Source organism: Enterococcus sp. AAFC-DPL-5182, assembly GCF_058216605.1.
In genome coordinates this window covers 980,417-1,038,087 of the sequence record NZ_CM177101.1, presented here as the reverse complement: position 1 = coordinate 1,038,087, position 57,671 = coordinate 980,417, and the positions used below count along the sequence as shown (strand labels likewise).

The following is a 57,671-nucleotide window of genomic DNA, read 5'->3' as shown; positions in this document are numbered from 1 at the left end:
TTTCCACTGTTTAAAGCTTGCTTTAAAACACCAAAAGCTACCATATCATTAGAGGTTATCACGGCTGTGACATCTGTTAATTTGAACAGTTCATTTGCTTTTTCGATTCCACAATTAAAGCGATAACCCGTTTCAATGATGTAGTCTTCTTTTACGTTTATATCATAGCTTTGCAAGGCTTGTCTGTATCCCTTGATTCGCTCAAGTGTACTTGGCACCTTAAAATCTCCTGTCATGAAAGCAATATTTCGATGACCATTTTCCAGAAGATATTCTGTTGAAAGCTTACCGCCTTCTTGACTGTCAAAATAGACTTGATTGACGTCTTTTATGGAAACCTGTCTATCCACTAAAACAAACGGTGCATCGATTTCTTTCAAAAAATCTTCTTGTTCTTTTTTGCACGAAAAAGACTCATTCGACAACGCAATGATCAACCCATCAACACCTCGATTCAACAGCATTTGAATCAGATTTTTTTCCACGGTAAAATCATCATTGGAATTGACGATAATTGTCAAATAGCCCATTGCTCTAAAACGCTCTTCTAATTGTTTGCAGAGTTTTGAAAAGAACGGATTCTCAATATCAGGAATGACAACGCCAATTGTTTGAGAAGCTTTTTTGGCGAGGCTTTGAGCTGCGATATTGGGAATGTAATTTAACTCTTTTGCGATCGTTTTTATTTCTTGTTTCTTTTTTTCGGAGATTCTGGAAGGTTTATCATTTAAAACTAAAGAAACCGCAGCTTCAGATACATTGGCCATTTTTGCAATGTCTTTCATTCTGATTTTCATGGCTTTCTCCTTTATTGATACAATTGTTTTTTATTATTTCCATAAAAAATCTGCAACAAGTTGATCTACTTCTGTATTTTCGTGTAGCTGGCTGTGTTGGGCTGATTTCCCGTAAAAAACTTGTTCTTTTACATTATTTCCGTGTTTATTAAGCAATGAAACAACACTTAATGCATCAGCAACAGGAACGGTTTCATCACTTAAGCTACCGTCTTTCACATCTCCTGCGATGATCATCACATTCAGATCTTTAGGTACTTTTTCAATTCCATTGACATAATCAGCATAACGTTCACTTTGAACTGTGGGGCCATTGTTGATGACATCCTCTAGCGTTTCGCCGTCAGATAATTCCACAAAATTATTGAATGGTGCTGCTATACCGATAAATTTTTTGACCTTAGGCAAATTTTCAGCATCCCCATAAGTCGTTAAATAACGTAAAGAACTAGCACCGCCCATGGAATGCCCTACTAGGTTCACTTCTGTAACACTATAATGCTCCTGAATATAGGTCAAACAATTTTTGATCCACTCTGCCTGATTCCAGTCATTATTTTTGTTATCTTTAAAAAGAACTTGGATACTAGGATTATTTTTCTTCCCGGACAAATTGCCTTTTGCTTGTACTTCTCCTTCAGGACTAACGGTTAAAATCAACTCTTTCTTGGTCTGATCGCTTGCTTCCATTCGTTTGATCATTCTTCCAAAAGACCCATTACCTCCGCTATATCCATGAATGAACAATGTAGGAATTGTTGATTTTTGGGTTGTTTCACTCGTCGCCGAATTTTTGGTAACTGGTTGATTTTCGTCTTTAGCTGTTTTCTTACTGATGCAGCCAGTAAAAAGTAGTAAAAGACAGCTAGCTACTAATAAATAATACTTCTTCTTTTTCATATTATCACCTTTTCAGTTATGACTATAGTAAGAAGAGAGCAGGACAAAACTATACTTAGTTTTGCTCCACTCTCTCTATGCCAAAACAAATATGTCTCAGCTCTTTAGTTATTTAAATTGAATCTACTTGTTCAAAGTCTAGCTCAGTACTTGTTTCACGACCAAACATGTCGATATTCACTTTTAGTTTTTGACGTTCTTCATCAACTTCTGTAACTTCACCTTCAAGACCAGAAAAAGCACCTTCGATGATACGAACAGTATCGCCTAATGCAACATCTAAATCAGATTGACGTGTGCTCATGCCAATTGAACGCAAAATGTGATTGATTTCTTCTTGTAATAATGGCGCTGGCTTGCTTCCGGCACCATGTGAACCAACAAATCCAGTAACGCCTGGTGTATTACGTACGACATACCAAGAATCATCTGTCATTGTCATTTCCACTAAGACATATCCAGGGAATGTTTTATGAACGATCTCTTTTGATTTGCCATTTTTTACTTCTGTTTCTGTTTCTTCTGGAACAACTACACGGAAAATGAAATCTCCCATGCCCATGCTTTGTGCACGTGATTCAATGTTCGCTTTTACTTTGTTTTCGTAACCTGAGTATGTATGTAATACATACCAATTCTTTTCAAATGATTCCATTTCTGATTCGGCTCCTTTTGGTTTAATAGTTGGTAGAACAATAAATTAAAAGTAACAAGCAATTTCTTGTAACTCATCTTCTTTTTTCATGTGAAAATAAAAAAACCTCAGTTCCCCGAAGTTTTTCCTCACTTGCTATTATAGCACTATTTGTGCTGAAATACTAGTTTGAATTATTTAAGAATCAACGCAAAAGCTTTTTGGATCACTGTATCCATTACAAAGAATAACGCCGCAAAAATAATTGATGTTTCGATAACAACCAACGTATCTTTTCGTAATTGTTTTTTTGATGGCCAAGTAACTTGCTTCATCTCATCTTTAACACTACGTAAAAATTTCATTTGAACTCCTCCATTTTCTATTTCGTCTCTTTATGTAACGTGTATTTTTGACAGTATTTACAGAATTTTTTGATTTCTAACCGCTCTCCACGTTTTCCTTCACTGACGGCTTTAGAATAGTTTCTGGAGCCACAATCTGAACAAGCAAGTGCTGATTTTTTTGTTGCCATTGTTCACCCTCCTCTATTCACAAATTTACTCAATAACATTATCATTCTTTCAGCAAAATGTCAATGGATACTCAATAAACTATGGTTTTCTTTCAAATTATGTTATCATTAGCTTGTCAGATGAATTTAACCTACGGGGGGTAAAAATATGTTATTAAAATCCGTTGTTATCAAAAAGAAAAATCTTACAACAGTCAATGAATCTTGCACTTTAGAAGAGGCTTTGAAAATCCTTGAAGATTCAGGTTATCGTTGTGTACCGATTTTAGATGAGTCGGAAAAGATTTTTCGAGGAAATATTTATAAAATGCACATCTACCGCCATAAAGCAAACGGTGGAGACATGAATTTACCAGTTACTTATTTATTAAAAAACGCGACAAAATTTATTTTCGTCAACACATCATTCTTCAAAGTATTCTTTACGATCAAAGAATTGCCTTACATCGCAGTGTTGGATGAGAATAACTATTTTTATGGCATTTTAACGCATAGTACGTTATTGAATATCCTTGCTCAGTCTTGGAATATTCAACGTGGTAGTTATGTTTTGACAATTGCTACAACGGGTAAACAAGGAGATCTAGCCGCTATGACGAAGATTATTGCTAAACATAGCAGTATTGCCAGCTGCATTACGCTGGATATCGGTGAAGATGAATTTATCCGTCGTACCTTAATCACTTTACCTGCTGAAACAACTGAAGAAACTTGTGCAGTGATTGTTGAGAATTTAGAGCGTAAAAATCTTAAAGTCGTTGAGATCGAAGATTTACAAGCGAATGCTGAATAAAATATTAAAAAAAGAAGCCTTTCAATTGAAGGGCTTCTTTTTTTAACGCTCTTCACCAATAATCCGGACTTCTGTCTCCAATACCACATCAAATTTTTCTTTGATTACTTGCTGGATATGAGCAATCAATTCTACATAATCTGTTGCTGTAGCCTGATCGATATTCACGATAAAACCAGCATGTTTTTCTGAAATTTGAGCGCCGCCCCATTTCAATCCTTGCAAGCCAGCATCTTGAATCAGTTTGCCAGTAAAATGTCCTTCTGGTCGTTTAAAGACGCTACCACATGATGGATATTCTAATGGTTGTTTTGACTCTCTAAGTTCAGTTAACTCAGCCATTTGACTCTTGATTACGCTATTTTCTCCTTTTTCTAAAGAAAATGTTGCTTCTAACACAATACAATGCCTCTCTTGAATCCCGCTGTGACGATAAGAAAAATCCATCTCTTCATTTGTAAAGGTCTGGATCGTTCCATCATCCAACAACACATCAGCACTGGTGAAAACATCTTTGATCTCGCCACCATAAGCCCCCGCATTCATATAAACTGCTCCACCGATGCTACCTGGAATGCCGCAAGCAAATTCAAAACCTGTTAAATCATGCTCTAAGGCAACGTAGGTTGTATCGATCAATTTTGCGCCTGCCTCCACAATGATTTGATTTTTAGAAACCGTGATTTGCTTCATATTTTCCAACATGATCACCATTCCGCGAATACCGCCATCTCGTACAATTAAATTACTGGCATTACCTAAAACAAGCCAAGGGATTTCATGATTTCTGCAGTATTCCACTAAAGTAACCACTTCAGCTTTAGATTTGGGAAAAGCCAAAACATCTACAGGTCCACCCGTTTTAGTAAAAGTAAAATTCATCAAAGGTTCATCAAAAAGCAAAGTTATATCCGTTAATTCATTCATCATTTCAATTTTATTCATCGAAAGTCGTTCCTTTCTTTCAAACATCCTATTTATTCTAGCATGCCTAGGGGAAACTTTCTAGTCTTAGTCTATAAAATATGTTCTTGATGTTTATGTAACATCTGTGCACATAATTCATGACTAGTGAAAACTTTTTCTTGTTTTAAATGCGTACCGTCGTTTGTCTGAACGGCTTTAATAAATGTTTCTACCATTTGTTGGAAGCCGCGTTTTTCTAAAGTTGTTGACCAATCACCAAAGCTTTTTTGCTGAGTTGATTGCTGACTTTTGATTGTTAAGTCCGTTAGATTCTCTAAAACCAAAGTTCCCTCTGGACTAGTCAGCTGATACGTTTCAGTATTCGCCCCAGCGTAAAGATTCATTGAAGCGATTGCTGTTGTAGTTTCCGTCTCTACTTGAAGAATTGCTCTTTTCAAGAGATTGTTTTCCTCGATGATTTTTGTTTGAACTTGTCGAATGTCATCATCAAGCAGGTAAACAAGTATGTCTGCTACATGTAAAAATAAATCGTAGATTACAAAATTAGCAGTAGACTCTGAAGCCACTCGATTTTTTTGGATCAACAACATATTTTTATTTTCAACTGCTTTTAATTCTTCTACAAATGGGGCAAAGCGACGGTTAAAGCCTACCATCAACAGAAGATTTTTTTCAGCTGCCAGCGTTTGGATTTCTTTAACTTCTGATAGATTTTCACTTAAAGGTTTGTCGACGAAAACGTGGATGCCTGCTTCTAATAGTTGTTTTACAAGTTGACCATGAACGTTGGTTGCAGCATGGACGAAACAGGCGGATATGCCAGTTTCAATCAACTCCTCTGTTGAGGCAACCATTTCATTGAAGCCATATTTTTCACTGATTTCTTTTCGAGTTTGTTCATTTCTAGTGGATAATACAAAAGTTGCCTGGTCTCTTAGTTGAGAGTATACAGGTAGATACGCTTTTTGTGCGATATTGCCTAAACCGATTATTCCGATTTTCATAAAAATCCTCCTAGTTCGATATATAATATTTTATCCATTTTTTTTACCGACTATCTTCTTTTGGATTAATTGGTTTGATATCTTTTTGACCAAAAATAAAATAGCTGCTACTGCTAAAATGATTGGGCTTAAATTTAGTGGGAAAAACAACATCATAAACACTCCAACTGCAAAGGGTGACTTTATGATTGCAATTGCAATACTCGTACTCACGATTGCAACAATCAATAAACGATCCGTTTGAGGAAATAATTGTGATACAGCAAATCCTTGAATGATCGCAGAAAATACAATCGGAAAGATATCACCACCAACCCATCCTGTGTTCAAACAAATTTGTAAAAACAATAATTTGATCAAGGCAATCATCGTCAATACTAAAAATGAAGCTTGGCTTCCAACAAATGGAGCAAGTGAAAGGGATAACTGTCCTGAAAAAAGTAAGTTAGGCAAAGAAATACCTATCAAAAAGATTGCGATAGATCCTATCAACGCTTTACGAGTGGGAAATTCTTGCCAAAAATCTAGTTTTTTCTCTAAAAATTTAGTAAAAAGACTATAACATTTTCCAACTATTGCCCCGAATACAATCAGTGGCAGAGCTATCCACAGATCTCTCCATATCCAATTAGATTCACCCATTTTAGAAACAAAAGAGGGTTGTCCTGTCAGTTTCATCAATAGAACAAAAGTGATTAAACCGTTAATAATAAACAGTAGATAAAAAAACTTTTTTCTCGACTTCTGATGTCCTTTCACAGCTTTATTTTCATCATACGTCAACAAATAGCTTTTAGGGTTTAACAAACGTGCGGAACGCTCTTGTATTGATAAACCTCTCAGCTCTTTATAGTTAAAATAATAATAACGTAGTTTATCTGCCTGCCAAACGGATAAATAAATAACGGCACTTAGCAGTCCTGCTTCAGGTCCCACACCTGCACCAAAGATCAATACGATCAGCGCAATCAACAAACTACGGAAAACACTACTATGATCTAATGTTTTTGTTTGCTTTAATTCTGTCACTGAATCATGAACTGTATGAGGTAAATTCCCCCACCTTGCTCGAAAAAATCCCAGTAAGATCCCACCAGTTAAAGTAATGCCTAAAATATATAACACTCGCCAGCGGTTGCCAGGTGAAACTAAATTCCAAAGTAATTCGGAACCTATTCCTTCTAGTCTTAAAAATATAAAAGATATAACACCGATAACGCTACTTAGTATAATCCCATAAATTAATAACCCTATCTCTTTTGTATTCAATTTGATAGATCCTTTCAGTTCAGAATAATTAGATAGTTGTCTACTACTTCGCCTATAACTTTATCACAAATCCAAATACCTGGATACAAAAATGATACGCCTAAATTTGAATCAAAAAATTGACACATAATACCAAAATTCAGATTATGTATGTTAAACTATTCTAAAGTCTTGCTTACAAGAATCAATAAATGATATCAATTTTGAAAGAGGTCCTCAAAATGAAATGTATTTCATGGAATGTCAACGGTCTGCGTGCTGTTGTTAAAAAGAACTTTATGGAAGTTTTCAATGAATTAGATGCCGATTTTTTCTGCTTACAAGAAACAAAACTGCAAGAAGGGCAAATCGATTTAGACTTACCTGGCTACTACCAATACTGGAATTACGCTGAGAAAAAAGGCTATTCTGGTACTGCGATTTTTGCCAAAGAAGAAGCTTTAAGCGTTCGTTATGGCATGGGACTTGAAGAACATGACCAAGAAGGTCGTTTGATCACTTTGGAATATCCAAACTTTTTCATGATTACTTGTTACACACCAAATTCACAAAATGAGTTGAAGCGATTAGATTACCGAATGACGTGGGAAGATGCTTTTCGTGAATATTTGAATGAACTAAGTAAAGAAAAACCAGTTATCCTTTGTGGCGATTTAAATGTTGCACATCAAAATATCGATTTAAAAAATTGGAAAACCAATCAAAAAAATGCTGGCTTTACACCAGAAGAGCGGGCAAAATTCACTGATTTACTCGATAGTGGCTTTATAGATACCTATCGCCATTTCTATCCTGATCAAGAAGGCGTTTATTCTTGGTGGAGCTATCGTTTTAATGCTCGGAAAAATAACGCTGGGTGGAGAATCGATTATTTTGTCGTTTCAGATGACTTGAAAGACGCTTTGACGAGTGCGAAGATCCACACAGAAATTACTGGAAGTGATCATTGTCCAGTTGAAGTTGACTTGACTATTGCTTAGTGATTGTGACATAACTCTTCGAGTCATATCCCAATCACGTGGAATCCAGATAAACGGCGGGAGCAGAAGCAATCTTATCGGAAATAAGCTGATGTTGCACAGTACCTACTTGGTTATCAGGATTAAACACTTCTGTCCCAACCTCTTTTTATTTAGTTTCTGTTAATATTTTTCAATTAGGGTTACTATACGTCACTCATTTTGTTATACTACATGTATGAATTAATTTTGAACTGAAAGGGATAATGAACATGAATTTTTATTCCATAGACTTTGAAACAGCTAGTTATGCTAAGCATAGTGCCTGTTCTGTCGCATTAGTAAAAGTAGAAAACAATAAAATCGTTGATGAATATTATTCCTTGATTAAACCAGAAACAGATTTTTTTTGGAAAAATATTCAAGTTCACGGAATCAAACCAGAAGATGTAGCCGATGCACCTAAATTTCCCGAAGTTTGGAAGCAAATTCAAGGTTGCTTTAAAGCGAATAGCTTGGTAGTTGCTCATAATGCTCCTTTTGACTGTGGTGTTTTAGCTGGATGTTTAGATTATTATGGCATCGATCAGCCAAATTACCTTTCGCTATGTACTGTGAAAACCAGTCGTAAGTTATTTCCAGAAATGCCAAATCATAAATTAAACACCGTTTGTGAGAATCTAGATATTCAATTGAATAATCACCACGATGCTTTAGAAGATAGCCGAGCCTGTGCTGAAATTCTATTGTATCAGGAGAAACATTTTGGTGTCGAGCCTTTGAAAAAATTAGTTACAATAAAATAAGCAAAAGCCGAATCAAGAACAAGCTGTTCTTTTGATTCGGCTTTTCTTTATTTTTCTAAAATCTCAACGATCTCATCCATATTTTTAGAACCAAAAACAATTTCTTTATCATCAATGATCATTGCTGGAACACTCATGATTTTTTTCTCTGTCTTCAACTCTGGGAAAACACCGATATCGATCATTTCAGCTTCAACATTATGGTTGATTGAAGCAATTCGCTGACAAGCAGCGACCACATCTGGACAATAATGACAAGTCAATGAAACGAAAATCTGTACTTTCTTCTTAGGTAGTTCTTTGATTCTATTAACGACCGGCTCTTCTATTGGCTGACCAGCGCTTCCGACATTATAAACAGCTAACACGATCGAGTTGACTTCATGTCCACTTGGAATACCGCTAAACTTGATACCTGTGTATTCACCTTGGTCATTTAAAACAACTACACTTGGTAATTTATCAATGTCATATTTTGCTTCTATATCAGAATCTGTACCTTTTTGAACAGTTTCCAGAAAGATTTTGTCGCTTAATGAGGCAAATTCTGTTAGGAATGAATTTAATTCAAGTGATTTTTCTTCACTGCTGTCCATAATTTGTAACAAGGTTACATTCTTCGTCAATTTACCGAAAATACCGCCCAATTGCTCTCTCATTGCATCAGGGAACCATGTGTTATTACCACTTGTTGCTTTAGCTGGTTTCTTCTCTGCTTTTGGTTGGGTTTCTTTATTTTCAGCATGTTGCTTCGCTAAACGTTTTTCCATACGTTCATTGACGATCGGCAAACCAGCTTTTGTTTTTTCTTCTGTGATATATTTTTGTGCATTTGTTGCAGCGATTGCACCATCTGCAACAGCAGTAACGATTTGACGTAATTCTTTGATACGTAAATCTCCAGCTGCATAAACACCTGGTACATTGGTTTCCATATTTTCATTTGTTGGTACATAGCCACGGTCTAATTCGACTTTCCCTTCAAAAATCTCTGTACTTGGTTTGTTTCCTGCAAAAACGAACATACCAAATGTACTGTCTGCTGGCGCTTCATATGTTGTTTCTTCACCCGTTTCATTATTAACAAAAACAGCTTTACGAACAAAGTCATCGCCAGTGATTTCTTTGACTTCTGTATTGTAAACAATTTTGATATCTGGATGTTGTTTAGCTGCTTCTGCTGTTAGTTTTGCACAAGTAAAATCAGGTTCACGAATGATCATCGTCACTGATTTACCGTAACGAGTTAAGTAAACCGCTTCTTCTGCCGCGGCATATCCGCCACCCAGTACGAAAATATCTAATCCTTGGAAAAATTCACCATCACATGTTGAACAATACGCAATCCCACGACCAGTAAATTCAACTTCACCTGGGAAACCGATTTTACGTGCTGAAGCGCCTGTTGCGATGATCACAGCGTAAGCTTGATAGGTTTTAGTTGCCGATTTCACTGTTTTGACAGTTTGGCTTAAATCAACATCAATGATTTCATCTGTCGTAAATTCAACACCGAAATCTAGTGCCTGTAAACGCATATCTTCCATTAGTTCAGGCCCAGTTGTTGCTCGAATCGCTGGATAATTCACGATTTCAGAAGTTGTCGTAACTTGCCCACCAATCTTATCTTTTTCAATAATTAATGTGTCTAACATTGCACGTCCAGCATAAATACCCGCTGATAAAGCTGCTGAACCGCCGCCGATCACGATCAAATCATAAATTTCTTGACTCATATCTGTTCTCCTTTTATAAAATTCATTGTTTTCAGTCTGAAAATTTTAAGAAAGACTCCCCAAATAAGGAAGTCTCATCGTTGTCTATTAAAATGTTTAGATTTTACCAACTAAGTCTAAACTTGGTGCAATTGTTTCTTCGCCTGGTTTCCAGTTAGCTGGACAAACTTTATCGCCATGTTCAGCTACAAATTGAGAAGCTTCTAATTTGCGAACTAGCTCTTCTGCATTACGGCCGATTCCCATGTCGTTGATTTCATATGATTTGATTTCGCCTTCTGGGCTCACAATAAATGTTCCACGGTATGCTTGACCTAAGTCTTCATTTAAAACACCGAAGAAACGAGCAATTTTACCATTTGGATCAGCTAACATTGGGTATTTGATTTTACCGATCGTATCTGTCGCATCTGCCCACGCTTTATGAACAAAGTGGCTATCTTCAGATACAGAATAAACTTCACAATTCAGCTCTTTTAAGTGATCGTAGTGATCTTGCATGTCCCCTAATTCTGTTGGACAAACAAATGAAAAGTCAGCTGGATAGAAGAAGAAAATACTCCATTTACCTAATACGTCTGCCGTTGATACTTTGATAAACTCACCATCTTGGTATGCATCACATTCAAAGTCTAATAGTTTCGTGTTGATTAAGTTCATTTAATTATTCCTCCTAAAATTTAAAAGCGTAATGAGCTCACTTAGTCTAAACTGAGAAGCAGGAAAATATGAATGAGATGTTTTCTATCTCAATCCTATTTTATCTTTTTTCGGAAAGACTAGCCCATGCAGCTAAATATTTTTCTACACTCTTAGCGTATCAATTTAAAATTATTATGTCAATAGAATTATTATAGTTAAGTTATTTTATTTTTGGTATTTTTGTCTTTTATTTGAGAAAATAGCTCTTTCATTCTCAATAACATAAAAAATCAACGTTTATTTTATTGTCTGATCATAATCACACAATAAAATAAAAACAGGACACAGACAGCAGCCTCTATCCTATTATTTCTTTACTTTATTTTACCAAAAAAATTTCTTCAACAATTGAATGACTTCCTGGTTTTCCACTAGTTCACTGTGACTTGTATTTACGCCTTTAATCAATACTTCTTGATACTCAGCTACTTGATCGTGGTAAATGTACCTTCCAGAAAAAACGCTTTGCACAGGTACTTTGTTGTCAGATGCTGTCTCTTCAACTTCTCCAGCAATATTCAACATCTTGATCGTATCGGGAATATTTTCTTGCTTCGCTAAATAACCTTTTAGTAAATCACTTGTTTCCTTTACTTGCGTAAATGAAGTCACTGCATCATTGTATTTTTTTGATGTATCATTGTAGGGTGTGCCTAAGGTTATTAGTTTAGCTAATTTAGGATCTGACGCTTGCTGAAATTCTTCAAGGTAAGACGTGATCACTAGTCCGCCATTAGAATGACCTAGATAGTTATACGTTTCAAATGAGTATTTTTTTTGAATATAACTCAGTGCCAGTTGATACCATTTTCCTTGGATCGCTAAGGTTTCATTACTGCTATCTTGAAACGCAATCACAATGATAGGATGTTTTGTTGAATTTTTCAGCTTGCCTTTAGAAAATACAGTACCATCTGTCGCTACAGTAACTTTCAACACATCAGCTTTAGGCTCTATCATTTTGATCAACCCATTGAAGCGATTTACAGTTCCATTTGTGCCAGGAACCAAAATCGTTGGAATGTTAATTTCCACAGGTTCACTCGTTTGTGTAAATTTTTCTGCAAATGCAGTAAAGCTTTTTTGAAATAATAGAAAGAGCATTATAACAACACCTACTATCAAAAGTATTTTGGGACACTTTCTTTTTATCCTGTTATTGTTCTTCATGGCGTTCTCCTCCAATATAGAGAGAGTCTACGCCTTGAAACTTAAATGAAAATTAAACATAAAATAAACGCTCGTTTAAGAACATAAAAATGTTTCATCCATATTTTTGTCTTTATTAAAATGCTTTCCATGAACGTCAATTGCTGCATGCCATTCTTTACATAAATCATGAGGGATTGATTCCGTCAAATGCATAAAATCTTTGCGCATTTCTTCATAGGTTTTATATGGTCCAAAACCTAAACGGTTAAATAAACGAATCGCATATTGATCCGCGATAAACACATTTCGCTCAAAAATATAAAGCAGCATCGCATCTGCTGTTTCTGAACCTACACCTTTAATCGTTAAAAGTTCTTTTCTAAGCGCATCTGTCGAATATGTACGGAATTTATCAAAATCACTATCATGAGAAATAAACCAATCGATCAATGCTTTAATATAGCTACTTTTTTGTTTAAAAAATCCTGCTGGCCGAATTAGTTCTTGCAAAGTCTCCAATTCAATTTCCAGAAGACTTTCTACAGTTAAATATGGCCCCAAATTTCCTAATGCTTTGTGGGCATTTTTTTCTGTCGTTTGCTGAATCAAGATCATCGATACCCAATCAGATAAACGATTCTCATCTTCCCACCAATACTGAAACCCATAATGTTCAACTAAGTTATTTAGCACTTGAAGCTTGTCTCTATCTGTTTTCATTTTTTCCCCTCCTCTGTGGCTATATAAAAAAACTTAGGTCAAAATAATTACATCCTGACCCAAGCCGTATAATGGTTATTCGGTTATTTCTTTTTCTTTTGTGATCATGATTACACCATCGCCTAATGGTAGTAACGTCGAAGTCAAATCTGGATGGGTCATCACAGTATCTAAAAATTGATTCAGCTTTCTATGGATCGTTCTTTGGCTACGTGGAATTTCCTCAATTGGATCTAAAATTGTTCCTGCTTGGAAAACATCATCCACCATTAGAACACCACCAACGCGTAGCAAACGTAAACATTCTGGTAAAAATTCAATATATTTGGATTTCGCACTGTCCATAAAAATAAAGTCATAAGGACCCGTTAATGTCGGTAAAACTTCAGCCGCTTGACCTTCTAATAAAGTTATTTTATCTGTCAATCCTAGGCGTTCATAGGTTACTTTCGCTTTTTTGATCATTACATCAAATCGATCGATTGTTGTCACATGTCCGTCATCTCCGACGTATTGTGCCATTAAACTAGAAGAAAAACCGATTGCTGTTCCAATTTCTAAAATATTCTTGGGTTTGATTTGATCTAAGAAAAATTGTAGAAACACAACGGTTTCATGAGGGATGATCGGCACCCCTGCCGCGTGGGCTTCCTCTTCGATAACGCCAAGTTCACCTTGGATTTTTTTTTGTTTATTACGCATAAAATCAACGAGTTCTTTTTTTACAACTGGTCGATGCATCATTTCATTTCGCATACTATCGCTCCTTTTCGCTTCTTTATTATACGAATTGAAGGATATGATGTCAAAAAATAATTTTCATCTGTTTCACTTATACTGTTCTATTCTTTACTGATTTTTTTAGCGATTCGTTCATTCATTTTTCTTTTTAGTTCATTGATCCGTGTTTTAGCCTGCATTTCATGAAGTGTATTTTCAGCAAAAGATCCAACATCTTCTCCAACTAATTGTAAAACAGGTATATTATTTGCAGCGCCTTCTTCAAAAAAGTCTAGTAATTCCAGCATTGGCGGAAGCATGTCCATCCCATCACCTGCGGTAAATTCCCATAAAAATTTTTGAACTTCTTTATAAACAATTTGATAATCAGAAGGAAGCTCCTTTAGTCGTGCCATTTGCCTGTTGTATTCTACCTTATCCGCATGAACTTGTTTGAAATAATTGATGACGTTTTTATTTTTCATCATCTGTTCCCTCCTTTAATCGTTCGATTTGACCTGAAATAAAGGTCCAGCGTTGCCAAAATAATGCGAGTTCTTTCTGACCTGCATCATTTAAAGAATAAAATTTGCGCATTGGTCCAACCGTTGATTTTTTCTTTGTAACTGTGACTAAATTCTTTTTTTCCAAGCGTAAGAGAATCGTATAAACCGTTCCTTCAACAATATCTTCAAACCCATATTCTTGTAAATTATTGGTTATTTCATAACCATACGTTTCATGCCGATTGATAATTTCCAAAATGACACCTTCTAAGACACCTTTTAGCATTTCTGTTATCCCGTTCATAATGTTCATCACCCGTTCTTTCTTTTGATACTTTAGATTCTTTTATCCCTAAACTACTAAGTAGTGCTAAGTACAGGTATATAGTATAACTTAGTAGGGTATTTGTCAACTACTTTGTTTTACTAAGTAGTTGGATATAAGAAAAGCACTTGTAGTAAAACTATTCTCTAGTTTTACTACAAGTACCTTATGTTCTATTTCTTAATAAAGCAAACCAACCAAATCATCTTTTTCAATATTACCAAAATATTTTTTAAGATCAATCTGATCGACAGCCGCTTCAATTGCAGATTTTTCATATTTTGTGCCCGTCAATATTTCTTCAACATCCTTGATTTCACCTAATCCAAAGAAATCGCCAAAGATTTTGATTTCTTTGATTTCTCCATCTTCTACATTCATTTGTGCATCAATGGAACCAATTGGGAAGCGTTGATGACGTTCCAAGTTAAAGGCTGGTGATTTTCCATAATTCCAATCCCAGTTACGATAATATTCGTCTGAAATCTTGTTGATTTTTTCCCAATCTTCATCCGTTAACTCATATGTTTTCACTTGATCGACAGAGTCAACACCAAAGATTTTCAATAAGATATCTTCACGAAATTCTTCTGTCGTCATATCTTGTTTGTCTGCTGGTAGAAATGGTTTGATATTCGTTACCCGAGAACGAACGGATTTGATTCCTTTAGATTCGATTTTATCTTTGCGAACTTTTAAGGTGTTCACCACTTCATCAATATTACTATCAAACATCAAAGTACCATGGGCAAACATTCTTCCAGCCGTTGCATACATCGCATTTCCAGAAAATTTCATACCATCGATCACTAAATCGTTACGTCCTTTTAATTCAGCACCAGAAACACCTAGCTCATGCAACGCTTGAATAATTGGTTGTGTTACTTTCGCAAAATCACGAAAAGAATTACCATCATCTGGCATGATAAAACTGAAATTCAAGTTCCCATGATCATGATAAACAGCACCTCCACCGCTTAAACGACGAACCACATGAATTCCATGTTCATCCACATATTCTTTGTTGATTTCTTCAATCGTATTTTGGTTACGACCAATAATAATAGATGGATCATTAATATAAAATAATAAAATCGGCTCATCTAAAGGTTTTTCTTTTAATAAATACGTCTCGATCGCTAAGTTGACTCTTGGGTCATTGTTTTCATTTGGTACAAAAATCACAGTTCACCACTCCTTAAATTTCAATAACTAAATTTTTCTCTGCTAAACTAACGGACACTTGACTACCAGCAGCATTTTCAGCTTGTTTTTTCAATTCTGCTAATGAACCATGTTGGGGTAAATGAGTCAGGATCAGTTTTTTGACATGAGCCGCTTTAGCGATTTCGCCTGATTCTTTTGAAGTGAAATGGGCATGATGCTGTTCATTTCCTTCAAATAAATAAGTATCCGCTAAAAAAACATCCGCATCTTTAGCAAACTCAATAAAACTTTCCAAATAACCTGAATCACCTGTGAAAACGAATACCTTCCCTGTTTTTTCTTCTACAAAACGCATTGCATAACATGGAACAGGATGGATTGTTTTCATAAACGTTACAAGAAAAGGCCCTAATTTTAATTCTTCTGCTTCAAAATAGGGAACTGCTTTTGACACGTTTGGCATATTTAAAGACTCAAAATGAACAGGATCATCTGTATGTCCGTAAATAGGTAATATAGGCGTTGGTTCCATCACTGGGTATAGCTGACGATAATATTGTAACACTCCCAGATCAGCAATATGATCATAATGGTAATGTGACAATATCACAGCATCTAAGGTTAATGGATCAATATGCTCTTCTAAATTAATTAAGGTTGTACTCCCAGCATCTAGTAATAGCTTAAAACCATCTGATTCTAGCAAGTAAGAACTGGTTCCTTCTCCTTTATAAGGATAAGCACCTAAACAGCCTAAAACGGTTATCTTCAACTTCATCGACCTCCTTGATTAGTTTTCACTTAATGGTACCACAAAAAAGGAAATCATTGATAAAAACAGACATGATTGAACAAAAAAAGACTAAAAATAACTTAAACAGTCATTTTTTAGTCTATAAATTTCCATAACAGGATTTCAATCAACAGCGGTGAATCAGCTATCTTTTTGTTTTCCTTTTTTTCAAAAGATATAGAACACCACACAAAACTATAATTCCTCCACCCATGAACATCAGAGATTTTTTGTTATTCTCTCCTGCTAAAGGCAATTGTTCTTTGATCTGCGTATTCTTTTGGTTATTTTTCATTTCTTTATTCTGGCTATAAACATATGTTACTGTATGGTTTTGTTTTTCAACTATACCTTTTGCATTTTTAGGTAATTTGTTTTCATTTAGTGTGTAACCATCTATTATAGGTTTATAATTTGCTATGGAAACATCATAAGATGTACCGATATTACCACTAATCGTTTTAGAATCATGGATTTTTTTACCAGCTTCATCTACGTAGTTTATCGTGATCGTCCCTATTTTTGCTGGATTTTTTTTATAAACATACTCTACTGTTATTGGTTTATCACTCAATACTCCTGTCATATGTTCAGGTAACTTGCTTTCATCTAGTGTATAACCGTCGAGTGTAAGCTTATACTCGGCACTTGTCGCATCATAGGTTTCGCCAATATTTCCACTGATTGATTGAGCGTCGTGGAGTTCTGCTCCTGTTTCATCTACATATGTTACCGTGACATCTGCTGCTTTTACTGGATTTTTTGTATAATTGTACACAACGTTTTGGGCTGTTTCACTTAATGTTCCTTTGGCATTTTCTGGCAGGTTGCTTTCATCTAGTGTATAACCGTCGAGTGTAAGCTTATACTCGGCACTTGTCGCATCATAGGTTTCGCCAATATTTCCATTAATTGATTGAGCGTCGTGGAGTTCTGCTCCTGTTTCATCTACATATGTTACAGTGACATCCGCTGCTTTTACTGGATTTTTTGTATAATTGTACACAACGGTTTGAGCTGTTTCACTCAATGTTCCTTTGGCATTTTCTGGCAGGTTGCTTTCATCTAGTGTGTAGCCGTCGAGTGTAAGCTTATACTCAGCACTTGTCGCATCATAGGTTTCGCCAATATTTCCACTGATTGATTGAGCGGTGTGGATTTCTGCTCCTGTTTCATCTACATACGTTACAGTGACATCCGCTGCTTTTACTGGATTTTTTGTATAGTTGTACACAACTGTTTGGGCTGTTTCACTTAATGTTCCTTTGGCATTTTCTGGCAGGTTGCTTTCATCTAGTGTATAACCGTCGAGTGTAAGCTTATACTCGGCACTTGTCGCATCATAGGTTTCGCCAATATTTCCACTAATTGATTGAGCGGTGTGGATTTCTGCTCCTGTTTCATCTACATACGTTACAGTGACATCCGCTGCAACTCTAGTGACAGGCTGCCAAACGTACGTATCATTTTTTGGAGCAAGATCAAAATTACTCATCAATTCTCGACTTGTCCAGATATCTGCACCATTAGGATTACCACTTGTACCATCACCAATGTTCTGCCACATTCCAGTATACATATCATTTATAGGAACCAGCGGTAATTCAGGATTAGTACTTGAATTACTGCCTATAAATCTAAAACTTGAACTAAGCGTTAATTCTTTTAATGCGGTAGTATTTTGGAAAAACCTTGATGTTGAGTAGGCATTATTGGAAGATAACCTAGTCATGTCAAAGCCAGATAAATCTAAAGACTCTAATGAACTATCCCCCATAAAGACTCCTTGCGCTGAATACATCGGTGACAGATTCCAATTCGATAAGTTTAATGCCTTCAATTTCGTCATGTTTGCAAATGCATAGGTTATTGCAGTTATACTTTGTGTGTTCCATGTTGAAATATCTAGATTCTCCATATTCACACATCCATAAAAAAGAGAAAAAATATCTTGTACTTTAGATGTATCCCAACTCGTTAAGTCTAATGAAACTAGACTGGCACAATCAGCAAAAGTACGCTGCATATTGACTGTATTTGAAGTATCTAGGTAGGAAATATTTTCAATTTCAGTCACATTAGATAGGCCTTCAAACAAGCGTTCCATAATGGCTGATGCTACAACAGGTCCTTCGAAAACAATCTTATTTATGGAATTTCTATAATCCAACCAAGGACTTTGACGATAAAAACCAATTTCCGGGGTATCATCAAATTCACCTTGCTGAATATGAAGTACACCTGTGTCATCTATAGACCAATCACTTGTTCCAAAGGTACCTGCCGCAATATCAGTCGTAGATACATCAAATGTGGAAACTTCTCTTTCACTAGTTTCTTGTGAAACGGTAAAATCAATTGTATCCCGACTATTCGACAATTCAGTTGGATTACTTGTCCCACTGGATTCTGAAGAAACGGTTTCTTCACTTGAAACTTCTACTGCTTCTTTTGAATCATTACTAATCTTAGGGGAACTGCTATCTATTGTTTCGGCTAAAATAATGCTAGGTTGCCAAATACTTATTAATAAAATAAAAAGCAATGTAAAACACGTTTTTTTCACAACTATTCTCCTATCATATTTTGATGTTAAACCATATTAATCGAAAACGTTCGTTATGTATAGTAAAAGCGTTCTTCTATCTCTATTATATTTATGTTTTTAAATTTTTTTAATATAATAGTTTTACACAACAAAAAATCTCTCTTATTTGACCTTTTAGTAACGAAGAGCAAACAAAAGAGATTTTATTATATAGTGTATTACATATGATTAAAATTTTTCAATTCATTATTCTACACTAATCGGTGCACCTTTTTCTTCACGAGCTGTATCATAAAAACTTGCGATAGCGACATTATGATAAGGAATCACCCATAACAAACCAATCCCAAATGTTAATACACCGATGAAAAACCAACCAATGAAAGATAATTGTAATAAGAAATACTGTCCAAAACGTCCTTTCATCAAAGACAACGCATATTTGATCGTATCTCCTACTGGCAATTTATTATCATCGATTTTTACCCAAACAGCAAATTGGAAAACACCACTCACAAAAACACCTATGAAAGCTGCTAATATAGTAAATAGAAGAATCATTAATGCAACTGTCACATCACCCGTTGCTTCTCCTTGAATTTCTTTCAATGGAATTTTATTGACCATCATACTAAAGTATAGAACCACTCCTGAAGTTAAAAGGATCGGTAATAATATAATTAAATTCAGTATTGCACCAATAATTGCTTGAATAAGATTGATCAATAACATAGGAATATAAAATTTTCCTTGAAACATAATCCCAAGCATACTTGCATCAGCTTTTCTTCCTCTTAATACTTCCAAGGCACAATAATATGTTGCATAGGTAAGTGCAAAGAAAATGAAGTTATTCAATAAGAATGTGATAACATTACCTGTTGCGCTATCTTCTGGCGCTCCTACAATCATCGATACCACTGCACCGATCAGCATAGTAATCAATGCTGCTAAAAAAGTAATCCAAGCCATTGTTCCCCATTGATCTTTTAATGATATTCGAGCTTGCTCTCGATGCATTGCATTTGTAATTTGACTTTTCATTTGAAACATCTCCTTCTGGTTTAATAACTGCGAAGCTTATCTACCGTTTCTTGATCTAAGCGTTTAACGACTTCTGTCACTAATTTAACTGTATTTAAATAATCATCTTCATGAATCATAGATGTATGAGAATGTAAATAACGAACTGGAACTGTAATTGCCAATGAGGGTACACCGTTTCTAGATAAGTGCATTCTGCCGGCATCAGTACCGCCACCTGTGATTACAGTATATTGGAAAGGAATATTATTTTCTTCTGCCACTTGGATCACAAAGTCACGCAATTTTTTATGCGGAATCATTGAAGCGTCGAAAATCAAGATTTGCGGTCCTTTTCCTAATTCAGAGTCCGCTTCTTTAGGCGTCATTCCTGGAGTATCTCCGGCGGTTCCAGTATCTAATGCAAAAGCAATATCTGGATCAACTAGATGAGTACTTGTTTGAGCACCACGTAAGCCAACTTCTTCTTGTACATCGCTTCCAGCAAATAAAATATTAGGATGCCCTTCTGTCGCTAGATTTTCCAAAACTCTTAAAGAAACGGCTGTACCGATACGATTATCCCAAGCTTTAGCCAACATAAACTTAGTATTGTTCATTCGGCGATATTCAATGTAAGGCGTGATCATGTCTCCAGGTTTAATGCCCCACTCAGCCACTTGTTTGTCACTAGAAGCACCGATATCTATAAACATGTCTGCTACATCATAAGGTTGTTTTCTAGCTTCTGCCGTTAAAACATGAGGTGGTTTTGAACCAATCACGCCATGAAACAAGTCGCCTTTTCCTGTTTTGATTTGCACTTGTTGCGCCAGCATAACCTGTCCCCACCAACCCCCAAGTGTTTGGAATTTGATAAAACCTTTTTCTGTAATTTGAGTGACCATAAAACCAACTTCATCTAGGTGTCCTGAAAAGAACACTTTAGGGCCTTCTTTATCACCAACACGCTTGGCAATAATACTCCCTAACCCGTCATACATGATTTTATCTGCAAATGGTTCTGCATATTTTTTAAATATCTCTCTGACTTCTCCTTCATTGCCTGGTACTCCTTTAGCATTGGTTAAGTCTATTAATAAACGTTCTTCTTTTTGATCCAAAATATTCCCTCCTAAATTTAAAAGCTGAAAGAACTCGTTCAGCCTTGATAGGAAAATAGAAAAAATTCACTGAGACGCTTTTCGCCCTATGCTATTTTTATCTTTTCCCCAAAATCTTCAATTTCTAGAACTTTAGCTCTTAGATGTTGATGAGATCGAAGCAATGTCTAATGCTACTCAATTCTCGCTAATCGTATTATATCACTTATTAGCACTCTTGAAAAATCAACTGTATATTAAAAATATAAAATGAAAAGTGATAGAAGTACCCCTAAAAATAGGCACTTTCTATCACTTTCTTTGCCATCTACATGAAATTAATTGTTGTCTATTTCTTTTTTTCTAAAGTAATAAATAACATAATACCCCAGTAGGCTGACAATCAAACTATTCCCTAATAAAACATACCAGTTTTCGACATGTTCATTAGTTCTCGGTAACTTTTTCTTAGCAAGTGTCGTTGTGTTCGGTAACTTATTTTTGTTTGCTTGCGTTGTAGTTTTTTCTTTTGGTACTTGCGGATCAACGATAGGTGGAACTGATTCTTTTTCGTATACATAGATTATTTTTTGTGGTGCTTCTGTAAACATCACTTCATCTATTCCGGCTAACTGATCCATCTTATTCCTTAATTGAGGCGTTGCTTTTTGTACTTCTTTAAAACGGAAGCCAGCAATTTCTTTTGGTTTAACTGTTTGTTTTGTGCCAACTTTTCCTGTTAATACATCATCATCATCAATTTTATTTCCTTTTGTATCTACATGTTGGAATAGAATTTCTCCTGTTATATGCTCGTTTTCTATAGTTAAATCATGATTTAGGTGCTCAGGATCGATCGTGATGTCTTCCTTATAATCTTTCAGATGATAACCAACTGGCGCTTTTGTTTCAGTGAGTGTATACGTACCTTGAGAGATTTTGTCAACCTCAGCGATACCATTCTCATCTGTTGTCAATTTGAGTTGCCTTGTTGGATCATTTTTAGAAACCAGCGTAAATTCAGCCCCGCTCAGAACTTGCTTCGTTTCTTGATCGATTTTTTTCACACGGACCGTTCCAGTTAGTAGTTGGTTGACTTTGGTTCCTGTGACCGCTGTTTCTGATTCGATCAACTCTTTCGTCAATGCTAATGCAACTGGTTCTTTATCTAATTCGTAGCCGCTAGGTGCTTCTACTTCTGTAAAGGCATATTCACCCTCTGACAGGTCAGAAACTGTAATCAAGCCTTGTTCATTTGAATTGAATATGTGAGCTAATTTTTGATCCTCCGTCCAACTAGACTGTCCTTGTTCATCTATCTGGTAGTATTTTTTTTCTGGATTACTATGAGATAAAATGAACTTAGCATCTGGTAACGCATCACCTTTTGGATCTTCTTTTTTCAACTCTAGAGTTCCTGTTGTGATGATTGGTTGGTTTTCAACAACAGTTATATAAGTTGGATCATCAATATCCTCATCAGATTTTGTTGATAAAAGTACACCTTTTTGATACTCGTCAGATAATTTATACCCATCTGGCGCTGTAATTTCTTTGATTAAATACTCACCTTCGGCCACTGATTTAAAGGTAGCATTCCCTTCTTGATCAGACGTTACCTTTAGTCCTAATGATTGATTGCTTTCTTTATCAAAAAGTTCAAAAACGGCTCCTTTTAAAGGTTCTTGTGTACGTGCATCAACTTTTTTCAATGGAATCTGACCGACACCTTTTCCAGAACCAGAACCACTTGTGACCGTATGATTTACTGTTGCCCAATCTGTTTTGATTGCATTATCATTTGAAAACACAGCTGTATTAAGTACATTTGCTGATTTTGTCGTAACTGTTTGATAATCGACAGAAACTCCTCGAGTTTCTTTTTTAAAGGTGATTTTAAAATAATTCGTCTCATAATTTTTCAAAAGTGCGCCTGCCGCACTTTGATTCGGATCGTAAGTGAAGGTAATTTCATAGTCTTCACCTAAGCTGAGAACCTTATTAGTGACTAAATCTCTAACAACAAACGCATCATTCCCTATCACAAAGTTAGTATTTTCAGCTTTCGATAAATCACTTAGTGTGAAGCTATCTTCTAAAACTAAATTTTTATACGGACGGTTTTCCGGCATAGTATTCGTTTGAATATGCCAATTAGCAAGTTTGTTATCCGCTAGCGAAATTCTTCCATACTTATAAGTATTGATCCCCAAAGCGACTGTTTCTTCTGCTTTAAGCTCGTGTTGGTAGTCTTTTTCATCACTGATTTTAGCGATATTCGTAAATTTAGTATAGTAATCGGAAACAGGCGCTGTAGCTGGTGCTGTTTTATATCGAATTGCTACTTTTTTGTTGCCAATAGCTGAAAATTCTAAATGAATGTGATTGTCTTTGATTTCCATAACAGTTGGATAACGGGGATCTCCTGGTTGGATTGCTGCTCCTGTCAGAACAACTTCTTTACCATCTTCATTGACAATCTTGTCTAGTTCGAGAATCTCGATCGAGTCCTTATCTAATTTTTGAATCGATTCTATTTCATCATCTAAAATAAGATTTTTATATTTATGACGCTCTTCATTGATCCCAATCGTCCAAGTAAATAATCCAGCCGTATTCGCATACGTAACATTTTTCTTACCGCCCCCAACTAAAAAGTTAGGAATATTAAATGTCGCTGAAGCTTCCATCGGAATATTTCCATTACCTGCCAGAGAGACCTTATTACTTAGTTCGTCGCCTACTTTAACATCTGTATTGTCAAATTTGCTTGTATATGTCAAAACATATTTATTCGTTGTAACACCACTGTGAACACCCAACATGTCCACTGTAAAACCAGAACTCGTTTTCTGGATTGTGTAATCTTGTCCTGCAACTAATGGGTGCTTTGTTTTATCGTCCCCTTTAGCATAATAGTAAAAATCAGCTGAACCATCCACTAGCTCTTTTACTCGCTCGCCAAACTCATCAATCATTTTATTGAACTGCATTCCCCAATGTTTATTGTTAACAATGATCGACCAGTCTACTGTACCATCCGTCATATCTAGAGAATCTTCTTCTAGTATTTTAGAAATGTTTGATGGGGCTAGATTGATTTTTGCAGTGTCACTTCCTAACGTATCTGAAGCTTCATTTTCAATCACACGGGGGCTAGGATTTTGAACCGCTGTTTCATAGACAAACCGATATGCCTGAGTTGAAGGTGTGCTTGGGTTATTGTTATACGTGTAATCCGTTGTATATTGACCAAAACCACTTGTATCCCAAAGATTTGATGAAACAAAACCACCTTGGCTGATTGAATTGGTGCCATAAACATATAAAAAATAAATTTTTAGATTTGAAAAAATTAAATCATTAGCAACTTCATCCTTGATGATGTCTGTAAACTTGCTTCCTTGTGTTAGCTCTGTATTGTCCAAATTATAATCGATTGTCCAAACGATTGTATTTGTTTTGACATTGTACTCACCTTTTTTGGTTATATGAGGATTGTGATTATATTGGAAATATACATAGTTTGTAAGAGCTGTTCCATAAATAGTAGCCTGAGTTCTCAGATAATATAGCTCTTCATTCACGATCGAATTTTCTTCAATAACTGATTCATACGTCAGGATTACCGCTTTATTTGTTTCTTTATTTAAGGTAACTTCCAAATTTGCATCGTTTTGTTGAAGTGTATACTCGCCACTCCCTAACAAAACAGGTTCGCCAATCAACTTGCCCCCCATTGAAACGTCTTGTTCAAAGACTTTCACATTCTTGATATCGATATAAGAAGACGCATCTTCTATCTGACTCGAACCGTTTTTATTGATCATGTTTTTGACCACTATTTTTTGATTTGGCTGGATAGTTTCTCGATTAATATTGGTTTTTATTTCTGTTGATACTATATCTGTATTAAATTTTTTATTTTTATTCAGAGTAATGCTTCCTTCACCTGAAAGTTTAAATAAAATATCGTATTGTTTTGCCTGGTTGTTCGCTAATGGAAAAACAATCGTTTTAAGTAAGTCACTATCATCGCTATATGGAATAAAGCTTGTTTCAATATCGATTTGATATTTTCCATTAACTACTGTTTCATTAAAAACGATGGTAAGTTTTCCGGTTGTGTCGATAGTCCAGTTTCCGACTGTTGCTAATTTTCCGGATATGTTGTTTGAAATCGCAATATCTGCTGGCAATTGATACTCATATGTTCCAGCTTGGATTGTTTGATTTTCGGCCCCAACTTGTAAGGTTAACTTCAATGGTGCCTGTCTTTGAGGTCGATTCGTCGTAGTGTTGAATTCTGCTCCTTTTGAATCCGTCAAGGTAACATTTGTGATTAGATTCTCAGTTTGTTTTACTTTTGCTTGGCTTGGCTCCATCCGAGCCTCAGCAGATGAGCTTTCTACTGATTCTCCTGGTACATCTATGCTTTCAGATATTTCTTTCGATTCAGTCGAATTTTCCGTTGTAGCATCTGTTGAAACTTCACTTGGAGCTGTGCTTTCTGATGAAGCTCCATTGTTCAATGTCTCACTTGTTGGATTATTCATCGAAGTTTCAGAAGTTTCTTCTGGTACCAAAGTTTCAGCAAGACTAACAACAGGAATCAAACAGTTTGCAATCATAAAAATCAATACCATTATTATCCAAAATTTCTGTTTTTTCATTTGTGCCCTCTCCTCTATTTAATAAAAAAAATATAACTATCATTATCTTACCATAAATTTTAAATATTTATAGTTAAAATCACAAAATATTTTAATTTAAATAGAAATAAAAAAACATAACTGCTTAAAACAGTTATGTTTTTTTATTATTTTATATTAGTAGGTTCTTTCTGTTGCCACTCTTTTGAATAGAATGATGGATCGAGTTTATAAGTTATTTTTTTGGATGAACCTTTTTCAAGAAATGGCTTAATTCGTTGATCAGCAGCAAGCCAACCTCTCCAGCCTAAATGAATCGTATCAGCCATAAAATATTGAGTATCACAATCTTTAGTAAAATCTGCAATATTGGTAAATCCTTGACTGGTTAATTGATACTTGACCTTTTTGGCGAATTCTTGCAACATCTCTTGGGAAAGTCCTGTAAAATCTGACCAATGCTTATTCACTGGCGGAATAATAAACAATACTTCTGCATTGTCTTGTGCCAATTGACTTAGTACTAACTGTAAATCAGAAAATTCCGGTGAAAAACGATAATCCAATTGTTTTTGTGAGTTCTCTAAACGATTTAGTTTCTTTTTCAGGCGTTTTTCATAAAATTGATTAGAAATCTCAAATGAATTATTACTAGTCGCTTTCTGCCCTATTTCAGCTGCAAGTTGATCTAATTTATTCACATTATAAAGATTTGGTAAAGGTTTTTTTGCTTTTTCAATTGCTTTTTCTTTGCTTACCATCCCAATTTTACTAAATAGTTCATCTTCTCGAGAAAACATATTGATCATCAAATCAATGTACTGCTTATCTGATTCACTCGGTAATTGTCCGGAGATAATATCTTTTAAAGCATGGTCTAATCGCTTATCTTCTTTTACTTTTGGAAAGTCCATTAAACGTTTCGCTAGATAAACATCGTCTGCTGTTACCTGCTTTAAATCACTAACCCACTGATAAGTCTGCAACTCAGAATAGTAGGCATTGAAATAATCATTCGTTACGCCATCTTTCACAAACCACTGCGGTGAAATAATAAAGACCACCTTTTTATGAGAAAGATTTTCTCCCATAGATTGCATCATTAAAGCCTGTGTTAAGGACTGTGTACCCGGCGCTCCTAATAAGAAGGGACGATAGTTTCGATCGTATTTTTCTGCTAAAACCGAAGGATGAAACGGACTGATTCGACTCAGCTCAGAAGAACCAAAAAATGGAATGTATTCCTTAGAACCAATTGCTTTATTTTTAATGGCATTTCCTCTAAGCACATTAGTTGCCATAGAAGTGGACGCATCTGCTAAAACATTTTTGCTATCCATATCCATTTTAAAGGGTGCAAAGAAAAAAATGACTAGTAGAACCGCTGAAATCAAGATTGGTCCAAAAATCCCAAAGAGTTTTTTCTTCATGCTCATTATTGTAATGCTTTCACTTGTTCGATAACTTTATTTGGTGTGTTCCATAAATCGCGGTCAAATTCTGAAACTGGTACTTGTACACCTAATTGTCCATCGATTTCAACTAGTAGCTGAACAGTTGCTAGTGAATCCATCAAGCCTTCTTCAAATAAATCGACATCTCTATTTTCTTTCACTTCATCTGTCCCAGCAATTTCTTCTAAAATATCTAAAACTGTTTCTTCTATGTTCATGTGTAGTTCTCCTCTATTCGTACAGTTTTTCGCTGTATGTTATTTTTTATTTAAAGAATAATGTATCCAAAAATCCTGAAAAAATCAAGAAACTAAAGCAAACTGCATTAAAAGTTAAGAAAATCGCAAAAGCATGTGTGAATTTATTTGATGGGATTTGCTCTTTATGTTTTTTCTTGAAACGCAACCAAGCATCTGTCAAACAAATCAATGCTGCATGATAAAATCCGTAAGCTAGATAATACCATGTTAATCCATGCCAAACGCCCATCAATAAGAACAAGGCAAAATAGCCAACGTTTGAAGCTACGATTCTACTCTTAAATACTTTTTTCTTGATCAAAGTAAACATCAAACGCATATAAACATAATCCCGAAACCAAAACGATAGTGTCATATGCCAACGATTCCAGAACTCTTTGATATTCCAGCTCAAGAAAGGTTTATTAAAGTTGATCGGTGTATCATATCCCATTAAATAGCTAGTTCCTACTGCAAATAAACTATAACCAGCAAAATCAAAGAATAAATACATACTATAAATATACATATATGCAACTAATTCCCAAGAAAAACCACCTGTTTTAACAGCCATCTTAGCCACAACCGGCATCAACACTTGTCCAAAATAATACCCAATAATAAATTTATATAAGAATCCTAGGAAAAAATTATGAATTCCTTTTCCTAAAAAATCAACATATTTTTCAGGTGTGGGCGGATTTTCAACATCTTTTTCAAAACGGCGATAACGATCGATCGGTCCAGATGAAATCGTTGGAAAGAACAACAGAAATTCAATATAACGGAATATATTGTATTCTTTGATCGAACCATCACGCATTTCCATAATGATTTGTACAGATTTGAAAGTTAAATACGAGATTCCTAGAAATCCTAACAATGAGGCGTGTCCTGAAACAAATGGCACAACCTTGACTAAAACCAACGGTAAAATGGCCAAAAATACAGCTAAGTAAAAAATTATACTTGTATTTTTCTTTTGACGATAATGAAAATAGAACCAAACTAAAATCGTCTGCCAGATAACATAAACGATCAATGCTACACCTTGTTTCCAGTCTTCACCACCAAAACTCATATACAAGAATAAGACTGTAACTAAAACCTGATACCACGACCAACGCTTTCCTTTGATCAATAGTGTGAGGATCATTGGCGTAAGTGCAATTAGTAAATAAATAAAGTAAATTGGATTCGCATAAGGAATCATATGAGGAAAGTCGATCACGTTGCATTCACCTCATTCATCAACCCTTTACGGTCGATCTTTCCATTGGCTGTCAGGGGCAATTGATCCACATAAATGAATTTTTGAGGAATCATATAATCCATCACTGACGAGCTTAACTCTTCTTTGATTGCTTTTGTTAATTTAAATTCTTTTTCAAAATCATGAGGGTGCGCGACTACAAAAGCGACAAGTTGCTGAACCTTATGATTTTGGTATTTTGGAACAACGGCTGCCTGTTTTACATAAGAAACACTCGCTAAATGATGATCGATGTCTTCAAGCTCTATTCGGTAACCATGAAGTTTTATCTGAAAATCCATTCGTCCATCATAAATCAGCATACCATTTTTTAATTTTCCAGCATCACCTGTACGATAAGCAGGTTGTCCTTTATACTCAAAAAAGGCATCTGCTGTTTTTTCAGGATTGTGCAGGTATCCTTTAGAAACACTAGGACCTGCAATCACGATTTCACCAACTTCATCTTCTTGAAGTTCCAATTCTTCGTTCATGATATAAACATTGGTGTCCTCTTTAACATACCCAATTGGAACGCGGCTATATTCATCTAAAAGCTCTTGTGTGATTTCTACACCAGAAATAGCTACAGTCGCCTCTGTTGGTCCATAGGTATTAAAAATACGTGCTTTTGGGAATCTTTCCAATAATTTCTGCGCTGTAGCTTTAGGTAGCTCTTCTCCGCAAAATAGAAAAATCTTCAAACTATCAACATGTTCTCCATCAAATGTCGGTTCCATCAAACAAATATCCATAAATGATGGCGTTGAAACCCAAACTTCTATTTCTAGACTTGGCAGCACTGTAAATAATGTTTTAAAGTCATTGATTACATCCTTGCGCATTGGTGTTAAAGAACCACCAGAAGTCAAGGCCGGGTAAACATCCATAACTGATAAATCAAATGAGTATGGGGCTTGAGATAAAAAGCGCATGCCTTCTGTGATCCCAAAATCCGTCAATTCCCAATTAACAAAACTTAAAAGATTTGTATGACTTATTTGAACACCTTTAGGTACACCAGTAGTGCCTGAGGTAAAAATAATATAGTACGTTTCTGATTCAACAACTGGTTCAAAGGACAAGTCTGAACTCAAAGCCTTCGTACAAATATCCTGAATTTTTTCTAATGAAACTATTTCAGCATTTGTTTCAAGTCCATTCCATTCTTTAACAGAAAAAATCATTGCTGGATCCGCTACAGCTAAAATCATTTCAACTCTTTCTTTCGGAGTATGTGCTTCAATTGGTATATAAGCATGTCCAGCTTTTGAGGCACCTAAAAAACAAGCCAACATCTCAAACTCTAACTCTCCATAAACAACGATTGGTCGAGAGGGTTCTATGTTTTTCTGCAAATAAGCAGCAATTGCGTCAGAGTCTTTCTTCAACTCTCCATAAGTATATGTTCGATTGCTTTCAATATAAACGGGACGGTTTGGCTCCTTTATCCCCCAACGATCGATTGCTTCAATAATATTTAAAATCGTCATGAAATAGTTCCTCCCTAAAACTCATTATAAATAAATGAGCCGCCATCAATATTTTTATAATGATATAAATAAATCAACATTAACAGTATTCCAAAATAAAAAACTGTTTTTCCAATGATTTTCCCCCAATACTGTACATTAGGTTTGTCAAAAAATTGTTTCATTTTAATTTATGCCTCCAAAATTACAGTTATTCACATTTTCGTACTGCTATTGTAATCAAAAGCGCGTGGAAAAGAAACTTAATTCGTAAATAAAAAATTTTTTTCCACTAACAATTTTGTCACTTCTGCATAAAAAAAGGCGGGACAAAAAATGAAAAAGATTGTTCCACCCCTTTTATAGTAAAAAAATACAAGAAAAACTATTTTTTAAAATCATTTTTTTGATTGAAAGATGTATTCAATCACTTAACAAAAAATTAAGCAATTATTGATCTCTTCTGTGGATGATACGCGAATAAATCGCAGAAGTTAAGAAATAATAAGCAAGATAAACCAAAATCAACAGACCACAAGAAAGATAGGCCAACCAATAACCAGAACTTGATATATATTTACTAAACACATAAATTGCAAAAGAGGCATGTAAAACACCAATGATCATAGGCGGAAAAAAGATGATACTATTTTGCTGATAAACAAGTTTGGTGATTTCCTTCTTAGGAATACCAATCTTCTTTAATAAATCATAACTTTCTTTTTCTCGCTCAGCCTCTGAAAATTGTTGCAGCATCAAAATACTACCCGTGATAATCAATGCTAGGATGCCCAAAAACATGGCTACATAAATGAATAACCCCATAACTCTTCGCTGATATCTCAAATCCGAAAAACGACTAGTGTAGTTTAACTGCCAATATTCCTGTTCATCATCCTCAGAAAATTCATGGTCATTTTTTTTCTCAGGCTCCCGGCTAGTTTTGTCGGTATAACCCTTCAATTGATTGTTCCTCCACTGATACTTGTAATAAACAGGAGTCTCCCATTTAGGTTTTACGGTCTCAGATAACCTATTTGCAAGTACTTCTTCATCTTTTGCATTAATGTTAAAAGCCATTAGTTTATATGTTATCCCTGAATTTACTGCTTCAAACTGTTCGTCTGATACAACGACTGTTGTAAAACTATATCTCATTAATTCTTGACCTAAGTAATCCGGCCTTATCTCAGATACATGGAGTTTTATTCCATCAGGTAAATTGAAAGTAGAGCCATAACGAATAAATCCACTTAAAATATTTTGAATACTATCTAAAACAACGATATCTTGATCATTTTTCAATTCAATATCTTTTAAATAAGGGTTTATTCTTTGAAATTCCTGATAATTTGAAAGTGACAATAGGTTTATTGGACTTACTGTATTTTGATTTTCTTCCTGTCCAATTTTAAGATGAAATTGACTACCCGTCAACTTATAATTTAATGTGACTAGAGAATCGATTGTTGTATCCGGTTCCTTTTCGATTATTTGCGTGACTTTTTTTAAATCATTCTCAGCTACCATAAAATCGGTTGGTGTCGTTACATTTACTGAATTCATACCGATTGTATAGACAGAAGCTGCACCACCGATCATTCCTAAAGCAATCGCAATAAAAACTGTCACCGCAGATAATGTATTTCCACCTCTTTTTATATGAAGCTTTGTATTTCCCACTGCCAGCATATTTAAATTTCGATAATAATTGAATTTACTCTTACCAAATAAAAAGGCAATCAGATACATCGTGTATTTAAAAAATAAATATGTTCCTACGATACAAATAACCATAATTACCAGTGGCGCAATGAAAAAACCAGCAAAACCAAATCTCGTATGCATTAAAATAGTGCCGAAACGAATAACATTATACGATAAAAAGTACCCTGTGAAAATAAATAGAATGCCTAGAATACCTAAAAAAATCTTCAATATAGGTAGTTTCTTTGAATTCTCCATACTTTTCTCAATTGGCTTAAACAAATTTGTCACTTGATAGCGATATACTAACCAACTGCTTCGTAGTGAAACCATTAACAACATAAAAAGAAATGCTAGACTTGTTTGGATCATAGATGGAATCGAAACAAAAAACAGACTTTCTACTTGTAAAAACATTGCTTTTGCTAAAATCATAGAAAACAATTTAGAAAAAACAATGCCCAAAAGAATCCCCGTAACTAACGATAATGCCCCTAAGATCAGTGTTTCCACAAAAAACAAAAAAGATATCTGTCCTTTTCGCATACCAATTAAATGATACAGACCAATTTCTTTTCCCCTTTTTAATAAGAAGAAATGATTTGCTGCAAACATAAAACCTAAAATCATGATCACGACCAAAATGCCACCCAAATTCATCGCACCATTGATATGAACCTCTTGCCCAACTCTATTAGCTAATGTTCTGTTGTAGGTGATCGCACTAAAACAGTAGTAAACAACTACCGCAAAAGTCATACTGACAAAATAAACTAAGTAGTTGAGAAATTGACCTTTAAAATTTTTCCAAGACAAGTTAAAAATCATTGGCACGCCCACCTCCGCCAATCGTTGCCTGCATATCGATCACTCGGTTAAAGAATTCCTTTCTTGAGCCTTGACGAACGACTTCTGAAAAAATCACACCATCTTTGATAAATAAAATACGATTACAATAACTCGCAGTATAAGGATCATGGGTGACCATCATGATTGTTGCATCATCTTGTAAGTTCATATTGGTCATATATTGAAGCAACTCAGCCGCTGATTTTGAATCTAACGATCCAGTAGGTTCATCTGCAAAAATGATCTTAGGTTTGGTGATCAATGCTCGTGCTGCGGCTACACGTTGTTTTTGACCAACTGAAATCATATTTGGATAAGCGCTCAACAATTGATCGATTCCCAAAACGCTTGTAACATGGCTTAAACGCTGCTCCATCTCAACCAACGGTATCCGATCTACAGCTAAAGGCAGCAAGATATTATCTTTGACAGTCAGTGTATCCATTAAATTAAAGTTTTGAAAAATAAACCCTAATTTTTTTCGGCGAAAATCACTGATTTGATTATCTCGCATTTTCAAAATATCTTGACCATCGATTTGGACACTCCCAGTTGTTGGTAGTGCGATGGTTGATATTGTACTCAATAATGTTGACTTCCCCGCCCCACTTGGACCCATGATACCAACAAATTCGCCTTGTTCAACAGAAAAGGAAATATTATTTAAAACTTGTACTCGATTACTTCGGTAGCCATACAATTTACTTAAATGATTCACTTCTAAAATTTTTTTCATAGATTTCGCTCCAGTTTATTCATTGTCCTTATTCTACCAATATTTAGTGCAACTGAACATCGTTTCCTCTTACAATTAAGTAATAATAAAAATTTTTTTAGTAATAACTTATTTTTCTAAGTTAAATGTTGTGACAATTTCCACAAACCTTTTAGGGAGTTGTTTTCACTTTATTTTCATTTCTCATAAACACTATATGTAGTTACTACACAGGAATATAAATTAAATTTCACACTATATATAGTTGAAAGATTCAATGAATTGTTTTATGATAAGGAAGGAATAAATCTATGAGGAGATGGGTAGCAAATGATGGAGATAAAGCAAGCTAATAATGAAGTGAGTTCTACTAATTCCACCTTGAGCACGATGAAAATCGTCAAAAGAGATGGACGGTTGGTTGATTTTGATGATCAAAAAATTTATGATGCCTTGATCAAAGCTGAACAAAAAATCCGAGGTTCTTTGGATCCACTTGCTCATGAGCGCATCCAAGAAATCGTCGAACGAATTGATCAAGAAATTTCAGATCGCTTCTCAGATAATGTCAAAATTTATGAAATTCAAAATATCGTCGAACATATATTACTTACGAAAAATGAATATGAACTGGCAGAAGAATACATCAACTATCGCACACGTCGTGATTTTGAGCGTAGTAAAGCCACTGACATCAATTTCACAATTAGTAAATTGATCAACAAAGACCAGTCTGTGGTAAATGAGAATGCGAATAAAGATAGTGATGTTTTTAATACACAACGTGATTTGACTGCCGGCATTGTAGGTAAATCAATTGGTTTGAAAATGCTGCCTCCTCATGTTGCAAATGCACACCAAAAAGGCGACATCCATTATCATGATTTAGATTATCATCCATATACCCCAATGACAAACTGCTGTTTGATTGATTTTAAAGGGATGCTAAATAATGGATTCAAGATCGGCAATGCTGAAGTCGAATCACCTAAGTCGATTCAAACGGCTACAGCCCAAATTTCTCAAATCATAGCAAACGTAGCTTCTAGTCAATATGGTGGTTGTTCTGCTAACCGTGTGGATGAATTATTAGCTCCATTTGCTGAATTAAATTATCAAAAACATTTAGATGATGCCAGAGAATGGATCGATGGTTCTGCGCGCCAAGAAGAATATGCCAAAGCAAAAACACAAAAAGATATTTATGACGCTATGCAAAGCTTAGAATACGAAATCAATACATTGTTCACATCTAATGGACAAACACCATTCACTTCATTAGGTTTCGGATTAGGATTAAGCTGGTTTGAACGTGAGATTCAACGAGCGATTTTACAAATTAGAATCAATGGTTTAGGTAGTGAAAAAAGAACGGCGATTTTTCCTAAATTGATTTTTACTTTAAAACGCGGTGTAAACTTAAATGAAACTGATCCAAACTACGATGTAAAACAACTTGCATTGGAATGTGCGACAAAAAGAATGTATCCAGATATTTTAAATTATGATAAATTAGTTGATTTAACGGGAAGCTTTAAAGTACCAATGGGATGTCGTTCTTTCTTACAAGGATGGAAAGACGAACAAGGAGAAGAAATCAATGTTGGTCGTATGAACTTAGGCGTTGTTACTCTAAATCTCCCTAGAATTGCTATGGAAGCTCATGGTGATGTGGATAAGTTCTGGACACTTCTTGCTGAACGCTTAGAAATTATGAAAGATGCGTTAGTTTACCGAGTTGAACGCTGTAAAGAAGCAACACCTGCCAACGCACCGATTCTCTATATGTATGGAGCATTTGGTAAACGTTTAGCTAGAAAAGACTCTGTAAACGAATTATTTAAAAATAAACGTGCGACTATTTCGTTAGGATACATCGGCTTATATGAAGTCGCTTCTGCTTTTTATGGCGGCGAATGGGAGTCCGATCCAAAAGCCAAAGACTTTACGATCTCAATTTTGAAAGATTTAAAAGCACATGCAGATAAATGGGGCAATGATTACGGTTATCACTTTAGCGTTTATTCAACTCCAAGCGAAAGTTTAACGGATCGCTTCTGTCGCTTAGATACTGAAAAATTTGGTGTGATTGAAAATATCACAGATAAAGAATATTATACAAATAGTTTTCACTATGATGTACGTAAAAATCCAACACCGTTTGAAAAGCTAGATTTCGAAAAAGATTATCCACAATATTGCTCTGGTGGTTTCATCCATTACTGCGAATACCCAGTTTTACAACAAAACCCGAAAGCATTAGAATCCGTTTGGGATTATGCCTATGATCGGGTTGGTTATCTAGGAACCAATACACCAATCGATCATTGTTATGAATGTAACTTTGAAGGAGATTTCAATCCAACCGAACGCGGTTTTGAATGTCCACAATGCGGCAATCACGATCCTAAATCATGTGATGTTGTCAAACGTACCTGTGGCTATCTTGGCAATCCACAAGCAAGACCCATGGTTCATGGTCGACACAAAGAAATTTCGTCACGTGTAAAACATATGAAGTAACATGTAAACAGGAGACAGAATCGAGAAAACGATGCTCAATGCAGCACCTTGCAGGCATCGTTTTTAGTTGAAAGGATGACTAAAATTGAGAAATCCTAAACCACAAGAATGGTTAGCAGATGAGCTTAGTCAAAATTATATTGGTGATTATAAAGCCTTTAACTTTGTAGATGGTGAAGGCGTACGAAATAGCTTATACGTTAGTGGCTGTTTATTTGCTTGTGAAGGTTGCTTTAACCAAGCAGTTCAAAATTTCCGTTACGGTAAACCCTTTACCAAAGAATTAGAAGATAAAATCATCGAAGATCTATCTCATGATTATGTTCAGGGACTGACTTTATTAGGCGGAGAACCCTTTTTGAATACAGCCGTTTGTTTGACCGTTGTAGATCGAGTTCATAAGGAATTTGGCTCTAAAAAGGATATCTGGTCATGGTCTGGCTACACATTTGAAGAGTTATTATTAGAATCTAAAGACAAGCTGGAACTGCTAAATAAAATCGATATTCTCGTGGATGGACGATTTGAATTATCAAAAAGAAATTTAAATCTCCAATTCAGAGGTAGCAGTAATCAACGAATTCTTGATGTCAAAAAATCTCTAGCCTGTGGCAAAGCTGTGATTTGGGACAAATGCCACGATGCCGAACAAGCGTATGAACAAATAAAAAAAGGAACGTTGATTTAAAATCAATGTAATGCTGATTAAGAAATGATGCAAGAACCAGTGATCAAGTTTCTTAATCAGCTTTACTTTTTCTGGAATCAAGTTTTTATGTGAACGAAGCAGAATATCTACTTTATTATTAAAAAATAGAGCAAGACAACACTAAAAAACGAGTGTTGTCTTGCTCTATTCTTGTCTAAATGGAACTTTCTTTAAAAAAAGCAAGAATTTCTGAACGAATTTTACTATGATCGACAATAGGAGTCGGATAATCGTCACCTAGAGAAACCCCAGAAGATTTTTGAATGTCGACTGGCATCTTATTGGGTTCATGAATATATTTATTTGGTACATTTTTCAATTCCGGAATAAACTGACGAATAAAATCTCCATAAGGATCAAATTTTTCACCTTGTGTCGTAGGATTAAAAATTCTAAAATAAGGTACGGCGTCTGTTCCTGTAGATGCTGCCCATTGCCATCCGCCAATGTTACTTGCTGCATCATAATCAATCAATTTTTGCTGGAAATATTTCTCCCCCATCCGCCAATCGATCATTAAATCTTTTGTCAAAAAAGAAGCGACGATCATTCGCAAACGATTATGCATCCATCCCGTTTGATTAAGTTGTCTCATACCAGCATCAACAATTGGGTAACCAGTTTGTCCATTTTTCCATCTCTCAAAGAATGGTTGGTTATAACTCCATTGTAATTGTCGATACTGTTCTTTGATTTCTTGCGTTTTTTGTTTAGGATTTTCAAAATAAATCATATTATAAAAATCACGCCAGCAAAGTTCTGAAATAAATGTCTGCCGACCATCCGAATCAGGTTCAGCATTTAGCGCATACCATACTTTACGAATTGATAATTCACCCGTTCTCAAAAATCTTGATAATTTACTTGTTTGGTCTGAAAAAGGGTAATCTCGTCCTTTTTGATAATTATGTAGATGATGTTTTATGAATTCTGTTAAATACTCCTTAGCCACAGCCTCACCACATTTATAGTCAAAGGGTAAGTCTATTTTTTTAATGATTTGCTTAAACTGATTTTCTCCTTCACTAAATAATGGATGTGTAAGCTTTGCAAAAGATCTGTTAAGCTTTGTTGCTCTTTGATACGGTCGCTTAGGCATTGTCAACCACTTACGAAAATAGGGCGTAAATACTTTATAGTTTTCACCTGTCGGTTTTTTAATCTCCTCTACACCATGCAAATGGCTATCTTGATAAGAATAAACTTGAATCTGATGCTCTTCAAAAAAAACAGTCATTTCTTGATCTCGTTGTCTGCCAAAACCGCGTTCATCTTGATTAAAATATACTGTATTCCAATCTTGAAAGGTCTTTTTTAGGACTGTAAAATTTTCTTTTATATTTCCATATAAAAAATGAATCGCAATATTTTGTTTGTTAGCATGCTCATAAAAAGTAAATAAACTAGAGAAAAAAGCATCCTGATTGTAACTCTTTTCCAAAAATTGTAATGGATTTAATTGAAAAAGGCAGATGAGTTCATCCGTATCTTCACTATTTTCTATCATCTTATTAAAAGCGGTGTTGTCGTCTAAGCGAAGATCTTTACGAAACCACATAATTGTTTTGCTCATTGGCTTTTTTCCTTTCTTATTTATGAATAGATTATAGTGTGCGTACCAATTTATCCTTAAAATTTAAAGCTGTTTTTTTAGACCAACTAGTTTCAATTCTATCGTTTAATTCTTTAATGTTTCACCTTCTTCAGGCTTTTGTTTTTCCCACAAAGGTAAAACCATATTCTCATAAGCCATTGGATCAAGGTTCGTCAATGTAATCCCTAACAATCGAATCCCTTGTTCCAAACCAAGAATTTCTTCCCATATCAAATTTGCTTGATAATACAATTCCTCTTTTTTAGAAATATATTCTGGAAGTGTTTGACGTTTCGTTACAGTTGTATAATCTGCATATCGGACTTTTAAAACAACTGTTTTCCCGTGTTTTTGGACTCGTTCTAGTGATTCTTCTACGCGTTCAGCCAACTGGCGTAGCTGAGCAGTTACTTGTGCTTCTGTTGTCAGCGGCGTGCCATATGTATGTTCTTTTCCCACAGATTTACGATCTCTTGTTATATTTACAGGAGAATCATGGATTCCTCGTACTTTTCGATAAAGTGAATAGCCCATCTTACCAAAATTACGGATCAATTCCATCTCATCTTTACTATACAAGTCTTCACCAGTAAAAATGCCTAAATCATGCATTTTTGGTACAGTCTTTTTCCCTACTCCGTGAAATTTTTCGATAGGTAAAGCTTTCAAAAATGTTTCAGCTTCATCTGGCATCACAACAGTTAAGCCCTTAGGTTTTTGAAAATCAGAACCTAATTTTGCCAAAAATTTGTTATAACTAACACCTGCTGAACAAGTTAAGTGAAGTTCATTCCAGATGTCGTATTGTATCAATTTAGCGATCTTGATTGCTGATTTACTGTTTATTTTATTTGTCGTTACATCCAAATAAGCTTCATCTATGGAAACTGGTTCTATTATATCTGTATAACGATGGAAAATTTCCCTTATCTGATGAGAAATTTCGGAATATTTTTCGTAATTGCCTGGCTTAAAAATCGCATCGGGACATAATTCATAAGCTTTCTGGGCACTCATTGCAGAATGAATACCAAATTTACGCGCTTCATAATTTGCAGTAGTCACAACACCTTTACCACCTGTATCGCTAGGATGACGAGCAATCACTAAGGGATGTCCCACTAGTTCAGGATGATCACGCTCTTCTACAGAAGCAAAAAAAGCATCCATATCAATATGAATAATCTTACGTGATGTATCCTTCTTTAAGGGAAAGCGTAACTCACTGATCATAATTCCCCTCCTCCTTTCAACTATGTGCGGTGTGTCGTTTGAGACTTACTCAACTTTAAGAAAAATTCCCTTTTTGCTATCATCAAGCATTTTATTGATCTTTATTTTAGCAGTTTTCGAAACAGTTGATACTGAAACGATTTCATCGGACAATTTTACCAGGGGGTCGACAAATCTGATTTTCTTCTTTTGCTGGATATCATAATCTTCCTCGCTAGAACAGATACTGTATTTCGGCGGTCGATCCATCTTCATCAGTAATTGCCTAATTTCTGTCGAACCTGCTGATTTCAGTTTCTTAAGAAATGCTGAATCTGTCATCATCAAATCAGCCAGAGTAATGTCTTTACTTGCTAGACCAATTTGGATGGCTTTTGACATCCACTCATAGCTGCAAATATTTTGAGGATCATAAAAAAAATCGATTACTATTTTTCGATACTGTTCTATAAACCAATTGGCCTGATCAATCGACTCTAAAACAATTTGGTTCTCAATGATTTTGATTGATTTCAAAAAACACTGAATTTCTTGTAATGGAACTGAAAAATAACGATAAACTTCTCGCAATGTGTAATCAATCCGATCACAACATAGTAATGGCGCTTTTCGCTCTAATAATTCCCATTGTTCATCATCAAATAAAATCTGACGATAATCAAATCCATATTGTTTTAATAAACCTGGAATTGCTGATTCTTCAATCCATTGGGCTTTGATTTGCTCATGATAATCGTCTGATTTATTCAACAACGCCATATCGATCACATGTGAAAATGCAGTGTGGGATACATCATGTAGTAAGCCTGCGATCTGTTCTTCTACTGTTCCACCGAGCTTCCTGATTAACAACATAACACCGATAGAATGTTCGTACCGCGTTTCATTCCAAGTCGAATTTATCAAAAATGCTGGTCCTGCCATATGAACATCCTTTAAACGCTGCATCTCTTTTGATAAAATCAATGTCGCTAGAACTTCTTCAACTTCATATGAACCATATAAAACATCATGAACAATCATTTTTTCTCCTTCAACAATCAAGTATTTTATAAACATTATATACGAACGTTTGTTCATTTACAACTAAATTCATTCTATTGCAATTGCTATCTTTTTTGCATTGATCAACGATACTTAATGCGTTATCATAAGGGTTGGTTGAAAATTATTGTTAGGGGGAAATCAATATGAAAAAAATGGTATTCGTTACTTTGGGTTTAATTTGCTTCTTATCTTTGAGTGCTTGTTCAGATAAGAAAGATACGACAAAAGAAAGTACTAGCAATACAACTGTAGAGGAGAAAATAACAACAGATAACTGGCTTCTCGTCGGTAATTATCGTTCAGATGTTTTCACAGAAACAGATGCTATGAAAGATCTAGCTAGCTCCGCTAATTATACGGCGCCGCTAAAAGACTCTACTGAATTACTTTTAATGAATAGTGACAACACCTTCTCAATGTATGCTGTCAGCAATATTGAAAAAAAAGTTGAAGTGAATGGTCACTATATCGAAAAAAATGGTGTTTATAGTTTGACTTATGATACGTATAAATACATTTCTTCTTTTGATCCAGATACTATTGTTGATAAAAGTGATACTATGAAAAATAGTTTTAATTATTTTGTTGAACAAGATTATCTATATGCTTTTGGGTCTTCAAATGAACAACCAAGTTTTACTGTCATTCAAAAGTACACAAAAATATCTGAAGACAAAGCGTCTGACCGTATTAAAGAAATTGATGCTGCATCATTTGAGTAACTGTATTTATAAAAAATAAAGAAGTAACCTAGCTTTTAAAGTTTAGCTAGGTTACTTCTTTTCATCTCTTTAAATCGCATTTGCTCCTCTTTCACCGGTTCTGATTCGAATTGCTTCTTCAACATGATAAACAAATATTTTGCCGTCTCCTACTTCTCCAGTTTGGCAAATAGCTAAAATCAAAGAAATAATTTCTTCTACTTCTTCATCTAAAACAACAAAACTGACTTTTACTTTAGGCAACAATGTCGTGATGATTTCTTGACCACGTACATATTCTTTCAGACCTTTTTGATTCCCAAACCCTAAGACTTGGCTTACTGTCATACCTAGTGCTTCAAAACTGTGGTCCATTCTGACTTTTAATTCTTCTAATTTTTCCTGCTGAATGATTGCCTCTACTTTTTTCATCTCTCTTCCTCCTAAGAATCTAGTCCCATAAATGTTGGATAAGCCGTTTCATCATGTTCGATGCGGTCCAAGCCCAAGGCTTCTTCTTTGGCTGAGACGCGGATTGGCATAAACAATTGAATTCCTTTGATTATAATAAAACTAGCTGCTCCAGCAAATACGATCGTAAAAGCAATACTAGCAACTTGAGCTACAAATAATTCAGTTCCGCCATAGATCAGTCCAGTTTTTCCTCCCACAGATGGATCTGCAAATATCCCAGTCATGATCCCACCAAAAATCCCACCAACACCATGACAACCGAATGCATCTAGTGCATCATCATACCCAAATTTATGCTTAACGAATGAAATAAAATAATAACAAAACGGGCTTACTAACGCCCCAAGAACAAAGGAGCTCCAAAGAGAAACAAAGCCTGCACCCGGTGTGATCGCAACTAATCCTACGACAGCCCCCGTACAAGCACCAACAACTGTGGGTTTTCCAATCGCTAACTTTTCAATCAGCATCCAAGAAAGCATCCCGCTTGCTGCAGCCGTATTCGTCGTAAGCATTGCATGGATCGCCAATCCATCAGCCGCCAGTGCAGATCCTGCATTAAACCCAAACCAGCCGAACCAGAGTAAGCCTGCGCCTAATACCACAAAAGGAATATTATGAGGTCGGTATTCTATTTGTCGATATTCACGACGTTGTCCTAAAACGATCGCCAATACAAGACCTGCAATCCCCGAACTAATATGAACGACATTTCCACCTGCAAAATCGATCGAGCCTATTTTATCTAAAAAACCTCCGCCCCACACCATATGAGCCATCGGATAATAAACAACGATCGACCAAATAGCTATGAACAAAAAGATCGCAGAAAATCGCATCCGCCCAACCACAGCACCTGTAATGATTGCTGTGGTGATCAGCGCAAACATCATTTGAAATCCAGCAAACAATCCTTCTGGAATCGTTTCTCCTGTTGTCATCGAAACATGATTAAAAAATAGCTTATCAAAATTTCCAACAAATAAATTTTCTCCACTAAAGGACATGGAATAACCCAGAATGATCCAAAGTACTGACGCTAATCCCATTACACAAATCACCATCATCATTGTGTTAAGAATATTTTTTCTACGCTCCAACCCTCCGTAAAAAAATGCTAAGGCTGGTGTCATCAAAAAGACCATTGCAGAACAAATCATAATAAATGCAATATTTCCTGTTTTCATAAAATCCCTCCAATTCAAAAATAAAGCCAACCTTCATTTTAGCTTTGTCGGTAATTTTAGCATCGTTTTTTGAATTATCCTAACAAAAAAACCTTGATTCAGTAAAATAATTTCATTTTTCTGACAATTCACGTTATAAAAAATAACATCTATACCAATAGAACGTTTCCATTACCTTGTAGACTGTTATTGACTAAACCGATTGCAAAAAAATAAACTGACTTTTTAACATCAGCTTATCTTTCACTAATCAATCCACATGAAATTCTTTATAAACAGCTTGCTTTTTCAACCCACGAAGCTTTGCAACTTCTTTGATTGCTTCTTTTGAAGAACTACCTGAATCCATCAATATTGCTATATGTTCCTTGATAGGAAGTTCTAAATCCGCATTTTCTACTAATTCTGTTCCATCTGCCCCCTCAACTAAAAGACAACACTCCCCTTTTAGCGTGTTTTCAGCCAAGTAATCACTTAATTCTGACAAAGTTCCTCTAAGATATTCTTCATGAAGCTTAGTCAATTCACGACAAATCACAGCCTTTCGATCTTCACCAAAAATTTCTGAAAAATGCTTTACAGTCGCAGTAATTCGATGAGGAGATTCATAAAAAATCTGGGTCGGGATTGCAGTCTTCAGCTGTTCTAAAATCTCAACTTGCTCTTTTTTCTTTCTAGGTAAAAAACCATAAAATGTAAACGGCTGTGGAACAAGACCCGAAGCAATCAATGCTGTCAGCCCCGCAGTAGGACCAGGCAAAGCAATCACTTTGATTCCAACTTCGATACAGGCTTCAACCAATTCATGACCTGGGTCACTAATTGACGGCATTCCAGCATCACTCACTTGTGCAATTATCTCACCAGCCTCTAAACGTTCGATAAATTGTGGTATTCTTTCCTTATAATTATGTTCATGAAAACTAATTTGAGGCGTTGTTATTTCAAAATGATTCAGTAATTTTTGTGTATTTCTTGTATCTTCACTCGCAATGATCGTTGCTTCTTTCAAAATCTTGATACAACGAAAGCTCATATCTTCCAAGTTTCCGATTGGGGTCGGCACTAAATATAGTTTTCCATCATTAGATGAATCAAAACTTTTTTGTTTTTGCATAACGGCTCCTTCTAAACGCTAAGATTGATTATTGTAAAAAGGCTGAGACAAATTTTGTCACAGCCTCTCAATTTGATTAAACTTTATTTGTATCTCTCTCCATAAATAACATCTAAACAAAAAGCACATTCTTCATCATTTTCACGACGTGAACCATATAAAATATTGCAGACATGAAATCCTTCTTCATAAAGCTTTTCCAAATTCATACGAGATTTAGAAAGCTCCTGCTTAGCTGGATCATTTGGATCGCTAGCTAATTTAGTCAACTCCTGCAAATGTTCACGTAAGCGTTGATTTTCGATTTCAAGAGTTGTATTTTTTTCAACTAACTCATGAAGTGCTTCTTTAATCTCTGATAATTGTCCCAAAGTTCCTTGTAGATCCGTCTCTAAAGAACTCAGACCATCATATAAAGAACGTTTATCCATTGTGATCACCTTTTTCGGCTTGAGCTTTTTCTGTTGCTTCTTTGATTTCTTCATAATCATATTCTACTGCAATTTCACGTCCAACTAAACGAACTTTGACGATACGGCTCAATAAATTCAACCCGACTACTCGCCCCTTGCCATCTGGTGTGATCACTTCTTTACCATAATCTGGTAATTCTTTCTTCGCAGCTTCGTATTCATCATTTTCGTATTTCAAGCAACACATCAAGCGCCCGCATAAACCAGAAATTTTTACTGGATTTAATGATAAGCCTTGATCTTTTGCCATTTTGATCGAGACTGGCATAAAATCACCTAAAAAAGTCGAACAGCATAATTGTCTGCCACAAGGACCGATTCCACCTAAAATCTTCGCTTCATCTCTCACACCGATTTGGCGTAATTCGATTCTTGTACGAAAAATTGCTGCTAAATCTTTAACTAGCTCACGGAAGTCGATTCGACCATCTGCTGTAAAATAAAAAACCATTTTGCTGCGGTCAAATGTATATTCAACACGAATCAATTTCATCTCTAATTCATGCGCTCGAATTTTCTCTTTGGCCACACTTAGTGCAGCTTTTGCATCATCCACATTTTTTTGTTCTTTCTCTAAATCAGTTTCTGATGCTTTATTTAAAATGGGTTTTAAATCCTCGGGTAAGTCTTCCGGATCAATAGATTTTTTCGGTATCGCAACTGTGGCAAGCTGTTTAGATTGCTGTGATTCCACAAGTACTTTATCATTGTAAAAATACTCTGATTTTCCAGGAGCAAAATAATAGATATGACCTGCTTCACGGAAGCGAACTCCTACTACTTCTACCATTTTCATCCTCCTATTTATGTTTTAGGGTGAATCATACGTAATACTAATTGTTCGCAAACACTTTGAAAACTAACATTAGCTTCCCACTTTTGTCGCGCTTTTAAAATCAGTTCAACTCTCTGTGCTTGTTGTTCTATTACACGTTTAAGCTGTTCTTGCGCCACACTTTCAGTGAGTTGTTTACGATAATAAGCAAGTAATAAATCAAAACTCAACGCTTGTTGATCTTTTTCTTTGAAGACTTTAATCAGCCTTTTTTGAACATAGACAAAAGCCTGTAAATCATCTTTTATCATGTAATCAAACCACTGTTGAGTAATTTCCCTAGCTTCATTAAACCATTCATCTTGAGAGATTTCAACTGCTTTGTCAAAACTATTTGTCAACTCTGCCAAAAGATTTGCTGTATTTTTATTGATTCCTGTTTCTGTCAAAGCATGAACTAATTTTTCCTTAACTAAAGGTTGAAAATGAAGAACCTGACAACGCGATTGAATCGTCGGTAAAATCTTGGCTAAAGAAGTTGTCTCTAAAATTGCTAAAACTTTACCTTCCGGTTCTTCTAAAAATTTTAACAAGCTATTTGCTGCACCAACACTCATCTTATCGGCTTGTTCGATCAAAAAGACTTTCTGAGCTGTTTCCACGCCGCTTTTACTAAACTCTGCTTTCAAAGCTCTAATCTGATCGACTTTGATTGTTTGACCATCTGGTGCGATTTGTAATACATCTGGATGTTCATTTTCATTGATCCGCAAGCAATTATTACACTGATTGCAGGGATTATTGTCAGTCAAATTTGTACAGAAAATGTGTTTTGCCATCCATGAACCAAACTCTTTTTTACCAGTTCCTGTATCGCCTTCAAAAAGATAAGCATGGGCAAGACGACCATGCTCAAAACTTTTTTGAAGTTGCTGGTAAAGCAGCGGCTGCTGTTCACTTAAAACCTGTGCTTCATTCATCTTAATATTGATGGAACCCTTCTACTGGAAGAACAAAGACTGTTGCCCCTCCTACCTCAACCTCGACAGGATAAGGCACTTGTCCATCCATCGTAATATCTAGTGTTACAGGAGTTGACACATATTGTTTACGAGATTGACATGTTTTTTTGATCAATTCCAAAGCTTCTTCTACACGATCATCATCGATCCCAACGATAAATGTACTATTTCCAGCTTTTAAAAAGCCGCCTGTTGATGAAAGTTTTGTTGCACGAATATTAGCATCAATAAATTCATTGGCTAAACGGTTACTATCTTTATCTTGGACAATTGCTAAAATAATTTTCATATTCGGTCACCTTCCTAGTTTCTAAAATATTCTGGATAACGTTTTACGATTGCTTGAAAGGTTGCTTCTACAACATCTTCCAAACTCATTCTGGCATCGATTTTCGTGATTCTTTCTGGGTTTTCTTCTACCAATTTCAGATATTCATGACGAACTCGTTGATGAAACTCAAGCCCTTCTGAATCTAATCGGTCGATTTGTTGTTGGCGATTGTTTTTAATACGATTTAATCCAGTATCAGAATCTACATCAAGATAAATCGTAAAATCAGGTACCGTCCCTTCAATTGCAAATTCGTTGATTGCAGCAATTGCCTCAACACCAATACGTCGCCCAGCACCTTGATAGGCTAATGAGCTGTCTACAAATCGGTCACATAAAACGATTTTGCCTTCTTCTAATGCAGGTAAAACCTTTTCCATCAAATGCTGACGTCGAGCTGCTGCATAAAGCAACGCTTCTGTCCGCTCATCCATCTCCTGATTTCTCGGATCTAAGATAATTTGACGAATTTTCTCAGCAATGGGAATACCGCCAGGTTCTCTTGTTTTAATAATGCTTCTTTCTGCTGCCAGATCTAGTCTTGGATATAACTCATTCAATACACTTGTTTTTCCTGCGCCATCTGGTCCTTCGATCGTTATAAAAATACCTTGCACTTTACTAATCCCCTTACTTACTTTGATTCCTTTTGTCTATTATACTTTATCTGTCACAATCAGTCTAATTGAATTCCTCATAATTAATATTTTCCTGATGAATAAATAAAACTGAGATGAAAAGCCTAACAGACTTCACCTCAGTTTTTACATTTTACTCATTCAAAACGTTTTAAACTCTCTTACTTCTATCCAAAAGAATAGTACCACTGATCCCTAGACAAAGACTACCGAATAAAAATAAGTAGTTCATTGCGTTTTCCCCAGTTTTAGGTAATATTCTGTCATTAGATTGGTTCCCATTATTTTTCTTTTCGTGGCTTTCATTACTGTTCTTTTTTGATGGTTCCGTTTTTTCTTCTTTTTGATTTTCAACAACGACTTCTAATGGTTCAGTTTGATTCGACGTTATTTCAAAAGAAATTGTTTTTTCATTTAGTATATACCCGTTTAATGCTTTCGTTTCTAGAAATTGATAGTTGCCTGGTGCTAACCCCTGAATGAAAAGTTGACCATTTTCTTCTGTTATAAGCTCCTTCTGTAATGGATTGCCCCTATCATCTTGAAGCTCAAATACGACACCTGCCAATCGTTCTTTCGTTGTTTGGTCCACCTTGATTAGTCGAACTGATCCAACTGTTTGTTCAGCTATATTTATCACTTGTTTAAAAGCAATCTTGTTTTGAAAATCATTTTGGGATACTTTTATTGGTGTAGCATCAAGAATGAAACCAACAGGTGCTTTTGTTTCTATTAAAGTATAATCTTCTTGCAGCAAATTATTTATTTCACCTAAGCCTTGATCATTTGTGCTAATTTGACCGATACGTTCGTTCGTTGAATCTTTATAAACATCAAATTCTGCACCAGCTAAAACACTACCATCTTCCGAAGTTTTCATTACTTGGATAGAAAATACTTCCCCTGTTCCGGTACCACTTCCATCGGAGTATTGCGTTTTTACTTCTTTTGAAGCAATCGTTGTTTGATTGCTTTCTAACGTAGCAATATTAGAAAATTCTTCTTGATCTTGGGGTTGGTGATCGATTGTTGTGTCATAAGAAATAAGATAGCCTATTCCTTTAGGCATATCACCAAAATCTACTCTAAATCCATTTGGAAGATAATCGACTGTCACTTGACTAGTAATATCAACTTTATTGATTGGATTATCAAAAATCCCTTTATCTCCATCAGGAAATTCCGCTGAAATCACTTTGATCGATCCTGGAACTAATATATAGTTATCTGTTTGAAAAGTATCCGTAACCACAGCATTAGGCAACTCCTGTCCACTTGCATTTACTCGTACTTCCCAAAAAAGGGTACGTGAGTCTGATGAAAACCACGACCATTTATTGATCACTTCATTCGGATCATCTGTAGCTTTTTCAACTTCTACTTCGGTTGAAACTTCGTTTGTTTTATTGATTGGAAACACTAGCTTGATCGTGCCATATTCATCAATTATTTGTGTGTCAAATCGACTTAAAAATTGCAGTGTACCTTTTACATTTGAATGGGTTTCTACAAATTCGGTATACGTCAGCAAAACTGTTTTTGATTCCTTATCTGCAACTGCAATAGCCACAACAGATCCATTTTCATCCAACACATCAAAGGTCAAACTATTCACTAAATCTAACTCAACAGGTAAGTCGATCAACGTCGTATCACCTTTTTGGGCGCTTCCATTTGGAATACTCCAATCCATATGAACTTGGATGATGTCCCATGATTTGAAAGAGGTTTGGTCTTCTCCTTTTTCATTAGTGATTTTTACATTTTGAATTGTATCATTAAGTTCTTTTGCTCCAGTCGTCATTGTAGATAGTTTCATTGAGCCAAATACGACCAAAATAAATGCAATACTTAAAACTAGTAATTTAATGGACGTATAAAATTTTTTCTGCATTTTCCCCACTCCTACTATGAATTCATTTTTTTATCACCTAATTATATGATATTTTTTTAAAATAAATGTCTTTATTTTTCCGGAAAATATCATTTTTGAAACACTTCCTTTAATTAAATGCAAATAGATGTTCTTTATAGTGAAACAAGAGGTATAATTATTTTAGAAGTACCAATAAAAAACTAGGAGTGAGTTATTTGGAAAAATTATTTGCAGCAGTTGATGATTATTTCATTGAAAAGTTAGTGGAAAAAGACCCCATTTTTGATCAAATCCTTGCTAATAACAAAAAGCACCAATTGCCTCCCCATGACGTTTCACCTTCTCAAGGAAAATTTCTTTATCTTCTTGCACGAATCAAAGGTGCCAAAAGAATTCTAGAAATTGGAACACTTGGAGGCTATAGCACTCTTTGGTTTGCTAAAGCACTAGACAAAGAAGGACAGGTTATCTCTCTTGAATTCGATAAAAAGCATGCTGAGGTTGCTTCGGAAAATTTAGCCCTTGCTGGTGTTTCTGCTAAAACAACGATTTTAATTGGTCCTGCTTCCGATAGTTTAAAAAGCATGGTAAAAGATCAGACACCACCTTTTGATTTGATTTTTATTGACGCGGATAAAGAAAATAACTCTGTTTATTTAGACTACGCCTTACAACTAGCTCGCTCTGGAACCATTATTATTGGGGATAATGTGGTGCGTGGTGGTGCAGTCATTGACCAGAATAGTATTGACAGTAGAGTATTAGGAGTACGATCTTTTGTAGATGATTTATCTACTTCATCTAAACTGACTTCGACAGCGATTGAAACAGTTGGAGTAAAAGGGTATGATGGTTTTACCATCAGTATTGTAGAATAGTATAAAGAAGATGGCTCAAAAGTTTTTAAACTTTTGAGCCATCTTCTTTATACTTAAAGTTCCCGACGTCCCTCTACAGCTTTTAATAGAGTGACCTCATCCGCATACTCGATATCACTGCCGACTGACAAACCATGAGCGAGCCTTGTTACTACAATCCCTGCTGGTTTGATCAAACGTGAAAGATACATCGCAGTCGCTTCACCTTCTGTCGTGGCATTTGTAGCTATAATAACCTCTTTGACCTCATCATCATGAAGACGTTGAATCAATGATGCAATATTGATATCTTCTGGACCTGTGCCTTCCATTGGAGATAATACACCATGAAGTACATGATAAAGACCATGATATTCCCGCATCTTCTCCATTGCCATGACATCTTTTGGTTCTTCTACAACTAAGATAATACTACGATCTCTTGTCGTATCCTGACAGATTTCACAAGGATCTTCTTCTGTGATATTACCGCAAATACTGCAAAAATGCAGATCACGTTTCACACTGATCAACGCTTTAGCAAAAGCATTAACATCTTCTTCTTTCATATCAAGTGTATAAAAAGCCAAGCGTACGGCTGTTTTTTGACCGATACCTGGTAATTTCATATAACTTTCGACTAGTTTAGCTATGGGTTCTGGATAATGCATGGCTTTCAAATCCTTTCAAACACAGACCATTCTTGGTTGGTTTTAAACTATGTATTCATTACAAGACTAAAGTTTATTATACCATTTTTTATAGATGATTTTATAAAAATTAGCTTTTTAACTTCTTTTAAAACAGATTTCAAATTATCTAGAAAAAAAGAAGACTGTCATTAACAGATTGCTTATCAGAAAAGGTAAATATTCTTTATTTAAATGATTAAAGGCACGATTTTTGATATACAGCATCAAAAATCGTGCCTTTTAAAACTACTTGAATAGAAATAATTTCTATCCTAAAATCCTGGCATTCCTTTAGTATATTTACCCATTGTCGCCTCTGTTTCTTTTTCTACTTTAGTCAATGCATCATTCACAGCCATAATGACTAAATCTTGTAACATTTCTACATCTTCTGGATCAACAACCTCTTCTTTAATTGCGATATCTTTCATTTTGCGATCGCCAGTAAAAGTTGCAGTCACCAATTGATTGGTAGCTTCTCCCACAAATTCACGTTCATTTAATTCTGCTTGTGCTTTTTCCATATCTTTTTGCATTTTTTGAACTTGTTTCATCATTCCTTGCATATTTCCCATGCCTCGCATCATAACTATCGTCTCCTCTTAATCGTTTATTACTTCAACGAGCGCTTCGCCAAACATTGCGATTGCTTCGTCTACTACTTGGTTATTGACTTCTGCTGTTGGTTCTTCTTCTGCTAACAAATGATTTTCTTCATTATTAACAGGTCGATCTTCATTCGATTGTTCTCCTGAAGTTTCTTTGTTTTGGCTGATGAATGACTGACGTAGTTTCGGCCAGCTTTCTTTTGTGATACAAATCATATCAGGCGCGTAATTGTTCACCAAACGGCTTAAATTATTATGAACCGCCAGCTGCATTTCCTCATCTTCCATCGCTCGACCACAAACGATCTCATACTCAAAGGCAATCACTAAACCATTGGGCCCTGCTGCAACTGGCTCACTGGCTTTCAGCATCGCTCTTTGTGTTACCGACATCATTTGTAATAAGTCATCCCAGACATTTTTTACATTCATCAAATGATCTTTAGTCGCTTCATTCAATACTTTGTAAACAAGCTCTGTTGGAATCCGCAATGTATTTTTACTGCTCGTTGCACGTGTTGTTTTAACAGGTTCAGCTTCTTTAGCTACAACACCGTTTTTCTTCAATTCTGATAGTTCTTTTTGTAAGTGTTCGATTTGTTGCTGTAATATTGACATCTCAGCAGTTGCGACTGGTTGCGCCCCATCCAAAACTTCCACAGGTTTTTTTACAGATTTTGCCAGTTTCACCGTAGCGACTTCAAGGTAGATATTCGCATTGTTCGTAAAACGGATATCATTTTGCGTATCACTTAAAATTTGGATCATTTGATAAATTTTCTCAGCCGCAGTTTGGCCTGCTAACACTTTGAAATTTTCTGTTAGATTACCGACTTTGTCAGTTAGCAAATTAGGTGCTTGTTGAAAAATAAGCAAGTCCCGACAATACAATAGTAAATCTTCTAAAAATCGTCGTGCTTCTTTACCGGAACTAAGGATGCTCTCCAATACTTCCAGCGCTCGTTCGACATCTCCTGAGACACAGCTAGAAATATATTGATCCATCATTTCATAGGTCAGACTACCTGTCACTTGCATTGCGTCAGTCAAAGTAACTTTTTCATCGCTGAATGAAATCGTCTGATCCAGAATACTTAAAGCATCCCGCATCCCACCTTCGGCTGCACGTCCAATCACATATAAAGCCTGCTCTTCAAACTCAACATTGATTTGTTTTAGAATAAAGCCGAGATGATCAACAATATCTTGCGTACTGATTCGTTTGAAATCAAAACGTTGTGTTCTAGAAATGATCGTCAACGGAATTTTGTGAGGTTCTGTCGTCGCTAAGATAAAAATAACATTTTGCGGCGGTTCTTCTAAGGTTTTTAGTAATGCGTTAAAAGCACCCGTCGACAACATATGTACTTCATCGATGATATAGACTTTATATTCTGCTTGTGTCGGTGCATATTTTGCTTTATCACGGATATCACGAATTTCTTCTACTCCGTTATTACTCGCCGCATCGATCTCGATTACGTCATTCAGACGTCCTTCGGTGATCGCAACGCAAGTTTCGCATTCATTACAAGGTTCTCCATCTATGCTATGTTTACAGTTGATTGCTTTGGCAAAAATTTTCGCCGCACTTGTTTTTCCGGTTCCTCTTGGACCGGTAAACAAATAGGCATGCGAGGTTTTCTTTTGGATGATCGCATTTTTTAACGTCTGCGTAATTGCTTTTTGTCCAACAACATCATCAAAACGCTGTGAACGCCAGACTCGATACAAAGCTTGATAAGCCATAATTTACCCCTCCCTCGAAATTTCACTATCTTCTATTATACGTGATTTTTATGGATAAGGCATTAAAAAAAGCGAACTCATTAAAAAATTCTTTCAAAAAAAAGCCCCGACTCTCGTCAGGACCTTTAGCATACATTAAATATGTGTATCTGTTTCTTCATTTTTTACTAAACCATCATTGGCACGGAACATTTGATTGTAACGTTCTTCATCTTCTTGATTGTCTCTGATCACTTTTGAAAGTGTAAATGATGAAGATATCAATCCAACTGACCCCATTAAATAGTAGCCTTTAACCATCAATGGTTCTTTTAGTGTGTACAACCCAATCAACATCAATGCCACGAAAAAGGCAAAAGATCCCCAACTTAGAAAGACAAAAGCAGGTGTGTTTCTGTAAGCTTTCTTTTTCATAATTCTCTCCTTTAAAATTAATAATACTTTTTTAGTATAGCATTACTATTTATTAAATGACAATCCTTATTTTCATTTCAAAAAAATAATTGACTTTAAAAACCAATTAAAATAACAAATCAAACGTTTAAATAAGCAATATCTTTGGGTAAAACAAGTCGTCTTTTATCAATGTATTTTCGTAAATCCGTGATATTTTTAAATGACGGAATATCTTCTACGATCATATTAACTTCTTCATCCACCGCTTCAATCGCATAATTTGAGACATACAAGTCATAATTTTGATCAGAGCTATTTATCAATTGATCATAAAAATGACTTTCTTGAACCGATAAATTCACTTTGTTTCGGAAGTTTTCTTTTAGGATTGTGCTAAGGAGCTGTGCATGTTCTTTCCCTAAATCGCTTAAGACTAGAACAGATAACTGATGCCTCATCTCATCAGTGAGTTTACCAAGATCTTGCCAGCGAATCGCCATCTCATGAAGAATACCATCCAAATACATTGATTTCCACGGAAATTTCATTTTGACTTCTAGCACACCTAAAGCCTTTTTAACAACTTCTGTAAAAACAATGAAATTCTGCTTGATTGCTCGACTTGAGTAAAGATAGCGATCATACACCATAAATTTTTTATACGGGAACATCTTGTGTTTGGCATAGATATACTCAATCAAGCGAACAATGCTTACTCTGCTTTGTTCTGAAATAGAGATAGAGAGTGCTTCCTTGATCGTTGTTACTAAATTTTCTGCTTGATGGATAACATTGACTTTCTCCTGCTCATTGTCCCAACCAAAATCCCACCAAAAAATAGAATAACAAAAATCTTCGTACCAATTATCAGGAATAACCACATTTAAGGGTGCGGCTATTTCTTCTACATCTGCTTGATATTTTCTTACATCTATCGTCGTTTTTACAAAACTATTGATTGGATCTTTTCGATTCTGAATTAAAAAGCCTTGTCGCTCTCTAATAATTGTAACAGCGATCGAATAAGCTAAATGAACGATTTGACTATCATTCAGTTCTAATTCAAATTTTTTATTGATCTTATTGGATAACTTAAATATTTTCTCTCTATCTAGATGAAAAGGCCACTCTCGAATACCGTAAACCTCAATAAAATAGCAAGTAAAGAAGTAGCGAATCTGGCGTTCATCTTTTCCATGAACAAAATACGGTGAACGACTCATCTGAATATTTCGATCTTTCAATGCTGAACTGATTACATTAGACAAACGATATAAACTAGAATTACTTAAAAATAATTTTTTCTCCCAAAATGCAGCCGGCTGCATTGGTTCAAAAAAAATTGACTCTAATAAAGAAAAAGCATTCGATTCTTGCATGATTTCAATATAAATTTCATGGATCGACCTATGCGGTGAAGCAATCAGTCGAATTCCATGTTTTCTGGATGTCTCTATTGTCAGATAATCTGACCATCGATCTTCTATGTACTGACAATCCAACATGATTGTTTTCTTTGAACAATCAATACTTTCAGCAAGATAATCCGAGGTGATCCAGCTATTTGGTCCATTCAATAAGTTCAACAACAACACTCTTCGATGCATAGATGGCGATAACAATCTCTCCATGACTTCTCCTCTTTTCACCTTTATTCTATTTATTCTTCAAATTTTTCCTCTAGTTGAGAATTTTTTGAAGAAATCCCCGTTTAACAATAATTATAGCATCTTCTAACCCTTTTTTGAATTAATCTAAAGCGCAACTCAATTGGTTTATTTAAAAACCGGTCTTATTATAAAAATATAAAAACGCGGATTTAAAATTTATCGATAAATGGAAAGTCTCACCACACATTTTGGAGGGATTCTACATGAAAAAAAACACAATCAAACACACCATTATCATCGGCTTCATCAGTATTTTAGGCGTTGCTTTATTTATTGGCGGATACATTTTCACTGATGCGTCTAGTAGAGCAAACCAATTAGCTAGTACACCTAAAAAAGCCAAAGTCACCTTAGTAAAAAATGTTCCGACAGACAAAGAATTGGCTAAACTTGCAGCTGTTCCTAAGAAAAAACAAACGAAAGAAAAAATTGTTGCTGTGAACACTACTCAAGATACCATTGCGCCGAAGATCAATGTACCTGAAGAAACTGTTGAACAAAATTCTCAAGTCAATATTTATGAAGAAGTCACTGCCACTGATAACAAAGATGGAGATATTACAGCCAAAGTAGCAGCAGACGAAACGCTAGATACATCTGTTGTCGGCACACAGACTATACATTTTACTGCAACTGACAGCAGTGGTAATACAGGAACTGCTGATAGAACATTTCATGTTGTACCTAAGAGTGAACCTGTAGAGGCTCCGGTTCCAGAACAAGCCGAAGCTCCCGCAGCACAAGTAAATGTTCCTGCTGAGCCCTCTCAAGCTACACCTGCTAGTGCGCCTGTTGCACCAGTTGAACCCACTTATGGAGCGATGACCATCACAATGAACGGTCAAACAATTCCTTATCAAAACGGCGGGCAAGGTAGTGGACAAAGCGTGATTGATTCTAACCCTGGTGGTGTTGCCTCTACTTGGGGAGGTGCTGCTGTTCAATCAGGGGATGACGGACAAAATACTCATTTTATCGGTCATAACCCAGGAGCATTCTCAACTGTCTTTTCATTGGGAGCTGGCAGTCAAATCGTTGTAACGGATGCAAATGGCACCCCGACTACTTATACAGTTAGTACCTTGTTGCAATTAGATGATTATGGAACTGAAATAGGTTCTGGAACAAATTACTGGGATCTTACAGTCGGCACTGGCGGCGGCGAAAGAATTACTCTTCAAAGCTGTATCAATGATGATGTCAACTTGTTTGTTATCGCTTATAAATAAAAAAGAGCATCAACGGATTTATTTCGTTGATGCTCTTTCTATTAGTTCAGTAGCAATCGTTATTTTTCTTGCTACAGGTGTTTGTTCGTGAATTAATGAGAGTATCGTCTCAACTGCCAATTCACCCATCCATTCTGTATGGACTTTTATTGTCGTAAGTGGTGGACTAACGTATTTCGCCACACTTATATCATTGAACCCAATTACAGAAATATCCTCAGGCACTTTAAGTCCTGCTTCTTGAATCGCTTTTAAAGCCCCCACAGCTAAGGCATCACTCGACGCAAAAAAAGCACTTGGATAGTCATTTGGATACTTTTCCAAAAAGTCTTTCATCACTTCATAACCCTTAGCAACAGTAAATGGTGTTCTCAAAACATAGGATTCATTAAACAATTTTTTTTGCAACAATATCTCTTTAAAAATCGTAAATCGTTTATCTTCAAGTGGTTTTTGGCTTCCTAAAGTATACTCTTCCCCGGAAATCATGCCAATTTTTTGATGACCGTGTCGGATCAAATAAGTTAAAACAGACGACATGCTTTGCTGAAAATCGATAACTAAAGAATTGTATCCTATATCTAAAGCATCAAAATCTACAAACAAAAGATTGTTATTGATTTCAAATAAAGCATCAGCTTGTTCCGTGGTAAACTTTCCTAATGCAAGAATACCATCAGCTTGCTCGCTATTTAGCTCCTCTAACGAACGTTTAATTAGCTCAAGCCCAAGTTCCTCTGCCTTTTTCTCAATTCCCAACCGAATGGATAGATAATAAATATCTTCTAGCTCTTCTGCTTCATCATACCATTGAATAAATAAAATTTTAGCCTTCGTATTTTTTGTGCTTTTTTTGTGTTTCGTGTAATTTAATTCTTCTGCCGCTTCAAACACTTTTTGCTTAGTCTCGATACCTGCTGAAAGATCAGGATCATAATTTAATACTCGTGAAACTGTGGCTGGTGAGACTCCTGCTAATTTTGCGATATCCTTGATCGTTGCCATCTTTTCACCTGCCTTCTTTATTATAAACTATCAATAAATCGTTTAAATGCAGCTTGTCCTTCTGTTGTCCGTTTATAAACTCCTGCATCAGCTAATACCTGAGCAAAAATTTGTCCCACTTCTTTTTGGATGATTTCACTTGCATTTTCTTCACTGAAGCTATATCTTTCTTTCATTTGATCAGCCCATTGTTTATGGTAATCTGCGATATGATTTTCTTTAGCTAAAACATAATTTTCTACTTCTTGCAGCTCATCTTTTAAACGTGGCGGCAATACTGCTAACCCCATTACTTCGATTAAACCG

The 57,671-nt window shown here is 35.5% G+C and carries 55 protein-coding genes (2 of these 55 running past the window's edge); 8 read left to right on the top strand and 47 right to left on the bottom strand.

What is annotated here, in order from left to right; translation table 11 throughout:
- From AC4BB7_RS04800 to rpmG, 5 genes are all read right to left on the bottom strand, one after another.
- Positions 1-797, bottom strand: partial view of a LacI family DNA-binding transcriptional regulator gene (locus tag AC4BB7_RS04800; protein WP_490484585.1) — the 5' portion only. It extends 220 nt beyond the left edge of the window; the window shows 797 of its 1,017 coding nt (coding positions 1-797); it begins with the start codon at positions 795-797; its stop codon lies off the left edge, out of view.
- 33 nt (positions 798-830) lie between these two features.
- Positions 831-1,697: an alpha/beta fold hydrolase gene (locus AC4BB7_RS04795; protein ID WP_490484584.1), complete on the bottom strand. Its 867-nt coding sequence runs from the start codon at positions 1,695-1,697 to the stop codon at positions 831-833.
- 112 nt (positions 1,698-1,809) lie between these two features.
- A complete protein-coding gene (gene nusG, locus AC4BB7_RS04790; protein ID WP_010773265.1) occupies positions 1,810-2,352 on the bottom strand; it encodes a transcription termination/antitermination protein NusG in 543 nt (180 codons plus the stop codon).
- A gap of 173 nt (positions 2,353-2,525) precedes the next feature.
- Positions 2,526-2,696, bottom strand: a complete 171-nt coding sequence (gene secE / locus AC4BB7_RS04785) for a preprotein translocase subunit SecE (protein WP_086312065.1) — start codon at positions 2,694-2,696, stop codon at positions 2,526-2,528.
- A 17-nt stretch (positions 2,697-2,713) separates the two neighbouring features.
- Complete coding sequence (rpmG, locus tag AC4BB7_RS04780) at positions 2,714-2,866, bottom strand: 50S ribosomal protein L33 (RefSeq protein WP_010760564.1); 153 nt, start codon at positions 2,864-2,866, stop codon at positions 2,714-2,716.
- 148 nt (positions 2,867-3,014) lie between these two features.
- On the opposite strand from rpmG, the gene cbpA reads away from it, so the two are divergent.
- Complete coding sequence (gene cbpA, locus AC4BB7_RS04775; protein WP_010773267.1) at positions 3,015-3,659, top strand: cyclic di-AMP binding protein CbpA; 645 nt, start codon at positions 3,015-3,017, stop codon at positions 3,657-3,659.
- Between the two features lie 42 nt (positions 3,660-3,701).
- Here the strand turns inward: cbpA and murB are convergent, their stop codons facing one another.
- From murB to AC4BB7_RS04760, 3 genes are all read right to left on the bottom strand, one after another.
- The gene (gene murB / locus AC4BB7_RS04770; RefSeq protein ID WP_086312064.1) at positions 3,702-4,604 is read right to left on the bottom strand and encodes a UDP-N-acetylmuramate dehydrogenase; all 903 of its coding nucleotides are present in this window, start codon (positions 4,602-4,604) and stop codon (positions 3,702-3,704) included.
- Positions 4,605-4,675: 71 nt separating this feature from the next.
- Positions 4,676-5,590, bottom strand: a complete 915-nt coding sequence (locus AC4BB7_RS04765; protein WP_490484583.1) for a Gfo/Idh/MocA family protein — start codon at positions 5,588-5,590, stop codon at positions 4,676-4,678.
- 30 nt (positions 5,591-5,620) lie between these two features.
- Positions 5,621-6,859, bottom strand: coding sequence for a chloride channel protein (locus AC4BB7_RS04760; protein WP_490484582.1), 1,239 nt, complete (start codon positions 6,857-6,859; stop codon positions 5,621-5,623).
- Positions 6,860-7,080: 221 nt separating this feature from the next.
- Here AC4BB7_RS04760 and AC4BB7_RS04755 point away from each other — a divergent pair, with 221 nt between their 5' ends.
- Together AC4BB7_RS04755 and AC4BB7_RS04750 are read left to right on the top strand one after the other, a co-directional pair.
- Positions 7,081-7,839, top strand: a complete 759-nt coding sequence (locus AC4BB7_RS04755; protein WP_086312061.1) for an exodeoxyribonuclease III — start codon at positions 7,081-7,083, stop codon at positions 7,837-7,839.
- A gap of 251 nt (positions 7,840-8,090) precedes the next feature.
- Positions 8,091-8,624 (top strand): 3'-5' exonuclease, encoded by a 534-nt coding sequence (locus AC4BB7_RS04750; protein WP_086312060.1) that lies wholly within the window; start codon positions 8,091-8,093, stop codon positions 8,622-8,624.
- A 47-nt stretch (positions 8,625-8,671) separates the two neighbouring features.
- Here the strand turns inward: AC4BB7_RS04750 and AC4BB7_RS04745 are convergent, their stop codons facing one another.
- From AC4BB7_RS04745 to AC4BB7_RS04650, 20 genes are all read right to left on the bottom strand, one after another.
- Positions 8,672-10,360 (bottom strand): FAD-dependent oxidoreductase, encoded by a 1,689-nt coding sequence (locus AC4BB7_RS04745; RefSeq protein WP_490484581.1) that lies wholly within the window; start codon positions 10,358-10,360, stop codon positions 8,672-8,674.
- Positions 10,361-10,456: 96 nt separating this feature from the next.
- Positions 10,457-11,020, bottom strand: a complete 564-nt coding sequence (gene ahpC, locus AC4BB7_RS04740; RefSeq protein WP_086312058.1) for an alkyl hydroperoxide reductase subunit C — start codon at positions 11,018-11,020, stop codon at positions 10,457-10,459.
- A gap of 366 nt (positions 11,021-11,386) precedes the next feature.
- Entirely contained in the window at positions 11,387-12,166 is a 780-nt protein-coding gene (locus AC4BB7_RS04735; protein ID WP_490484580.1) for an alpha/beta hydrolase, read from the bottom strand.
- 141 nt (positions 12,167-12,307) lie between these two features.
- Positions 12,308-12,934, bottom strand: coding sequence for an endonuclease III domain-containing protein (locus tag AC4BB7_RS04730; protein WP_086312056.1), 627 nt, complete (start codon positions 12,932-12,934; stop codon positions 12,308-12,310).
- Between the two features lie 75 nt (positions 12,935-13,009).
- Complete coding sequence (locus AC4BB7_RS04725; RefSeq protein WP_490484579.1) at positions 13,010-13,690, bottom strand: O-methyltransferase; 681 nt, start codon at positions 13,688-13,690, stop codon at positions 13,010-13,012.
- An 86-nt stretch (positions 13,691-13,776) separates the two neighbouring features.
- Positions 13,777-14,139 (bottom strand): DUF1048 domain-containing protein, encoded by a 363-nt coding sequence (locus tag AC4BB7_RS04720; RefSeq protein ID WP_086314265.1) that lies wholly within the window; start codon positions 14,137-14,139, stop codon positions 13,777-13,779.
- Positions 14,129-14,464: a PadR family transcriptional regulator gene (locus AC4BB7_RS04715; RefSeq protein ID WP_086312054.1), complete on the bottom strand. Its 336-nt coding sequence runs from the start codon at positions 14,462-14,464 to the stop codon at positions 14,129-14,131. The genes AC4BB7_RS04720 and AC4BB7_RS04715 overlap by 11 nt, the downstream gene beginning before the upstream one ends.
- A 201-nt stretch (positions 14,465-14,665) precedes the next feature.
- Positions 14,666-15,670, bottom strand: coding sequence for a lipoate--protein ligase (gene lplA / locus AC4BB7_RS04710; protein WP_086312053.1), 1,005 nt, complete (start codon positions 15,668-15,670; stop codon positions 14,666-14,668).
- 13 nt (positions 15,671-15,683) lie between these two features.
- Positions 15,684-16,424 carry an MBL fold metallo-hydrolase gene (locus AC4BB7_RS04705; RefSeq protein WP_490484578.1) on the bottom strand — a complete coding sequence of 247 codons (741 nt, stop codon included), beginning with the start codon at positions 16,422-16,424 and terminating at the stop codon, positions 15,684-15,686.
- 166 nt (positions 16,425-16,590) lie between these two features.
- Positions 16,591-19,011: a MucBP domain-containing protein gene (locus AC4BB7_RS04700; RefSeq protein ID WP_490484577.1), complete on the bottom strand. Its 2,421-nt coding sequence runs from the start codon at positions 19,009-19,011 to the stop codon at positions 16,591-16,593.
- A gap of 228 nt (positions 19,012-19,239) precedes the next feature.
- Complete coding sequence (locus tag AC4BB7_RS04695) at positions 19,240-20,037, bottom strand: DUF975 family protein (protein ID WP_490484576.1); 798 nt, start codon at positions 20,035-20,037, stop codon at positions 19,240-19,242.
- Positions 20,038-20,057: 20 nt separating this feature from the next.
- Complete coding sequence (locus AC4BB7_RS04690) at positions 20,058-21,140, bottom strand: M42 family metallopeptidase (protein ID WP_086312050.1); 1,083 nt, start codon at positions 21,138-21,140, stop codon at positions 20,058-20,060.
- Positions 21,141-21,457: 317 nt separating this feature from the next.
- The gene (locus AC4BB7_RS04685; RefSeq protein WP_490484575.1) at positions 21,458-25,792 is read right to left on the bottom strand and encodes a SpaA isopeptide-forming pilin-related protein; all 4,335 of its coding nucleotides are present in this window, start codon (positions 25,790-25,792) and stop codon (positions 21,458-21,460) included.
- Positions 25,793-25,938: 146 nt separating this feature from the next.
- Positions 25,939-27,207 carry a D-alanyl-lipoteichoic acid biosynthesis protein DltD gene (gene dltD, locus AC4BB7_RS04680; RefSeq protein ID WP_490484574.1) on the bottom strand — a complete coding sequence of 423 codons (1,269 nt, stop codon included), beginning with the start codon at positions 27,205-27,207 and terminating at the stop codon, positions 25,939-25,941.
- Positions 27,207-27,443, bottom strand: coding sequence for a D-alanine--poly(phosphoribitol) ligase subunit DltC (gene dltC, locus AC4BB7_RS04675; protein WP_010760538.1), 237 nt, complete (start codon positions 27,441-27,443; stop codon positions 27,207-27,209). The genes dltD and dltC overlap by 1 nt, the downstream gene beginning before the upstream one ends.
- 46 nt (positions 27,444-27,489) lie before the next feature.
- Positions 27,490-28,695: a D-alanyl-lipoteichoic acid biosynthesis protein DltB gene (gene dltB, locus AC4BB7_RS04670; protein WP_283936092.1), complete on the bottom strand. Its 1,206-nt coding sequence runs from the start codon at positions 28,693-28,695 to the stop codon at positions 27,490-27,492.
- Positions 28,692-30,209, bottom strand: coding sequence for a D-alanine--poly(phosphoribitol) ligase subunit DltA (gene dltA, locus AC4BB7_RS04665; protein ID WP_490484573.1), 1,518 nt, complete (start codon positions 30,207-30,209; stop codon positions 28,692-28,694). Before dltA ends, dltB begins: the two co-directional genes overlap by 4 nt.
- 14 nt (positions 30,210-30,223) lie before the next feature.
- Complete coding sequence (locus AC4BB7_RS04660; RefSeq protein WP_086312046.1) at positions 30,224-30,373, bottom strand: teichoic acid D-Ala incorporation-associated protein DltX; 150 nt, start codon at positions 30,371-30,373, stop codon at positions 30,224-30,226.
- Positions 30,374-30,638: 265 nt separating this feature from the next.
- The gene (locus AC4BB7_RS04655; protein WP_490484572.1) at positions 30,639-32,723 is read right to left on the bottom strand and encodes an ABC transporter permease; all 2,085 of its coding nucleotides are present in this window, start codon (positions 32,721-32,723) and stop codon (positions 30,639-30,641) included.
- Positions 32,713-33,480 (bottom strand): ABC transporter ATP-binding protein, encoded by a 768-nt coding sequence (locus AC4BB7_RS04650; protein WP_490484571.1) that lies wholly within the window; start codon positions 33,478-33,480, stop codon positions 32,713-32,715. The genes AC4BB7_RS04655 and AC4BB7_RS04650 overlap by 11 nt, the downstream gene beginning before the upstream one ends.
- A 309-nt stretch (positions 33,481-33,789) precedes the next feature.
- Between AC4BB7_RS04650 and nrdD the strand changes: the two genes are divergently transcribed.
- The gene (gene nrdD, locus AC4BB7_RS04645; protein WP_490484570.1) at positions 33,790-35,982 is read left to right on the top strand and encodes an anaerobic ribonucleoside-triphosphate reductase; all 2,193 of its coding nucleotides are present in this window, start codon (positions 33,790-33,792) and stop codon (positions 35,980-35,982) included.
- An 85-nt stretch (positions 35,983-36,067) separates the two neighbouring features.
- The gene (gene nrdG / locus AC4BB7_RS04640) at positions 36,068-36,670 is read left to right on the top strand and encodes an anaerobic ribonucleoside-triphosphate reductase activating protein (protein WP_490484569.1); all 603 of its coding nucleotides are present in this window, start codon (positions 36,068-36,070) and stop codon (positions 36,668-36,670) included.
- A 175-nt stretch (positions 36,671-36,845) separates the two neighbouring features.
- On the opposite strand, the gene AC4BB7_RS04635 is transcribed toward nrdG, so the two are convergent.
- The 3 genes from AC4BB7_RS04635 to AC4BB7_RS04625 form a co-directional block, all read right to left on the bottom strand.
- A complete protein-coding gene (locus tag AC4BB7_RS04635; protein WP_490484568.1) occupies positions 36,846-38,264 on the bottom strand; it encodes a cryptochrome/photolyase family protein in 1,419 nt (472 codons plus the stop codon).
- 105 nt (positions 38,265-38,369) lie between these two features.
- Positions 38,370-39,518 (bottom strand): DNA polymerase IV, encoded by a 1,149-nt coding sequence (gene dinB, locus AC4BB7_RS04630; protein ID WP_086312040.1) that lies wholly within the window; start codon positions 39,516-39,518, stop codon positions 38,370-38,372.
- Between the two features lie 45 nt (positions 39,519-39,563).
- On the bottom strand, positions 39,564-40,541 hold the full coding sequence (locus AC4BB7_RS04625; RefSeq protein ID WP_490484567.1) for an HD domain-containing protein: 978 nt from the start codon (positions 40,539-40,541) through the stop codon (positions 39,564-39,566).
- A gap of 167 nt (positions 40,542-40,708) precedes the next feature.
- Between AC4BB7_RS04625 and AC4BB7_RS04620 the strand changes: the two genes are divergently transcribed.
- Positions 40,709-41,287, top strand: a complete 579-nt coding sequence (locus AC4BB7_RS04620) for a hypothetical protein (protein ID WP_490484566.1) — start codon at positions 40,709-40,711, stop codon at positions 41,285-41,287.
- A gap of 69 nt (positions 41,288-41,356) precedes the next feature.
- On the opposite strand, the gene AC4BB7_RS04615 is transcribed toward AC4BB7_RS04620, so the two are convergent.
- The 9 genes from AC4BB7_RS04615 to AC4BB7_RS04575 all read right to left on the bottom strand — a co-directional run bounded on the left by AC4BB7_RS04615 (position 41,357) and on the right by AC4BB7_RS04575 (position 49,177).
- Positions 41,357-41,698 carry a P-II family nitrogen regulator gene (locus AC4BB7_RS04615; RefSeq protein ID WP_086312037.1) on the bottom strand — a complete coding sequence of 114 codons (342 nt, stop codon included), beginning with the start codon at positions 41,696-41,698 and terminating at the stop codon, positions 41,357-41,359.
- A gap of 11 nt (positions 41,699-41,709) precedes the next feature.
- On the bottom strand, positions 41,710-42,927 hold the full coding sequence (locus AC4BB7_RS04610; protein ID WP_490484565.1) for an ammonium transporter: 1,218 nt from the start codon (positions 42,925-42,927) through the stop codon (positions 41,710-41,712).
- A gap of 250 nt (positions 42,928-43,177) precedes the next feature.
- Entirely contained in the window at positions 43,178-44,044 is an 867-nt protein-coding gene (gene rsmI / locus AC4BB7_RS04605) for a 16S rRNA (cytidine(1402)-2'-O)-methyltransferase (protein WP_490484564.1), read from the bottom strand.
- Between the two features lie 83 nt (positions 44,045-44,127).
- A complete protein-coding gene (locus AC4BB7_RS04600; protein WP_010773302.1) occupies positions 44,128-44,475 on the bottom strand; it encodes a DNA replication initiation control protein YabA in 348 nt (115 codons plus the stop codon).
- The gene (locus AC4BB7_RS04595; protein WP_086312034.1) at positions 44,468-45,307 is read right to left on the bottom strand and encodes a PSP1 domain-containing protein; all 840 of its coding nucleotides are present in this window, start codon (positions 45,305-45,307) and stop codon (positions 44,468-44,470) included. Before AC4BB7_RS04595 ends, AC4BB7_RS04600 begins: the two co-directional genes overlap by 8 nt.
- Before the next feature lie 14 nt (positions 45,308-45,321).
- On the bottom strand, positions 45,322-46,272 hold the full coding sequence (holB, locus tag AC4BB7_RS04590; protein ID WP_086312033.1) for a DNA polymerase III subunit delta': 951 nt from the start codon (positions 46,270-46,272) through the stop codon (positions 45,322-45,324).
- A gap of 1 nt (position 46,273) precedes the next feature.
- Positions 46,274-46,603 carry a cyclic di-AMP receptor DarA gene (gene darA / locus AC4BB7_RS04585; RefSeq protein WP_010760520.1) on the bottom strand — a complete coding sequence of 110 codons (330 nt, stop codon included), beginning with the start codon at positions 46,601-46,603 and terminating at the stop codon, positions 46,274-46,276.
- Between the two features lie 14 nt (positions 46,604-46,617).
- Positions 46,618-47,262 carry a dTMP kinase gene (tmk, locus tag AC4BB7_RS04580; RefSeq protein WP_069645447.1) on the bottom strand — a complete coding sequence of 215 codons (645 nt, stop codon included), beginning with the start codon at positions 47,260-47,262 and terminating at the stop codon, positions 46,618-46,620.
- Positions 47,263-47,434: 172 nt separating this feature from the next.
- Entirely contained in the window at positions 47,435-49,177 is a 1,743-nt protein-coding gene (locus AC4BB7_RS04575) for a SpaA isopeptide-forming pilin-related protein (protein WP_490484563.1), read from the bottom strand.
- A gap of 188 nt (positions 49,178-49,365) precedes the next feature.
- On the opposite strand from AC4BB7_RS04575, the gene AC4BB7_RS04570 reads away from it, so the two are divergent.
- On the top strand, positions 49,366-50,037 hold the full coding sequence (locus tag AC4BB7_RS04570) for an O-methyltransferase (protein WP_490484562.1): 672 nt from the start codon (positions 49,366-49,368) through the stop codon (positions 50,035-50,037).
- A gap of 53 nt (positions 50,038-50,090) precedes the next feature.
- On the opposite strand, the gene recR is transcribed toward AC4BB7_RS04570, so the two are convergent.
- The 5 genes from recR to AC4BB7_RS04545 all read right to left on the bottom strand — a co-directional run bounded on the left by recR (position 50,091) and on the right by AC4BB7_RS04545 (position 55,092).
- Positions 50,091-50,687, bottom strand: a complete 597-nt coding sequence (recR, locus tag AC4BB7_RS04565) for a recombination mediator RecR (protein ID WP_086278733.1) — start codon at positions 50,685-50,687, stop codon at positions 50,091-50,093.
- Between the two features lie 293 nt (positions 50,688-50,980).
- Positions 50,981-51,295, bottom strand: coding sequence for a YbaB/EbfC family nucleoid-associated protein (locus tag AC4BB7_RS04560; protein ID WP_086312030.1), 315 nt, complete (start codon positions 51,293-51,295; stop codon positions 50,981-50,983).
- A 15-nt stretch (positions 51,296-51,310) separates the two neighbouring features.
- Positions 51,311-53,065 (bottom strand): DNA polymerase III subunit gamma/tau, encoded by a 1,755-nt coding sequence (dnaX, locus tag AC4BB7_RS04555; protein WP_490484561.1) that lies wholly within the window; start codon positions 53,063-53,065, stop codon positions 51,311-51,313.
- Positions 53,066-53,200: 135 nt separating this feature from the next.
- The gene (locus AC4BB7_RS04550; protein ID WP_086312028.1) at positions 53,201-53,479 is read right to left on the bottom strand and encodes a YiaA/YiaB family inner membrane protein; all 279 of its coding nucleotides are present in this window, start codon (positions 53,477-53,479) and stop codon (positions 53,201-53,203) included.
- A 119-nt stretch (positions 53,480-53,598) separates the two neighbouring features.
- Positions 53,599-55,092: an AcpB/EbpR/MafR family transcriptional regulator gene (locus tag AC4BB7_RS04545; RefSeq protein WP_086312027.1), complete on the bottom strand. Its 1,494-nt coding sequence runs from the start codon at positions 55,090-55,092 to the stop codon at positions 53,599-53,601.
- Between the two features lie 242 nt (positions 55,093-55,334).
- On the opposite strand from AC4BB7_RS04545, the gene AC4BB7_RS04540 reads away from it, so the two are divergent.
- Complete coding sequence (locus AC4BB7_RS04540) at positions 55,335-56,360, top strand: immunoglobulin-like domain-containing protein (RefSeq protein WP_490484560.1); 1,026 nt, start codon at positions 55,335-55,337, stop codon at positions 56,358-56,360.
- Between the two features lie 18 nt (positions 56,361-56,378).
- Here AC4BB7_RS04540 and AC4BB7_RS04535 read toward each other — a convergent pair whose 3' ends face one another.
- Both AC4BB7_RS04535 and galT read right to left on the bottom strand, forming a co-directional pair.
- Entirely contained in the window at positions 56,379-57,365 is a 987-nt protein-coding gene (locus AC4BB7_RS04535; RefSeq protein WP_490484559.1) for a LacI family DNA-binding transcriptional regulator, read from the bottom strand.
- Positions 57,366-57,385: 20 nt separating this feature from the next.
- A protein-coding gene (gene galT, locus AC4BB7_RS04530; RefSeq protein ID WP_490484558.1) for a UDP-glucose--hexose-1-phosphate uridylyltransferase crosses the window boundary here: on the bottom strand, positions 57,386-57,671 show its 3' portion. The gene runs 1,196 nt beyond the window's last position; 286 of the gene's 1,482 nt are visible here — the last part of the coding sequence; its start codon lies beyond the right edge, outside the window; its stop codon occupies positions 57,386-57,388.

What these genes read in the sequence shown, in the direction of transcription:
- AC4BB7_RS04795 (WP_490484584.1), bottom strand. Translation starts at nt 1,697, where the DNA reads ATGAAAAAGAAGAAGTATTATTTATTAGTAGCTAGCTGTCTTTTACTA.
- nusG (WP_010773265.1), bottom strand. Translation starts at nt 2,352, where the DNA reads ATGGAATCATTTGAAAAGAATTGGTATGTATTACATACATACTCAGGT.
- secE (WP_086312065.1), bottom strand. Translation starts at nt 2,696, where the DNA reads ATGAAATTTTTACGTAGTGTTAAAGATGAGATGAAGCAAGTTACTTGG.
- rpmG (WP_010760564.1), bottom strand. Translation starts at nt 2,866, where the DNA reads ATGGCAACAAAAAAATCAGCACTTGCTTGTTCAGATTGTGGCTCCAGA.
- cbpA (WP_010773267.1), top strand. Translation starts at nt 3,015, where the DNA reads ATGTTATTAAAATCCGTTGTTATCAAAAAGAAAAATCTTACAACAGTC.
- murB (WP_086312064.1), bottom strand. Translation starts at nt 4,604, where the DNA reads ATGAATAAAATTGAAATGATGAATGAATTAACGGATATAACTTTGCTT.
- AC4BB7_RS04765 (WP_490484583.1), bottom strand. Translation starts at nt 5,590, where the DNA reads ATGAAAATCGGAATAATCGGTTTAGGCAATATCGCACAAAAAGCGTAT.
- AC4BB7_RS04755 (WP_086312061.1), top strand. Translation starts at nt 7,081, where the DNA reads ATGAAATGTATTTCATGGAATGTCAACGGTCTGCGTGCTGTTGTTAAA.
- AC4BB7_RS04750 (WP_086312060.1), top strand. Translation starts at nt 8,091, where the DNA reads ATGAATTTTTATTCCATAGACTTTGAAACAGCTAGTTATGCTAAGCAT.
- AC4BB7_RS04745 (WP_490484581.1), bottom strand. Translation starts at nt 10,360, where the DNA reads ATGAGTCAAGAAATTTATGATTTGATCGTGATCGGCGGCGGTTCAGCA.
- ahpC (WP_086312058.1), bottom strand. Translation starts at nt 11,020, where the DNA reads ATGAACTTAATCAACACGAAACTATTAGACTTTGAATGTGATGCATAC.
- AC4BB7_RS04735 (WP_490484580.1), bottom strand. Translation starts at nt 12,166, where the DNA reads ATGCTCTTTCTATTATTTCAAAAAAGCTTTACTGCATTTGCAGAAAAA.
- AC4BB7_RS04730 (WP_086312056.1), bottom strand. Translation starts at nt 12,934, where the DNA reads ATGAAAACAGATAGAGACAAGCTTCAAGTGCTAAATAACTTAGTTGAA.
- AC4BB7_RS04725 (WP_490484579.1), bottom strand. Translation starts at nt 13,690, where the DNA reads ATGCGAAATGAAATGATGCATCGACCAGTTGTAAAAAAAGAACTCGTT.
- AC4BB7_RS04720 (WP_086314265.1), bottom strand. Translation starts at nt 14,139, where the DNA reads ATGAAAAATAAAAACGTCATCAATTATTTCAAACAAGTTCATGCGGAT.
- AC4BB7_RS04715 (WP_086312054.1), bottom strand. Translation starts at nt 14,464, where the DNA reads ATGAACGGGATAACAGAAATGCTAAAAGGTGTCTTAGAAGGTGTCATT.
- AC4BB7_RS04695 (WP_490484576.1), bottom strand. Translation starts at nt 20,037, where the DNA reads ATGAAAAGTCAAATTACAAATGCAATGCATCGAGAGCAAGCTCGAATA.
- AC4BB7_RS04685 (WP_490484575.1), bottom strand. Translation starts at nt 25,792, where the DNA reads ATGAAAAAACAGAAATTTTGGATAATAATGGTATTGATTTTTATGATT.
- dltD (WP_490484574.1), bottom strand. Translation starts at nt 27,207, where the DNA reads ATGAGCATGAAGAAAAAACTCTTTGGGATTTTTGGACCAATCTTGATT.
- dltC (WP_010760538.1), bottom strand. Translation starts at nt 27,443, where the DNA reads ATGAACATAGAAGAAACAGTTTTAGATATTTTAGAAGAAATTGCTGGG.
- dltA (WP_490484573.1), bottom strand. Translation starts at nt 30,209, where the DNA reads ATGACGATTTTAAATATTATTGAAGCAATCGATCGTTGGGGGATAAAG.
- AC4BB7_RS04660 (WP_086312046.1), bottom strand. Translation starts at nt 30,373, where the DNA reads ATGAAACAATTTTTTGACAAACCTAATGTACAGTATTGGGGGAAAATC.
- AC4BB7_RS04655 (WP_490484572.1), bottom strand. Translation starts at nt 32,723, where the DNA reads ATGATTTTTAACTTGTCTTGGAAAAATTTTAAAGGTCAATTTCTCAAC.
- AC4BB7_RS04650 (WP_490484571.1), bottom strand. Translation starts at nt 33,480, where the DNA reads ATGAAAAAAATTTTAGAAGTGAATCATTTAAGTAAATTGTATGGCTAC.
- nrdD (WP_490484570.1), top strand. Translation starts at nt 33,790, where the DNA reads ATGATGGAGATAAAGCAAGCTAATAATGAAGTGAGTTCTACTAATTCC.
- AC4BB7_RS04635 (WP_490484568.1), bottom strand. Translation starts at nt 38,264, where the DNA reads ATGAGCAAAACAATTATGTGGTTTCGTAAAGATCTTCGCTTAGACGAC.
- dinB (WP_086312040.1), bottom strand. Translation starts at nt 39,518, where the DNA reads ATGATCAGTGAGTTACGCTTTCCCTTAAAGAAGGATACATCACGTAAG.
- AC4BB7_RS04625 (WP_490484567.1), bottom strand. Translation starts at nt 40,541, where the DNA reads ATGATTGTTCATGATGTTTTATATGGTTCATATGAAGTTGAAGAAGTT.
- AC4BB7_RS04620 (WP_490484566.1), top strand. Translation starts at nt 40,709, where the DNA reads ATGAAAAAAATGGTATTCGTTACTTTGGGTTTAATTTGCTTCTTATCT.
- AC4BB7_RS04615 (WP_086312037.1), bottom strand. Translation starts at nt 41,698, where the DNA reads ATGAAAAAAGTAGAGGCAATCATTCAGCAGGAAAAATTAGAAGAATTA.
- AC4BB7_RS04610 (WP_490484565.1), bottom strand. Translation starts at nt 42,927, where the DNA reads ATGAAAACAGGAAATATTGCATTTATTATGATTTGTTCTGCAATGGTC.
- rsmI (WP_490484564.1), bottom strand. Translation starts at nt 44,044, where the DNA reads ATGCAAAAACAAAAAAGTTTTGATTCATCTAATGATGGAAAACTATAT.
- AC4BB7_RS04600 (WP_010773302.1), bottom strand. Translation starts at nt 44,475, where the DNA reads ATGGATAAACGTTCTTTATATGATGGTCTGAGTTCTTTAGAGACGGAT.
- AC4BB7_RS04595 (WP_086312034.1), bottom strand. Translation starts at nt 45,307, where the DNA reads ATGGTAGAAGTAGTAGGAGTTCGCTTCCGTGAAGCAGGTCATATCTAT.
- holB (WP_086312033.1), bottom strand. Translation starts at nt 46,272, where the DNA reads ATGAATGAAGCACAGGTTTTAAGTGAACAGCAGCCGCTGCTTTACCAG.
- darA (WP_010760520.1), bottom strand. Translation starts at nt 46,603, where the DNA reads ATGAAAATTATTTTAGCAATTGTCCAAGATAAAGATAGTAACCGTTTA.
- AC4BB7_RS04575 (WP_490484563.1), bottom strand. Translation starts at nt 49,177, where the DNA reads ATGCAGAAAAAATTTTATACGTCCATTAAATTACTAGTTTTAAGTATT.
- recR (WP_086278733.1), bottom strand. Translation starts at nt 50,687, where the DNA reads ATGCATTATCCAGAACCCATAGCTAAACTAGTCGAAAGTTATATGAAA.
- AC4BB7_RS04560 (WP_086312030.1), bottom strand. Translation starts at nt 51,295, where the DNA reads ATGATGCGAGGCATGGGAAATATGCAAGGAATGATGAAACAAGTTCAA.
- dnaX (WP_490484561.1), bottom strand. Translation starts at nt 53,065, where the DNA reads ATGGCTTATCAAGCTTTGTATCGAGTCTGGCGTTCACAGCGTTTTGAT.
- AC4BB7_RS04550 (WP_086312028.1), bottom strand. Translation starts at nt 53,479, where the DNA reads ATGAAAAAGAAAGCTTACAGAAACACACCTGCTTTTGTCTTTCTAAGT.
- AC4BB7_RS04545 (WP_086312027.1), bottom strand. Translation starts at nt 55,092, where the DNA reads ATGGAGAGATTGTTATCGCCATCTATGCATCGAAGAGTGTTGTTGTTG.
- AC4BB7_RS04540 (WP_490484560.1), top strand. Translation starts at nt 55,335, where the DNA reads ATGAAAAAAAACACAATCAAACACACCATTATCATCGGCTTCATCAGT.
- AC4BB7_RS04535 (WP_490484559.1), bottom strand. Translation starts at nt 57,365, where the DNA reads ATGGCAACGATCAAGGATATCGCAAAATTAGCAGGAGTCTCACCAGCC.